Below are 56,647 nucleotides of genomic sequence, written 5' to 3' on the forward strand. Positions count from 1 at the left end.
CTGCACGTCGTCGCGCACGACGATCGCATCCTTGCCGACGAGGTCGAGCCGGCTGATGTGGCCGTCGAGGTTCACGCGCACGCACGGCCAGTTCAGCCGCGCGGCGACCTGCTCGATATGCGTGGACTTGCCGGTGCCGTGCATCCCCTGCACGAGCACGCGGCGGTTGCGCGCGAAGCCCGCGAGAATCGCGAGCGTCACGTCCGGGTTGAAGCGGTACGCGGCGTCGACATCGGGCACGTGATCGTCGCGCGCGCTGAACGCCGGCACCATCAGGTCCGAATCGACACCGAACCGTTCGCGGACCGACACCATGCAGTCCGGCTTGTTCGTCACCCCATCCATTGCACTGCGCTCCTGTCTGATATTTGCGGAACGATGCGTTCCGTTGCCGAAAATCCGTGCCGGTTCGCCGCGCCCGTCGCCCCGCGCGGCCGGCCTGCCGGGCCGTTCGGTACAATGACCGCAGTCCAGTTTCCGGAACGCCCGACATGCTGCCCGCGGATACGCCCACGCTGCGCGCCTTCGCGCTGCTCGAACATCTCGTCCAGGCCGGCGACGCCGTGTCGCTCGCCGATCTCGCGCGCAACGTCGATATCCCGAAGGCATCGCTGCACCGGATGCTCGCGTCGCTCGAAGCCGGCGGCCTCGTGATCCGCGAGCCGGGCAACAAGAACGCATACGCGATCGGCCCGCGCCTCGCACAGCTCGGCACCGGCGTGATGCTGCATGCGGGCGCGCGCCGGCTACGCCATGCGATCCTCGAACGGCTCGTCGCCGATCTCGGCGAAACCTGCAACCTGACCGCGCTGCACGATACGGACGTCGTCTATCTCGACCGCGTCGAGGCCGACTGGCCGCTGCGGCTCGACCTGAAGCCCGGCTCGCGCGTGCCCGCTTACTGCAGCGCCAGCGGCAAACTGCTGCTCGCACTGCTGCCGCGCGACGAACGCGCGGCGCTGGTCCGTGCGATGGCGCTGCCGCGCCACACGCCGAACACGATTTCCGACCCCGAGCTGCTCGAAGCCGAACTCGATCGCACTGCGCACAAGGGCGTCGCGATCGACAACGAGGAATTCGTCGCGGGCATCGTGTGCATCGCGGCACCGATCCTCGGCGACGACGGCACGTGCATCGCCGCGGTCGCCGTCCATGCGCCCGTGTCGCGCGCACCGCTGTCGCGGCTGCTCGACCACGTGCCGCGCCTGCAGGAAGCAGCCCGCGCGCTCGCGGACACCTTCTAGTCCGGCGCGGCCACCCTCATCCGGCGTCATGACGCGCGCTGGTAGTAGATGTTCTGCGGATGCCGCGCATCCGCGAAGAAGAACCAGCGCTCCGCAACCAGCCCCGCGTACTGGATCACGAATGCCGCGCCGAGCGCGATGGCTGCCGCGACCGACGTGGGCGCGAGCGCACCGGCTCCCGTCAGCACGAACGGCACCGCGAACGCGCCGATCAGGAAGCCGGCCTTCACCGCGCGCAGCGTACCGTTGCCCTGGCCGTGAAAGAACTCCTTCGTATTGAACGCGCTGGCCGTGAAGCCGCGCGACTTCTGTTCGACCTTCTCATTGCGGATCCCCGTCGCGCTCTGCACGGTCGACTTCGGCCGCAGTCGCGCATTGCGCGCGAGCGACGCGAGCCGGGCCACGCCGCCCGCGAGCGTCAGCACGCAGGCGGCCACCGCGAGCTGGCCCACCAGCGCCGGCGCGAGCCATGCGGCGCAGGCCGTCGCCAGCGTGCAGCCCGACGCGCAGCCGAGCAGCACGAAGTTCACGAGCGTCAGCGGGCTCGCCCACTCCTGCAGGAAGCGCAGGCACGCGTAGATCATCGCGGTGCACACGAACAGCGCGACGCTCGCGAGCGCACCGGCCGCACCGATCAGCAGCGTGCCGGGCCAGCCGAACAGGTGCGCCGCGCCATACGCGAACGCACACGCGAGAAACACCGGCAGCGCAATGCATTCACGCGACAGCCACGACGTGCGCCACATCGCGATCGCGCGCCATGCGCGTTCGGGGTGGCCGAGATGGAAGAACGACGCGACCAGGCCGAGCACGCCGAGCGCGACCGACAGCGCGGCGCCGGTCACGTAGAACGCGGCGGGCACGTCGACGCCGGCCAGCCGCGCCAACGCCTCGACGATCACGAGCGTCAGCAGCAGGCCCTGTGCGGCGCCGCACAGCGTGGTGAGAAAAACGACCGAAAAGGCTGGGCGCATGGGGACTCCGTGTGGTTCTGAATGAAATGCGCGGCGCTCAGCGCGGCGTCGCCAGCGAAACGAGATCGATGTCGCCGCGCGCCGCGCGGGCCTCGAACGACTCGTCTTCATTGCGCCCGTCCGACGCGCTGCCGCATCCGCCGCTACTGCCACACGCGCACGACGCTTCGGTCTTCACGCGCGGCAGGTAATGATTCGACGGCCGCGTGTCCCATTCCGGCATCAACGTATAGCCGCCGCGTTCGCGGATCGCGCGCGACACCTCCGACTCGGGATCGTGCACGTCGCCGAACAGCCGCGCCGAGGTCGGACACGCGAGCACGCACGCCGGCTTGCGGTCGCGCTCGGGCAGCGCCTCGTTGTCGATGCGGTCCGCGCACAGCGTGCACTTCGTCATCTCCTTGCGGCCTTCGTCGAGCTCGCGTGCGCCGTACGGGCACGCCCATGCGCAGTACTTGCAGCCGATGCACTTGTCGTAGTCGACCAGCACGATCCCGTCCGACTTGCGCTTGTAGCTCGCGCCGGTCGGACACACGGGCACGCACGGCGGATCCTCGCAGTGCAGGCACGACTTCGGGAAGTGGATCGTGTCGGTCATCGGGAACACGCCGGCTTCGTACGTCTGCACGCGGTTGAAGAACGTGCCGGACGGATCGTCGTCGTACGGGCGCAGGTCGGCGAGGCTGCCGGCTTCGCCCGACGTGTTCCACTCCTTGCAACTCGTCACGCAGGCATGGCAGCCGACGCACACGTTCAGGTCGATGACGAGGGCCATCTGGGTCATGGTCGTGCTCCTTCGATCAACGGTCGTCTGGTTTCGGACCGGGGGACGCCGCGCGCCGCAGCCGCGCGGCGAATGCGCCGGTTCCCGCGAAATACGCCTGCACGCGCTGCAGCACGCGCGGCGTGCCGGGCAGCGCCGGCATCGGCGCGAATTGCGGCAGCGTCGTCGCCGCATCGGCTTCGGCCGGATAGATCCGCACCTGCACGTCGTACCAACCGGCCTGCCCCGTGACGGGATCGGAGTTCGATACGCGCGCACCGTCTCGCGCCGCATCCGGCAGTTCGTCGGTGATCACGTGATTGAGCAGGAAGCCGCGCTGCGATTCACCCGCGTCCGGGCCGAGATTCCACGCGCCCGACGCCTTGCCGATCGCGTTCCACGTCCACACGGTGCCCGGCTCCACGGCCTCGCTGTAGCGCGCGCGGCACCGCACCTTGCCCCACGGCGATTCGACGTAGATCCACGCGCCGTCGTCGATCTGCTGCGCGGCGGCCGTCACCGGGTTCACGAACAGGTGGTTCTCGCCGTGGATCTGCCGCAGCCACGCGTTCTGCGAATCCCACGAGTGGTACATCGCCATCGGCCGCTGCGTGATCGCCGCGAGCGGATAGCGGCCCGCATCGGTCAACCCGCTTTCGAGCGAGCGATGCCAGAACGGCAGCGGGTCGAAGTAGCGCGCGATGCGCTCGCGCAGATGGTCGGGCGGCTGGCGGCCCGACGTGCGGCCCTGCGCGGCGAGCCGGAATTTCTGCATCACGTCCGAGTACAGCTGGATCACGATCGGCACGCCGAACTTGCGCATCCCGTTGTCGACCGCCCACTGCATGTACGGGCCGTTGCAGTTGCGCATGTACTGCAACGGCTCCGGCAGCCGGTGGTGGTACACGCAGTTGTTCTCCGCGTAACGCTTCCACTGGTCGGGGTTCGGCTCGCCGACGACGGCCTTGTCGCCGTCCTTGCCGCGCCAGCCGATCAGGAAACCGGTGCCCGAATTCGGCGCGGTCTGGAAATTGATGACGAAATCGGGATAGTCGCGGTACTTGCGCTGCCCGTCCGCCGTCGTGAAGGCCGGAAACTTCAGCCGGCTCGCGAGTTCGATCAGCACTTCCTGGAACGGCTTGCATTCGCCGGTCGGCGGCACGACCGGCACGCGCACCGAATCGACCGGCCCGTCGAATTCGGAGATCGGCCGGTCGAGCACCGACATCACGTCGTGCCGTTCGAGGTAGGTCGTGTCGGGCAGGATCAGGTCGGCGAACGCCGTCATCTCAGACGCGAAGGCATCGCACACGACCAGGAACGGAATCCGGTATTCGCCGTCCTCGCGCTTGTCGACCAGCATCTTGCGCACTTCCGTCGTGTTCATCGACGAATTCCACGCCATGTTGGCCATGAAGATCAGCAGCGTGTCGATCGGATAGGGATCGCCGCGCCACGCATTGGTGATCACCGAATGCATGAGCCCGTGCACCGCGAGCGGGTATTCCCACGAGAACGCCTTGTCGAGCCGCGCAGGCGTGCCGTCCGGATGGACGAACAGATCCTCGGGGCCGGCCGGCCAGCCGAGCGGGCCGGTCGCGAGCGGCGTGTTCGGCCTGATCTGGGCCGGGTCGTTCGGCGGTTTCGCCGACGGCGGCACCGCGCGCGGATATGGCGCCTTGTGGCGGAAACCGCCCGGCCGGTCGATCGTGCCGAGCAGCGACATCAGCACGGCGAGCGCACGGATCGTCTGGAAACCGTTCGAATGCGCGGCGAGCCCGCGCATCGCATGGAACGCGATCGGCACGCCCTTCACTGTCGCATGCTCCTTGCCCCATGAATCGGTCCAGCGCACCGGCAATTCGATTGCGTGCTCGCGCGCGACCGTCTCCATCTCGCGGGCGAGGCGGCGGATCGTGTCGGCCGCGATGCCGGTGATGTCGGCCGCCCATTCGGGCGTGCAGTCGGCTACCTGTTCGCGCAGCAGCGTGAACGACGGCGCGACGGGCGTGCCGTCGTCGAGTGTGTAGCGGCCGTCGAGCGCCGGCTCGGCGCCCTCCGTGTGGTGCAGCACCGCGCGGTTCGTCTTCGTGTCCCACCACATCCGGTTCTGCGGATACAGCGCGTTGACCTCCGGCGCGCCGGCATCGCGCACGAACAGCCCGGAGGTTTCGGCATCGGCGCGCAGGTCGATCAGTTCGCCGGCGTTCGTGAAGCGCGACACGAACTCCAGGTCAAACGCGTCGCGCGCGATCAACTCGTGCATCAGCGCCATGAACAGCGCGCCGTCGGTGCCGGGGCGGATCGGAATCCATTCGTCGGCGATCGCCGCGTAACCGGTGCGCACCGGATTGATCGCGATGAAACGGCCGCCCGCGCGCTTGAACTTGCCGAGCGCGATCTTCAGTGGATTCGAATGGTGATCCTCCGCGGTGCCGATCATGAAGAACAGCTTCGCGTGGTCGAGATCGGGCCCGCCGAACTCCCAGAACGAGCCGCCGATCGTGTAGATCATCCCGGCCGCCATGTTCGCCGAGCAGAACCCGCCGTGCGCCGCATAGTTCGGCGTGCCGAACTGTTTCGCGAACAGGCCCGTGAGCGCCTGCATCTGGTCGCGGCCGGTAAACAGCGCGAAGCGCTTCGGATCAGTCGCGCGCAGGTGCGACAGGCGCTTTTCGAGCACGTCGAACGCGACCTCCCACGACACGGGCTCGAACTGCGCGTCGCCGCGCTCGGCGCCCGGCTTGCGCATCAGCGGCTGCGTGAGCCGCGCGGGCGAATACTGCTTCATGATTCCCGACGAACCTTTCGCGCAGATGACGCCCTGGTTCAGCGGATGCTGCGGATTGCCGTCGATATAGCGCACCTCGCCGTCGCGCAGGTGTACGCGGATGCCGCAGCGGCATGCGCACATGTAGCAGGTCGTCGTCTTGATCTCGGCCTGCTCGTCGCGCTCGCGTGCCCGATGTTCCATCGTCTGTCCTCGTTCGCGGATGACGGCGCGCCCCGCCGGGGCGCACCCGTGAATCGGTTCATCCATGCTATGCCGGCAGGCGGCCGACATAAAGTCGCATCCTCTGATCGGTCCTATCGGTCGACCCGATAGTTGGCCCCGCCATCCATCGGATCGCCGCCGTGCCCGCACGCGCGAAGGCCCGGCGCGCGCACCGGGCCTTCGGCGTCAGGTATTACCGCCCGTTACCGCGGCGGATACGCCAGCAGCTCACTTTCGTCCAGATGCTCGCGGCGGCTGCGGCGCGTCAGGCCGTACGCGACGACCAGCACGCCGAGGCTCGCGACGCCGAGCCACAGCGGCTTGCGCTGGTCCGGAATGAACGCCATCGCGACGAGGATGCCGATCATGCCGACGATCGCGACCCAGGTCAGGTACGGATACGCCCACATCTTGACGCGCAGCTTGCCGGCGGCCACCGGGTCGAGACGCTTGCGCAGGCGCAGTTGCGAGAACGCGATCAGCACGTACACGAACAGCGCGACGGTGCCGTACGAATTGACGAGGAACGCGAACACGGTGTCGGGCGACACGTACGACATCACGACCGACACGTAGCCGAACACCGTGCCGAGCAGGATCGCCCGCACCGGCACGCCGCGCTTGTTGACCTTCGCGAGCGCGGCCGGCGCGTCGCCGTGGCGAGTCAGCGCGAACAGCATCCGCGATGCCGCATACAGGCCCGAGTTCAGTGCGGACAGCACGGCCGTCAGCACGATCGCGTTCATCACGTTGGCGGCGGCCGGCAGGCCCATCACTTCCAGCGCGCTCACGTACGGCGTCGCCATCTGCGCGGAATTCCACGGCACCAGCGCGACGACCAGCGCGACCGACCCGACGTAGAACACCAGCACGCGCGTGATCACCGAGTTGGTTGCCTTCGCGACGGCCTTGGCCGGCTCCTTCGCCTCCGCCGCCGCGATCGTGACGATTTCAGCGCCGAAGTAGAAGCCGGTAGCCGCGACCGCCCCGCTCATCACCGGCCCGATGCCGAGCGGCATGAAGCCGCCGTGGCCGAGCAGCGTCGGCAGCACGGCCGTCGTGTGCATCGACGCGGGCCACAGGCCGAGCACGTAGAGGCCGCCGAGGAACAGGAACACGACGATCGCACCGACCTTGATCGACGAGAACCAGAATTCGAACTCGCCGTAGCTGCCGACCGAGATCAGGTTCGTGAGCGTCAGCACGACCAGCAGCGCGAGGCTGATGATCCACGCCGGTGTGTCGGGCAGCCAGAACTGGATCAGCTTCGCGCCCGCCACCGCTTCGAGCGCGACGACGATCACCCAGAAATACCAGTACATCCAGCCGGTCAGGAAACCCGCCATCTTGCCGGGGCCGCGCCAGTTGCCGAACGCGAGCCGCGCGTATTCGTAGAACGAGCCGACGGCCGGCATCGCGCACGCCATCTCGCCGAGCATCCGCATCACGAGCACGACCAGCCCGCCCGTGATCAGGAACGACAGGATCGCGGCCGGCCCGGTCTGCTGAATCACCACGCCGCTGCCGACGAACAGCCCGGCACCGATCACGCCGCCAAGCGCGATCATCGTCATGTGGCGCTGCTTGAGCCCACATTTCAGGTCACTCTGTTCCATCGAGGGTTGCATGTCTTCTCCATATCCAGTTGTCCGGCACCGCCCGCGCATCACCGTCGGGTGAACGCGAGCGCCGCCGGCGACGGCGCGTGCAGGGGCGCCTGCAGCCCCGGCCGCACGGATTTCTGTTGCTTTTCTTGTGTTGGACGGCCCGGCGCGAACGCGCTCTCGCCGGGCGTGATGCACCGCGTTCAGGGTTTCTCGTCGTTCCTGAAGTACGACACGTAGAGCATTCGCTGCCCGAGGCGCCGGAACGGCGCGAACGGGTGGCCCGGCAGCGGCGACGTGAAGATCGGCAGCGTCTGGCGTGCACCCTTCCCCGCGATCTGCTCGGCGAGCCGGCGGCCGGCCTGCTGCGAGTACGACACGCCGTTGCCGCCATAGCCGAGCGCGTAATACACCGACTGCCGCGGATCGGGCTGGCACACGCGCGGCATCATGTCGTGGCTCACGTCGACCCAGCCCCACCACGAATAATCGATCTCCACGCCGCGCAGCGCGGGAAACTTGCGCGCCATCCCTTCCTTCAGCAATTCGAAATGGCGCGGGTTCGGCGCATCGTCGCCGGTGATCGCGCTGCGGCTGCCGATCTGCAAGCGGCGATCGGGCAGGAAACGATAGTAGAAGCGCAGCGTGCGCGTATCGGTCAGCACCTGCGTCGTGCGGAAATTGCACGCTTCGATCTCGGCGTCGATGAGCGGCCGTGTGACCATCGAATTCGACAGGATCGGCATCACCTTGCTGCGCAGCGACGGATGCAGCGTCTGCGCGGTGTATGCGCCGGTCGCGATGCCCACTGCACGGGCCCGCACGACGCCGCCCGGCGTACGCAGATGATGCACGCCGTCGATCGTCTCGAAACCGAGCACGGGGCTGCTCGTATGCACTTTCGCACCGGCTTCGCGCGCAAGACGCAGGTAGCCGAACGCGAGCTTCAGCGCATGGATGCCGATGCCTTCGGGCTCGTGCAGCGCGCCGGCCGCCTCGTGGTCGTTGATGAATTCGCGGCGGAAGGTTTCCGCGCTCAGCAGTTCGGACGGATAGCCGAACACGTCCTTCCACACCTTCGCCTCGGCCGCGAGCTTCGCCATGATGCGCGGGCGATGGGCGATCAGGAAATGGCCGCCCGGCTGCGGATCGCAGTCGATTTCCGACACGAGCGACTTGAAGTTTTCGAAGCCTTCGAGGATCTCGTCGTGCATCTTCAGCGCGACATCCTTGCCCCAGCGCTCGATCCACTGCGAGCGCGACAGCCGGCCCGACGCGTTCTGCCCCTGCCCGCCGTTGCGGCTGCTGCAGCCCCAGCTCGTGCGGTTGGCCTCGAGCACGACAGCCTTGATGCCGTGATCCCGCGCGAGGCACAGCGCGGTCGCGAGCCCCGTGTAGCCGGCGCCGATGATCGCGACGTCGACATCGAGATCGCGCGTGACGGGGCCGTCGTCGGGCGGCAGCGTGCCGGCCGTCGCGACCCAGTAGGTCGGCGCGTACTGCCTGCCGCACCCTGGGCCCGGCGACACGAGCGGATCGTAGGTCGGGTCGTAACGCGTATCGTTCGGCCGGCCGCCGGCAAAACCGCTCGCGGTGCGTTCGATGGAAGGCGTCGACATGATCAACCCTCCGACGCGGGCGAGCCTGCTGCGCCGCAACGGGCGCACGAGGCGATTCGACTGACTGATGCGGGGCGCGCGCATGCGGCGCGAGCGAATGCTGCCGACTGCCTGTAGGTCATGCCTGTCTCCTGATCGTGCTCTTCGGGTCGATCGTGTGCAGATGCTTCAATGCGGCGATCTGTCGAGGCAAGTGTAGGCAGGCCGATTTTTCGCAGGTAGGGCCAGTGGACCGGATTCGCTTGGACCAGCGCGCAGGGGTGCCGAACGCAGGCAACCGGTGGTGTGTGACGATCGGCAGTGGCCGCTGCGCGGGCCTGACACCGCCGGGACGTCGAACGGCGGGCGGCACCGGACGACCGGCTGACGACAACGGTCAGCGGCACGGGCACGGGCACGGGCGCGGCGCTCGCCGACGACCGCGCCGTCGATACGCCCCCGCGCCGCGCCCCATCCTGTCGTCGTCACATCGCGCGCACCGCGACGCCCGCCATCGCATCGCGCTTCTCGATCGCCCGCGCCGACACGATCGACAGGAGTGCAGACAACATCACGTAAACCCCGACGAGCCACGGTGCCCCGCCGTTCACGCGCAGCAATGCGGTCGCGACGATCGGCGTGAGGCCGCTCGCGAAAATGCCCGACACCTGGTAGACGAACGAAATGCCCGTGTACCGCACGTTCGCATCGAACAGCTCCGCGAACAGCGCGGCCTCCGGCCCGTACGCCATCGCGTAGAAGATCCCGAACGGGATCACCAGCGCGAGCCACACGGCGAGCAGGTTCGTCGACTGCGTCTGCAGCAGCCAGAACGCGGGCAGCACCGACAGCCCGCATAGCGTCGCGCCCCACCGGTACACGCGTGCGCGGCCGAGCCGGTCCGACAGGCCGCCGAAAACCGGGATGAACACGCACATCACGACCGCCGCGCTCATCACGCCGAGCAGCGCATCGCCGCGCGAGATCGACAGGTTGCGCGTCATGTAGCCGATCGAGAACACCGCGAACACGTTGAAGAACACGCCGTCGATATAACGCGCGCCCATCCCGAGCAGGATGGCTTGCCGATAGTTGGCGAGCAGCTCGACGACCGGCAACTTCGTGTCGCGCCGCTGGCGCTTGAGCGCGACGAACTCGGGCGTGTCGGCCACGCGCGTGCGGATGTAGAAGCCGACCGCCACGAGCAGCAGCGACGCCGCGAAGGCGACGCGCCAGCCCCACGCGAGGAACGCGGCGTCCGGCAGCGCACGCGACAGCACCGCGACGACGCCGGCCGCGAGACACAGCCCAATCGCAAGGCCGATCTGTGGCAGGCTCGCATACAGCCCGCGCCGGTGCGGCGGCGCGTATTCGTACGCCATCAGCACCGCGCCGCCCCACTCGCCGCCGAGGCCGATGCCCTGCAACACGCGCAGCGTCAGCAGCAGCACCGGCGCCCACATGCCGATCTGCGCGTAGGTCGGCAGGAACGCGACGCCGGCCGTCGACACGCCCATGATCAGCATCGTCAGGATCAGCGCGGACTTGCGCCCGACGCGGTCGCCGAGATGGCCGAACAGCAAGCCGCCCAGCGGTCGCGTGACGAAGCCGACCGCGAACGTCGCATAGGCGAGCATGGTCGACACGAATGCATCGCCGGCCGGAAAGTACTGCTTGTCGAACACGATGCCGGCGACCACGCCGTACAGGAAAAAGTCGTACCACTCGACGGTCGCGCCGATCACGCTGGCCGCGGCCACGCGTCGGACGACCCGGGAATCGATTGCCATGCGAGCTTCTCCAGGTAAGGATGCGCCGCAACCTGCCCCGGCGCCGTGCCGGCGGGGGCATCGATGAGCGCGCGGCGGCCGTCCGGGCGCAGGAGCACGGGCCGCGCGGGCGCCCCGTCCTATGCGACTGCCTCGGCGGCCGGCGCGACGCTGCGGCCGCGATCGGCCTCGCGCGCGTCCTCGAGAATCATGTCGGACGCCTTCTCGGCGACCATCACGATCGGCACGTTGGTATTGCCCGATACGAGCGTCGGCATGATCGAACAGTCGACCACCCGCAGCCCGCGCGTGCCGTACACGCGCAGCCGCTCGTCGACGACCGCGAGCGGATCGCTCGCGACGCCCATTTTCGCGGTGCCGGACGGATGGAAGATCGTCTGCCCGTATTCGCGGCAGAATTCGAGCAGCTCGTCGTCCGTCTGCGCGTCCGCGCCGGGCCGTACCTCGCGCTTCATCAGCGGCGCCATCGGCTCCGTGGCCGCGACACGCCGTGCGAAGCGCACACCGGCGACCGTCGTGCGGCGGTCGCGCTCGGTGTCGAGATAGTTCGGCTGGATCGACGGCGCGTCGCGCGCATCGTCGGTGCGAATCCGCACGGTGCCGCGCGATTCGGGCCGCAGCTGGCAAATCGAATACGTGCAACCCGGAAACGGATGCACGCTGCCGCCCGCCGAATCGGCCGACAGCGTCGAGAAATGGAACTGGATGTCGGGCGTCGCCGATTCGTCGGGCAACGCGCGGCAGAACATCCCGCCCTGGTTGATGCCGATCGCGAGCGGGCCGCCGCGGAACAGCGCCCATTGCAGCCCCATCTTCGCGCGGCCGACCCACGAATGCAGCTCGTCGTTGGTCGTGATCGGCTTCGTCACCTCGTAGATCAAGCGCACCTGCAGATGATCCTGCAGGTTCTCGCCGACCCCCTTGCGATCGGCGACGACCGGAATCCCGTGCCGGTCCAGCAGCGCCGCCGGCCCGACCCCCGACACCTGCAGCAACTGCGGCGACTGCAGCGCGCCGGCCGCGAGGATCACCTCGCGCAGCGCGCGCACCTCGTGCACCTTGCCGTGCTGCACGTAGCGCACGCCGGACGCCTGCGCACCGTCGAACAGCACCTTCAGCGCCTGCGCGTCGGTTTCGACATGCCGGTTCGGCCGCCCGCGAGCAGGCTTCAGATACGCGACGGCCGTCGAACAACGCAACCCGTTGCGCGTCGTGAGCTGGTAATAGCCAACGCCCTCCTGGTCGCCCGTGTTGAAATCGTCGACCGTGCGCACGCCGAGCCGGTTCGACGCGGCAACGAACGCATCGACGAGTTCGTGCCGCTGCCGGATCGCCGACGCCCACAGCGGGCCGCCGGTGCCGCGCGTCGGCCCGTCGCCGAGCGTGTTGTGTTCGAGCTTGCGGAAATACGGCAGGCACTCGCGCCAGCTCCAGCCGCGATTGCCGAGCGCGGCCCAGTGGTCGTAGTCCTGCTGCTGCCCGCGTACGTAGATCAACCCGTTGATCGAGCTGCAGCCGCCGAGCGTGCGGCCGCGCGGCCAGTACAGGCGGCGGTTGTGCATGTTCGGGTCGGGATCGGTATGGAAGCCCCAGTTGTAGACGGGATGGAACATCGTCTTGCCATAGCCGATCGGCACATGAATCCACATGTAGTTGTCGGCGGGGCCGGCTTCCAGCAGGCACACCGTATGGCGGCCGCCGTCGGACAGCCGGTTGGCGAGGACGCAACCGGCCGATCCCGCGCCGACCACGACATAGTCGAAGCTGCGTGTCATTCCGTGTCTCCGTTCCGGGTATGAGAAAAATCCGGTATGTTTCGTCCAAATTTATGGAGCGCACGGCACGCGTACAAGCCGATTTATTGTCCACGCCACGAATGTGGTACAAAAACCGTTCAATTCGTTTCATTTCTGCCGGACACAACCATCCCGGGACGCACGCCGATCCCGACGGAGGAGACAGATGCGCGACACCGCCCCCGCGCCGCCCGACGGCGCGCCCGCCGACGACGCACGCGTGCTGCGTGCGCTTGCCGTGCTCGAAGCGCTGGCATCGGCCGGACAGCCGTACACGCTGTCGCAGCTTTCCGCACGGCTGCACATCCCGAAGGCGACGCTGCTGCGCCTGATCGAGTCGCTCGAAGCGCGCGGCTACGTGATTCACATGCCCGACTCGCGCGGCCACGATCGCGGCATCGCGCTCGGCCCGCGCGCCGCCCAGTTCGCGCTCGCCGCGTTGTCGAACAACACCTTCACGCGCGGCTGCCGGTCGGTGCTGCGCGCGCTCGTCGACGTGCTCGGCGAGACCTGCAACCTCACCGCACTCGACGGCGACACGGTGCTATACGTCGAACGCGTCGAGACCACCGAGCCGTTGAGGCTCGAAATGCGGCCCGGCATGCGCGTGCCGCTGCATTGCACGGCGAGCGGCAAGCTGTTCCTGTCGCAGATGAATGCGCTGGAGCGCAACGCGATGCTCGCGCGGCTCACGTTGAAGAAGATGACCTACCGGACGCTGACCGATGCGCAATTGCTCGCCGCCGAGCTCGACCGGCTCGCCGCGCGCGGTGTCGGGATCGACAACGAGGAATTCGTGCGCGGGATGGTGGCCGTCGCGGTGCCGGTGAAGGATGCCGCGAGCGGCCGCGTGCTCGCGGCGCTTGCCGTGCACGCGCCGACCGCGCGCGCGACGCTCAACGACCTGCTGGAGAACGTGCCGAAGATGCGCGACGCGGCCACGCGGCTGGCGCCGCTGCTGCATGCGGCAGAGGGTGCGCAGCCGGGTTGAGGCGCCCGCGTGCGGTCACGCCTTCAAGCGGTCGCCCGGTCACGCAAGGTGATAACGCAGCCAGAAGGTTTCCCGGCACGCGTTGTCGAACGTCAGCCGCGACGGGCTGATCGGCTGCGCATCGGGATGATGGAGCACGTCGTAGTCGATCCAGCATTCGGCGCACAGCAGGTCGGACGGTGCGCGGTCCTGCTCGACCGAGCGGCGCACGATCGCGCCGTTGTCGAAGCGGTATTCGGTTTCGTCGCGCGTGACCTCGACGTCGTCGTCGGTCCAGCGGTCGTGCGATGTTTCATGCGACACGATCTGCACCGGGCCGGCGAGCCCGTGGATCGCGGCGACATAGGCAATGAGCTTGTCCATGGCGAGGCGGCGAACTGGCGGATGGCCGTTTCGCGCAACGCATGCTGCGCGAAACGGCCCGAGCGGCGAGTATAGCCGCGCGCCGAAGACCTTGCCGCCGGCGGGGTTTCGCGCGCTACGCGTCGAGCGCGAGCAACGCGAATGTCGCGAGCCAGTGCTCGCCCATGTAGTCGCCGGCCACGTGCGCGAGCGCGCTCGCGAGATGCCGGCTGGCCGCGTCGAGCAGCTTCGCGCGCCGCGCATCGCCTTCCGGCAGCGCACCGGCGAGCGCGCGCTGACACCATGCGCGGCTCAGGTTCAGCCCGTCGAGGTGCGCGATCTTGCCGTCGCTGCGATCGCTGACCGTCGCCGGCTCGAACAGCGTCGCAGGTTCGCCGCGCGCGAGATCGGGCAGGAAGCGCGCGAACCAGCCGTCGAATTCGGCGGCCGGCAGCACGCGCCGCATCAGCTCGGCCTCCATCAGCGCGGGCGACAGGAATTCGTCGCCCGACGGCTCCCACGCCTGGCACGCGACATCGTTCAGGTGCCAGCGCTTCGCGGTATCGACGATCAGCGCCGCGAGCCCGTCGCGCTGTGTGTCGCGCGCGAAGTCGAGCGTGAGCGCCAGCGCGAATGCGGTGTTGAAGTGCGTGCCCACGCGCAGCGGATAGGTCGCTTTCGGCAGGAAGGTTTCGAAGCGCGACACGAACAGGTCGGTGAGCGGCGCCATCGTCTTCGCCCAGCGCGCGGCCTGCGGCAGCGCGCCCTTCAGCGCGAGCCGCTCGAGCTGCGCGGATAGCGCGAGCAACCATGCCCAGCCGTATGGCCGCTCGAAGCCGCTGTTGTGCGGCAGCGCGAGATACGCGCGCTCGCCGGCCACGTTCGCTTCGGTGAAATGCGCATCGACGGTCGCGACGATGCGTTCGGCCTCCGGCAATGCCGGGTACCGTTCGAGCACGCTCAGCACGAGCCAGTAGCCGTGCACGCACGAGTGCCAGTCGTAGCTGCCGTAGAAGATCGGGTGCAGCGCGCGCGGCCCCTGCACGTCGTGCGGGCCTTCGAGCGAATGCGTGAGCTTGTTTGGATATTCGCGGGTCAGGTGCGCGAGCGCGAGCGACGCGAATTTCGAGGCGAGTTCGGGGGTGAGTCGGTCGGTCATGGGCATCTCGTCAGAAGCGGAATACGAACGCATACATCAGCAGCGTGTTCACGGCGAGCAGCAGCACGGCTGTCGGCCACTGCGCCTTGATCACGCCGTTCTTGTCCTTCAGTTCGAGCAGCGCCGCCGGCACGATGTTGAAGTTCGCGGCCATCGGCGTCATCAGCGTACCGCAGAAGCCGCTCAGCATCCCGATCGCGCCCATGATTGCCGGGTTGCCATGGAACTGGTGGACGATCAGCGGCAGGCCGATGCCGGCCGTCATCACGGGAAACGCGGCGAAGCCGTTGCCCATGATCATCGTGAACAGCGCCATGCCGACCGTGTAGGCCGCGACCACCGCGAACGGCGAATCGATCGGCACCCAGTCCCTCACGAGCCCCGACACCACGCCGCCGACGCCCGCGACCGCGAACAACGCGCCGAGCGCCGCGAGCATCTGCGGCAGGATCGCGGCCCAGCCGACCGCGTCCATCGTGTGGCGCGCTTCCTTCAGCGCATGCACCGGCGAATCGCGCAGCATCGCGAGCGCGACGACGAACGCGACGATCGTGCCGAGCACGAGCGAGATCAGCGTCACGCTCTTCGGATCGACGAGCGGCACGAGCTTCAGCGCGAACGTGCCGATCAGCGTGACGACCGGAATCAGCAGCGCGGGCAGGAACAGCCGGTTGCCGAAGCGCTGCGCGAGCGTCTCGCGCCGCACCGCCGCCGCTTCGCCTGCTTCGTCGGACTTGCCGCGCCCGAGCTTGCCCGAGCCCGCGATCACCGCGAGCGCGATCGCGAGGCAGCCCGTCACGAAGTGCGGCAGCAGCGCGCCGAACAGGAACGTGATCGCGTAGATCGCCCAGAACGCGAAATTGACGACGCGTCGCGGGTTCGTGCGGTCCGTCAGGTTGAAGCACGCGAACGCGGCGAACATCAGCCCCGCGAGCGTGTACAGCGATTCGAGGCCGATCATCGCGCACCCTCCTGCTTCACCAGGCCGAAGCCGCGCGTCAGCCGGCGGTCGAGCAGCGCGAGGCGCGTGCAGTGGATCAGCAGCGCGGCGATCGCGGTCGGGATCGCCCACACCGACAGGTGCAGCGGCTCGATCGAAATCCCGTTCTGCTCGAGAAAGCCCTTGATCAGCAGGATCGACTGGATCGCGATGAAGATGTCCTCGCCGAAGAACACGGCGACGTTGTCGACGCCCGACGCATGCGCGCGGATCTGCTGGCGCACCGCCTCGGGCAGCTCGCCGTGCCGGCTGACGGCGGCGGCTTCGGCCATCGGCGCGATCAGCGGCCGCACCATCTGCGCATGGCCGCCGAGCGACGTGAGGCCCAGCGCGGCCGTGGCCTGGCGCAGCACGAAGTACAGCATCAGCACGCGGCCCGTGGTGGCCGCCTGCACGCGCGAAATCATCCGCTTCGCCTGCTCCTTGAGCCCGTTGCGCTCGAGCAGCGCGATCACCGGCAGCGTCAGCCAGATCAGCCCCATGTAGCGGTTTTCGGTGAACGCCTTGCCGAACGCACTGACGATGTCGACGAGATTCAGCCCGCCCGCGAGCCCCGTCGCGAGCCCCGCGATCGTGACCACCAGCAGCGCATTGAAGCGCAGCGCGAAACCGATCACGACGATCGGCACCCCAATCAGCACCAGCATTTCCCCTCCTTGTGTCGGATGCGCGGCACCCAGGCAACGCGCTGCCTGCCCGGTTTCGACCGGGCTCGGACGGCGAAATCTAACACGAGACTTTATCGATAAAAAGTCGACAATTTGCGGCTTCGGGTAAACGTTGAAGCGTGCGGATACCGTGCCCGGGCCGTGTGTCGGCGGTGTTTCATCGGAGGAAACGGCGGCCGGCTCGTCGACCGGCCGGCGCGCGTGGCGGAGCCCATGGCCGCCGACTAAACTGGAAAGCATCGGCAACGGACGGGAGAGCCGCCATGATTGACGTATTCCAGACCATCGGCAGCCGCGCGTTCTCCGCTCATCTGGCGAAGGACGGGATGGTGACGCTGATGGAGCAACGCCATGAAGTCGACCGCGTGACGCTCGCGACGGCCTATGCCGCGCTCGTCGAGGAAGCCGAACAGGAAGGCGACCTGCTCGACGCGACGGTCGAAGGGATGATGCGCGCGCTGATCCAGGGCTACGCGCGCAGCCATTGACGATGCGGCCGCGCATCCGCCGCGCGGCCGGCTTCCCGATACGGCCCGCTAGGCGGCCGGCGTGCCGGCCCCCGTGCCGAACCACCTCCCCGCGCGCAGTTGCCGGTAGTCGGCCTGCGTGAAGATCCTCAGCAGGTTGGCGACGGCGCCGTTGCCGGCGCGGTCCAGTTCGGTCATGAAGGCCTCGACCTCGTCGTGGCCGGCAAGCAGGATCGTGCTGAAGTAGCGTTCGCGCTCCACGTCGGACAGGTTCGTCGCGCTCAGCTGGTACGGATGGTGAAGCGCCGCGAACAGGAAGTAGTAGCGCTCGGCGTCGTCGCGCAGCACGCGCACCGCGTCCGGGTCGACCGGAAATTCGCGGTGGAACGACGCATGCCCGCTTTCTATGCAGATCCGGTACAGCAACCGGCCGTCGCGCTCGATCACGACCGGCGCGTATGGGTCGCGGCTGACGAGTACGGTATCGGGCACGGTCATCCGGTTCTCCGCTTTCTTTTTTGTCGAAGCCGGCACGGTAACATGCCGGCTTGCGCGGGCTGCATCGGCGCGATCCGATGGCCCGGCATGCGCGGGCACACGGCCCCGCCGCCCTTTGTCACCCGGAAACGCCGCACCGTCATAGAGGAAACGCACTGAAACGGCACAATGCGCGAATTTTTCGATTGCCGCCGTCCGCGCCGCATGACAGCATTCGGGGCGTCGCCAACCAAAAAGAATGCCGTGCCGTCCGGCCGCCGATGCCGCGCGTCGGCGCCGAACAGGCAGCCCGTTCCATGAACCCGGCCAACCACCAATACTACGAACCGACCGGAGAATTCCGCTTGTGAACATCGGCATCGTCAACGACCTCCCGCTTGCCGTCGAGGCGATGCGCCGTGCGATCGCGCGACGGCCCGAGCACCGCGTGCTGTGGGTCGCGACCGACGGCGCGCAGGCCGTCGAACTATGTGCCGCGCAGCCGCCCGACGTCGTGCTGATGGACCTGATCATGCCGAAATTCGACGGGATCGAAGCGACGCGGCGGATCATGCGATCCGAACGACCGTGCGCGATTCTGATCGTGACGAGTTGCATCGGCGCAAATGCGTGGCGCGTGTTCGAGGCGATGGGTGCCGGTGCGCTCGACGCGGTCGATACGCCGCGGCTCGGCGACGGCTCGGCCGGCGACACGACGAAACTGCTGCTCGCGAAGATCGACCAGATCGGCCGGCTGCTCGACGCACCGGGCGGCACACGCCTCGCCGGCACGGCCGCCCGCGCCGGCGGCGGCCCGCTGATCGCGATCGGTGCGTCGGCCGGCGGCCCCGGCGCGCTCGCGTCGATCCTCGGCGGCCTGCCGGCCGATTTCAGCGCACCGATCGTGATCGTGCAACACGTCGACCGCGCGTTCGCGGAAGGCATGGCGCAATGGCTCGACGGCCAGACGCCGCTCGCCGTGCGCGTCGCGCGCGAAGGCGACCGCCCGCAGCCGGGCGTCGCGCTGCTCGCCGCGACCGACGATCACCTGCGCATCACGCGCGCCGGCACGCTCGAATACACGCGCGAGCCGGCCGCCACGCCGTATCGCCCGTCGGTCGACGTGTTCTTCAACAGCCTGACCGAGCACTGGCCCGGCCGCGTGATCGGCGTGCTGCTCACGGGCATGGGACGCGACGGCGCGATCGGCCTGAAGGCGCTGCGGATGAAGGGCTACCACACGATCGCGCAGGACGAGGCGACCAGCGCCGTGTACGGCATGCCGAAGGCGGCCGCGACGCTCGGCGCGGCGCGCGCGATCCTGCCGCTCGGCCGCATCGCGGGCGAGCTGGCGGCGCTCGCGCGGATCTGAGCCCGATGAACACGCGCAACACCCATGCCTGCCCTCGCAACACACCGCATCGAACATGACTAGCGACCTGACCCGCCCGCCGGGCAGCCCGACCACGCCGAGCGCCGACGCGCCGGCCATGGTGCTGCTGGTCGATGACCAGACGATCGTCGCGGAAGCCATACGGCGCGCGCTCGTCGACGAGGAAGGCATCGACTTCCACTACTGCCCGCGCTCGGACGACGCGATGGCCACCGCGATCGACACGCGACCGACCGTGATCCTGCAGGACCTCGTGATGCCCGGCACCGACGGGCTGAGCCTCGTGAAGTCGTACCGCGCGAACCCCGCGACACGCGACGTGCCGATCATCGTGCTGTCGACGCAGGAGGAACCCGTGATCAAGAGCGCCGCGTTCGCGGCCGGCGCGAACGACTACCTCGTGAAGCTGCCCGACCGCATCGAGCTCGTCGCGCGCATCCGCTACCACTCGCGCTCGTACATGAACCTGCTGCAGCGCGACGAGGCCTATCGCGCGCTGCGGCAATCGCAGCAGCAACTGCTCGAAGCCAATCTCGAACTGCGGCGCCTCACGCACTCCGACGGCCTGACCGGGCTGTCGAACCGGCGCTATCTCGACGAATACCTGGCCGCCGAATGGCGCCGTGGCACGCGCGAGCGCAGCGAGCTGTCGATGCTGATGATCGACGTCGACAACTTCAAGCTGTACAACGACACGTACGGACACGTGTCGGGCGACAGCGTGCTCAAGCAGATCGCGTCGACCATCGAGCGCTGTCTCGGGCAATCGGGCGATCTCGCCGCGCGCTTCGGCGGCGAGGAGTTCGCGGTCGTGATGCCGGCCACGTCGCCGGGCGCCGCGCGGCTGCTCGGCGAGAAGATCCGGCTCGCGGTCGAGGCGCTGCGGCTGCGGCACGCGCATTCGTCGACCGGCAACACCGTGACGATCAGCATCGGCGGCGCGAGCATCGTGCCCGCGCCCGGCCTGCCGACGACCGTGCTGATCGAAGCGGCCGACCGCGCGCTGTATCGCGCGAAGCACGAGGGCAAGAACCGCGTGGAGATCGATACGTCGCCGACACCGCCCGGCGCCGGCGGGTTCGGCGCACCGCGCGACTGAACGCGCGCGCCGCCTACGCAGCGCCGAGCCGGCGCGCGTAGTCGTTCGGGTCCAGCGGGCGGCTGAACAGGTAACCCTGCTGCATGTCGCAGCCGATCTGCTGCAGGAACCACGATTGCGCCTGCGTCTCGACGCCCTCCGCCGTCACCTTCATCCCGAGCGAATGCGCCATCGCGACGACGGCCTGCGTGATCGCGACCGAGTCGTGATGATCGGGCACGCCCGACACGAACGAACGGTCGACCTTGAGGTTGTGCAGCGGAAAACGCTTGAGGTAAGCGAGCGATGAATAGCCGGTACCGAAATCGTCGACCGAGATCCGCACGTTCATGTCCGTGAGCGCCTCGAGCATCGGCAGCACGGTGTCCGTGTCGTTCATCAGCAGTCCTTCGGTAATCTCGAGTTCGAGCGCGGACGGATCGAGCCGCGTTTGCGCGAGGCAGCGGTCGACCGATTCGACGAGCCCTTCGTGGAACTGCCGCGGCGACAGGTTGACGGCCAACATCAGGTCGGGCGCGATCGTGCGGCGCCACTCGGCCGCCTGGCGGCAGGCCGTCTCGAGCACCCACTGGCCGATCGCGACGATCAGCCCCGTATCTTCCGCGACCGGGATGAACTCCGCCGGCGACATCGGCCCGAGTTCGGGGCTGGTCCAGCGCAGCAGCGCTTCGGCGCCGACCGTGCGGCCGCTGCGCGCATCGACGACGGGCTGATAGGCGAGCCGCAGCATGTCCGACGTCAGCGCGCGCCGCAGCGACTGCTCGACCGCGAAGCGGCGCTGCAGCCGCAGGTTGAGCTGCGCGGTGAAGAACGTGAAATGGTTGCGGCCGCGCTGCTTCGCGTCGTACATCGCCGAATCGGCGTTGCGCATCAGCGTGACCGCATCGTCGCCGTCGCGCGGCGCCACGCTGATCCCGATCGACACGCCGAGCCAGTACTCGTTGTTCGCGATCGCGAACGGCTTCGCGATCGCGTCGATCACCTCGCGCGCGAGCACCGCGAGGCGGTCGGGATCGGCGCAGTCGTCGACGAGAATCACGAACTCGTCGCCGCCGACGCGCGTGAGCGCGTAGCGGCCGCCCGCGCAGGCCGCGAGCCGCGCCGCGACGCTGCGCAGCAGCGCGTCGCCCGCGTCGTGGCCGGCCGTGTCGTTGACCTTCTTGAACCCGACGAGATCGATGAACAGGATCGCGACACGCGCGGGCCCGCTCGCCGCATCGTGCCTGCCGAACAGTTCCCGCATGCGGTCGGCGAGCCAGCGGCGGTTGTAGAGGCCCGTCAGCGCATCGCGCGTCGCCAGGTAGCGCAGTTGCTGCTGCGCTTCACGCACGGGGCCGATGTCGTTGAACGACACGAGCACCGAGTCGGCCTGCGTCTCGCCGGGCCTCACGATCGGCACCGCGTTGCCGCGCACCCAGATGATGTCGCCGTCCGCGAGGCCGAAGCCGACCGTGTAGTCGAGCATCGGCGTGGCCGTCTCGAGCGCGAGCCGGCTCGGCCACGCGTCAGGTGCGATCGGTGTGCCATCCTCGCTCAGCTTGTGCAGGATCACCGTGGACAGCCGCCGCCCGACGAGATCGCCCTTCACGCGCATCATCCGGTTCGCGCTCGGGTTGCTCGCGACCACGACGCCGTCGCGCGACACGACGAGGATCCCTTCGTTCAGGCTGTTGACGACGAGCCGATGATGTTCCTCGCTGCGTGCGAGCTGCCGGGCGATCCGGTCCTGGTGCACCGCGAGGCCGACGCTGTTGCCGATATCGCGCAACAGTTCGGCTTCCTCATCGCTTGGCCGGCGCGGCGTGCGGTGATAGACGGCGAACGCGCCGAGCACGACGCCCGCTTCGTCGAGAAACGGCACCGACCAGCACGCGCGCAGGCCGAGCGGCAGCGCGACGGCACGGTAGTCGGCCCACAGCGGATCGGTTTCGATATCCTCGACGGCGACCATGCGGCGCTCGTACATCGCCGTGCCGCACGAGCCGGCCGCGGGCCCGATCGGCGCACCGTCGATCGCCGCGCTGTACTGCGCGGGCAGCGAGGGCGCCGCGCCGACGCGCACATGCACGCCGTCCGTATCGAGCAGCAGGATCGTGCACGATGCGCCGTCGCCGAGCAAAGCCTCGGCGCGCCGGCAGACCTCGACCAACAGTTCCGGCAGCGGTGTGTTGCGCGTAATCAGCCTCAGCACGCTTTGCTCGGACGCGAGCACTTCCGCCGCGAGCCCGAGGCTGTAACGAGAACTTTGCGGTTCGGTATTCAAGATGAATCCTGCCGTCTGTCCGATCGGGTCTGATGCGCCCGATTCGTTTGCGATTCTTCGTGCCGATTTCGCTCCGGGTATACGCCGATGCCCGGTGCGCCCCGTATTGCGCGCCGTGCCGAGGCGCGCCGAAATACATTTAACACCAATCCATGACACCACGCGCGTCCACGTGCATCAGGGGTTACACGCGGTTGCGCCGCCGCACGCGGCCGGCGGTCAGCTCGCCGAAAGACAGTTGCGGCCTTTCCGAAACCGGTTCGTCAGATTGTGACGTCACCCTGCGCCGTTCCCGCTCAACCGTCCACGCCGGGCGGGGGACGCGTCACGGCTGTCAGCGCGTCGATCGCGGCCGCGACCGATACGCTCGCGGGCGCCGCAAACAGCGCGCCGACCGTGTCGGGCATCGTCGACAGCTTCAGCGGCAGCCGGCCGACGCGCTCGCCGGCCCGCCGGGCCATGCCGAACGCGCGGGCCGACTGGACGAACAGGCACGGAGACTGTTCGGCAACCACGCGGTTGGTCTGCCATGACACCGATTCCATCAGCACGGACGGCGGCGCCAGGCCCGCCTTCGCGAACTCGGCGTCGAGCGCCGTGCGCGCGGGCGACCCGAGTGGCGGCGCGATCCACGGAAACGCGGCCGCGTCGCGCCACCCGATCCGCGCACGCCCGAGCAGCGGATGGCGCGGGCCGCAGACGACGATCATGTCATCGCGGTACAGCGGCACGACGTCGAGCCCCGCGCTCAGCGCCGACGCATCGAGCCGGCACACGAGCAGGTCGAGTTCGCGGCGCTGCGCCTGCGCGAGCATCCGGTCGAGCGTGTCCTCGCGCACGTTCAGCTGCACGGGGCGGCCGGCGTCCCGCAGCCACGCGAGCGCACCCGGAATCAACTGCGGCGCCATGTTCGGCAGCAGGCCGATCGACACCGGGCGGCCGGCCCCCGTGCGCAGCGCGTCGAACGCGGGGGCGACGCCGCGCATGTCGGTCAGCACGCGGCCGATGCATTCGAGCAGCGCGTCACCGTATGCGGTCGGCGCGACACGCCGCGACGTGCGTTCGAACAGCGGCAGCCCGAGCGCCTCCTCCAGCTCGCGCAGCCATTTCGACAGCGCCGGCTGCGTGATCGACGCGGCCTCGGACGTACGCGCGAAGCTGCGCGTCCGCCCGAGCGTGTCGAGCGTTTCCATGTCGCGCACGCGCAGCCGGCGCAGCGCCTGCGCGATGCGCTGTTCGTGGGGCGGCGCGGCCGGGCCGCGAGAATCGAGGGTCACGGGCGTCTCCGTCATTCATGTTCGCCAGGTTATCGATCGATCCCGATCTTTCATCGATCGATACGCGATCCTGCCGCATAGTCGTCGACATGAAAACCCCCGGCACCAGCCGGCATGACCAGGAGACAGCCGACGTGAAAGACGATCAGGACACCCCCGCCGCCGCCGAACCCACCGCCCGGCGCCAGTTCCTCAAGCTGGCCGGCGCGGCGGTCGCGTCGGCCGGCTTCGGCGCCGATGCGCTGGCCGCGAACCCGCCGCCGGCCCCGGCCGCCGTGGCAACCGTCGATCCCGCCCCCGCGTTCCACGGCGCCGCAACCGCGCCTGCCACGCTGCCCGCCGGCTACAACATCCTGTTCATCCTGACCGACCAGGAACGCCACTTCGACCGCTGGCCGTTTCCGGTGCCGGGACGCGAAGCGCTGCGTCGCGACGGCATCACGTTCATGCATCACCAGATCGCCGCGTGCGTGTGCTCGCCGTCGCGCTCGACGGTCTATACCGGCCAGCACATCCAGCACACCGGCGTGCTCGACAACGCGGGCGTGCCCTGGCAGAAGGACATGTCGCCGGACGTGCGCACCGTCGGCCACATGCTGCGCGACGCCGGCTACTACGCCGCCTACCTCGGCAAGTGGCACCTGAGCGCGTCGATGCACGAAACCACGAGCCCGTACACCGCGCCCGTGGCCGACTACAACCGCACGATCCGCGCGTACGGCTTCGACGACTATTTCGGCGTGGGCGACCTGATCGGGATGGTGCGCGGCGGCTACCAGTACGACGGGATCACGTCCGAGGCCGCGGTGAGCTGGATGCGCAACCATGCGCCGCGCCTCGCGAAGGAAGGCAAGCCGTGGTTCCTCGCGGTGAATCTCGTGAACCCGCACGACGCGATGTTCGTGAACACCGACACGAACGGCTCGACGGTGCAGGACGCGAACCACCCGATGCTCGGCAACGCGCCGCCGCCAAACGACGCGCTGTACCGCACGTCATGGCGCGACGTGCCGCTCGCCGCGTCGCGGCGGCAGCCGTACGACGAACCGGGGCGGCCACCCGCGCACGGGATGTTCAACGCCGCGCATGCGAACCTCGTCGGGCGCTACCCGTTCACCGACGAACGCTTGCGCATCTATCAGGACAACTATTTCAACTGCGTCCGCGATTGCGATACGCACGTCGTGCGCCTGCTTCAGTCGCTGCAGTCGCTCGGGCTCGACGAGCGCACGATCGTCGTGATGACGGCCGATCACGGCGATCACATCGGCGCGCACCAGCTCGTCGGCAAGGGCGCGGCCGCGTACCAGCCGCAGAACCACGTGCCGCTCGTGATCCGCCATCCCGCGTATCCGGGCGGCATGCAGTGCGATGCGCTGACGTCGCACATCGACATCGCGCCGACGCTGCTCGGGCTCACCGGCCTCGACGACGCGCGCCTCGCGACGATCCGCGGCAGCGCGCTGAAGGGGCACGACCTCACGCGCTGGCTCGCGCAGCCCGCCGACGCGAAACGGCATGCGGCGCGCGACGCCACGCTGTTCAACTACGCGATGCTGCTGTACTACGACAGCGAATGGATGCTGAAGGAACTGGGCACGATGCGGCAGAAAGGCGTACCCGAGGACGAGCTGCTGCGCCGTGCGCTCGCGCAGCAGCCGGATTTCCGGCTGCGCGGCACGATCCGCAGCGTGTTCGACGGCCGCTACCGGTTCACGCGCTATTTCTCGCCGCTCGAATTCAACCGGCCGACGACGCTCGAGAACCTGTTCGCGCGCAACGACGTCGAGTTGTTCGACCTCGCGAGCGACCCGGGCGAGATGCGCAATCTCGCGACCGACCGCAAGCGCAACGGCGAACTGCTGCTCGCGATGAACGGCCGCCTGAACGACCTGATCGCCAGCGAAGTCGGCGACGACAGCCCCGACGTCATGCCGATTCGCGACGGCAAGGTGCAGGTGCAGATCCGCAAGTGGCACTGACGGCCTGAACGCATCCCGGCGCGGCGTGCGGCGCGGATCGCGGCGCGCCGCCCGTCAATCCTTCCGGATGTGTTCGGCCAGGAAGTCGATCAGCAGCCGCACGCGCGGCAGCAGCCCGCGCCGCGACGGGAACACTGCGTGCACCACGCCGCCCTTCGGCGCCCAGCCCGGCAGCACGTCGACCAGCGTGCCGTCGCGCAGGTCGTCCTCGACGACCATGCACGGCAGCTGCACGATGCCGACGCCGTGAATCGCCGCGTCGCGCAGCGCGTGCATGTCGTCGGTCACGAAGCGCGGATGATGGCGCAACTGCGCGTGCTCGCCGTTCGGCCCCACCAGTTGCCAGACATGATGCCGCGCCGGCCCCCAGTCGAGACTCGGCGCACCGGTCAGCTCGGCCGGGTCGGACAGCGCACCCCGCCCGTCCAGCCATTGCGGCGCCGCGACCAGCCGCTGCGGGCTGTCGGCAAGCACGCGCATCACGAGATCGCTGTCCTCCAGCGGCGGGAAGCGCACGCGCAGCGCGAGGTCGAATCCTTCGCTCAGCAGGTCGACGCGGCGGTTCGTCGCCTCGAGATGCACCTGCACCTGAGGATGAATCGCCATGAAGCGCGCGACCAGTTCGCTCACGCGGTATTCGAGCAGCGCGGTCGGGCAACTCACGCGTACGACGCCGCGCGGTTCCGCGTGGCGCCGCTCGATCACCTCGCGTGCGGCGTCGGCCTCGACCAGCACGGCGAGGCAGCGCTCGTAGAATTCGCGCCCGGTTTCCGTGACCGTGAAATGACGCGTCGTGCGCTGCAGCAGCCGCACGTCGTACTGCGCTTCCAGCGCCGCGATGCGCCGGCTCAGCGTCGATTTCGGCACATCCAGCGCGCGCCCCGCCTGCGTGAACCCGCCGTGCTCGACCACCTTCACGAAATAGTAGAGGTCGTTCAGATCATCCATGATCGTTCCACCCATAGAACACTGACGGCATTTTAAGGGACTGGAACGCCGGTTGTTGCACGAATAGCATCCTGATTCAACGTGGATCGAGCGTGTCACGGCGACCGGAAATTTTCTTGGCCGGATCCGTCGGCCGACCCGGCGATTCACTAAGCTTGTATTTCCCCGTCACTTCCCGCACCGTCACTGGAGGCAACCATGGCAAGCGAACCGGTTCGCGACCCCGCGAACGACCACCTGCTCACCCCGCAGAACGCGGCGTTCATCGTCATCGATTACCAGCCGGTCCAGGTGAACTCCATCGCGTCGATGGATCGCCAACTGCTGATCAACAACATCGTCGGCGCGTCGAAAGCCGCCGTCGCGTACGGCCTGCCGATCGTCCACTCGACCGTGAACGTGAAGACGGGCCTGAACAAGCCGCCGATCCCGCAACTGCGCAAGGCGCTCGAAGGCTTTCCGACTTACGACCGCACGAGCATCAACTCGTGGGAAGACGTCGAGTTCCGCAAGGCCGTCGAGGCGACCGGCCGCAAGAAACTGATCATGACCGCGCTGTGGACCGAAGCGTGCCTGACGTTCCCGGCGCTCGACGCGCTGAAGGCCGGTTACGAGGTGTACGTGGTCGTCGACGCGGTCGGCGGCACGTCGGTCGCCGCGCACGAAGCCGCGCTGCGCCGCATCGAGCAGGCCGGCGGCCAGATGATCAGCGTCGCGCAGCTGTTCTGCGAATTGCAGCGCGACTGGGCGCGCAGCGCCACCGTGCCGGCATTCATCGACCTGTTCATCGAAACCGGCGGCACGGCCGGCATCCAGTTCTCGTACGACAAGAGCTGACCGGCGCGGCGCGCGCGGCGGCCGGTGTTTTCCGGCCGTCGGCGCGCGCCGTCGCGCTTTCTCCCTCCCTCTCCCTCGTTCCGGCATGACCGGGGCGACGTCGCGGCCGGCCAGGCCGCGTTTTCGTATCCGTGATTCAATGTCGATCGAACCGGCGTCGCGCAATCCGGCGGCACGGCGATGTGTGCCCTCATCGAACGACCTTCACTGGATCACCATGACGAACCCTGCCGAAATCAAGGCGCTCGTTTTCGATGTCTTCGGAACGATCGTCGACTGGAGAAGCTGTGTCGCACGCGGCGCCGCCGCGTTCCTGGACCGCCACGCACCTGCGATCGACCCGTTCGAATTCGCCGATGCGTGGCGCGCCGAATACACGCCGTCGATGGAAGAAATCCGCAGCGGACGCCGCCGCTACGTGCGGCTCGACGTGCTGCATCGCGAAAACCTCGTCCGCACGCTCGACCGTTTCGGCATCGACGACGTGCCCGACGCGGACATCGACACGCTCAACCTCGCATGGCACAGCCTCGACCCGTGGCCCGACGCGGTCGCCGCGCTGCACCGGCTGAAGCGGCGCTTCATCATCGCGCCGCTGTCGAACGGCAACATCCGGCTGATGGTCGACGTCGCGAAACGCGCGGGGCTGCCGTGGGACGCGATTCTCGGCGCGGAAGTCGTCCGCGCGTACAAGCCGTCCCCGCAGGTGTACAGCGATACCGTCGAGATTCTCGGCCTCGCGCCGGCCGAGCTGTGCCTGGTCGCGGCGCACAACGGCGATCTCGCGGCCGCGCGCCGGCAAGGGCTGTCGACCGCGTTCGTGCTGAGGCCGACCGAACACGGGCCCGGCCAGACGACCGACCTGCAGGCCGACGATCAATGGGACTTCGATGTCAGGGACCTGAACGAACTCGCGGACCGGCTGGGCTGCCCGGGTTGAAGTCCGGGTTTCGGCGCGCGAGCGAGGCACTCCGGCCGCGATGAAGGGCCGGTGGAATCGCACGTCGAGCGCATCAAGCGCACCGACAGGCGACTGGTAGACTCCGCAAACCCTGTCCTGTTGCGGCCACCTACCCTCATGTCGTCACCCCTGCGCCTGATAGAAGGCAAACTGACCGCGATGCGCTTTCTCGAGCGCCCCGACCAAGGCAGCGCCGGAAGCCGTCAGGTGCCGCCCGTCGACCCCGAGGCCCGCAAGAAATCGCTCGGCTACTGGTTCACGCACACCCTGGTGCCGATCCTCGCGGCACTCACCGGCAACGGGGCCGCAGCCAATGCCCTTGTGTTTCAGCAAGCGGACGAGGATCTCGTCCTGGCCGAGTTAAACGCCGCGGCCGACAAGGTCGAGCATCCGGCGACGTGGTCGTACGCGAACCTGCGCGAAACCAGGACGTTCACGTCGGCAAACGCGTACGTGACCGTGGGGAAGAACGGCAAGATTCTGTTCGCGAAGTTACCGGTGGAAATCGAAATCGGCGGCGAGTCGTACCGCGGGTTCCTCGGCGGGCAGTGCTTCGATGTCGACGACGACGTGGTTGCCGCGGTCGATCGCCGAGGCCGCCTGTTCGCGCTGTCGTCGCCGGACCGGCGCCGCACGGTCATGGATCACACGTGTAGCGACACGGGGCTGGCCGGCCTGACGCACAACCTCTGGCTGGCGTGGAAATGGATGTTCATCGGCATGAACTGCTTTGTCATCCCGATCATGGTCCTGGTGCTCTGGACCGGCGACGACGGCTTTTCCGACCTGGATGTCGACCTGGCCATGCTGCTGGGCGGGCCGGCCGCGATCGGCGTCATGCTCGCGCTGCTCGTCGGCGTGCGGTTGTCGTGGGCCGACTGGCTGCCGGCGTGGCGCACGTCGAGCATCCTGAAGGCACTGGGCCGTCCGGATCTGTGCACAGTCGATTTCCTGGATACGCGCACCGAGGCCGAACGCAACGGCCAGGTGCGCGACACGGATATCGGGCAAATCTATTACGCGCCCGCGCCCAAGGCCTAGGGGCTGTTCACGCTGACAACGGGCTTGCGCTGGCCCTAGCGCGCCGACGCCAACGCACCCGCCTGCCCCTGCGCCGCCATCGCGAGGCGCCGCCAGTTACGCGCCGCGTACCGGTGCGCCTGCAGCAGCGCGATCCACAAGCCGATCTGCCGCACGGGCTTGAAGAAACCGCGCGCGCTGAACACGGTGCGCCGTTCGACGCGCGTCCTGCCGCCTTCGAGCGGCGTCAGCGTGAATTCGTCCTCCAGCTGGCCGACCCAGTCGCGACACCACACCGTCGACGCCACCATCCGGTAACGCAGCCGGCGATTCTCGTCGAGCAAGAGAATCCGCTGGTCGATCGTGCCGCGATCGGTCGTGCACTGCCGCGTGTTGCCGACGGCCGGCACGCCTTCGAGCACGCGGCAACTGACCGGCTTCGGCACGCCGAGGCGGAACAGCAGCGGCCGCGTGTCGTCCATCCGGGCATGGAGGAAATGCGGCCAGACATGCTCGGGCCGGCAATCGAACGTCCACTGCGAATGAATTTCCACGACCGTCTCCTGGCGGGTGCCGGTCCGCACATGATGGCACAACCACCGCACCGTCTCCGTTACTTCACCACCGCGCGCCATGCGGTCCGCGCATAGATCAGCAGCAACGGCAGCAGCGCCAGCGCGAACAGCAGGCAGAGCGCCAGCACCCACACCGGCCACTGTTCCGGATTCCCCCGCGCCCAGTAGCGGTAAGGCACGCTCAGGAACCCGATTTCCATCAGCAGCGCGCCGAGCGGCACGAGCCCGTTCATCGCCGCGGCCACGCCGAAGCGGGCCGCGCCGTCGATGTTCTTCCCCGCGCCGTACGCGGCGATCAGGTAGACGAAATACCCGATGATCGCGACCATCAGCGCGCCACCGGCCAGCAGGCCGACGCTGCGCACACTGCGTTCATGCAGCTGAGCGGCCCCGGCCGGCAACACGACATCGATCTTCTCGCCGATCTCCGGCACGCCGCCGGATCGAATGTTGCCCGGCAGCACGACTCGCTCGCCATCCGGCATCACGACTTCCAGGATCGACGTGTACTTGATGCACTGGTAGCGCTCGGTGCGCCCGCTGCTGTCGCTCCGTTCGCAGGTGTCCCATTCGGACTGGTAGGACACGACGGTCGCCTCGTATTTCGGCGACACCGCCAGCTCGTAGAATTCGTCGCCGATCCAGTACGCGAACGGGAAAAACAGCGATACGAGGCAAAAGCACACGAGCCACCAGAATGCGACTGCACCGCCGGTGCGGCCCTTGCCGCCGGTCTGACGGCGCACCATGCGCGATGCGAGCCAGTACGCGGCCACGCCGAATACGGCCACACAGACCACGAAAACCTTGCCCGCATGCGTCAAAGCCATCTGCGTTTCCCCCGATAACCGGCCGGATCTTCGCTGGCCGTTGTTTCAAATTCAGATCGACGACATCGTCGCCACTTCGGCCGCCACGCTCGCCCGCTATTCCGGCTCGCCGACGAACCGCAGCGTCCCCGATTCGCCCGACAGCAGCGCGCGATTCGCATCCGCCGCCGCGCGCAGGTAATCCCACAGCGCGGTCACGCGCCGCAGCTTGCGCAGATCCTCACGGCACGTCAGCCAGAAACACCGCGTGACGACGACATCGTTCGGCAGCACGGGCACCAGCGCCGGCTGCGTCGCCGCCATGAAGCACGGCAGGATCGCGAGCCCGCCGCCCTGCAGCGCCGCGAAATACTGCGCGATCACGCTCGTCGTGCGCAACCCGGCCGTCGCGCCCGGCACCGCCCGGTCCAGGTACAGCAGCTCGTTGCTGAACGCGAGATCGTCGACGTAGCTGATGAACGTGTGCTGCGCGAGATCGTCCGTGCATGTGATCGGCGCGTGGCGCGCGAGATAGTCGCGCGTCGCGTAGAGCCGCAACTGGTAATCGCACAGCTTCGTGACCACGTAAGGCCCGCGCTCGGGCCGCTCGAGCGTGATCGCGAGGTCGGCTTCGCGCTTCGGCAGGTTGACGAAATGCGGCACCGGCAGCAGGTCGACCGTCACGTGCGGGTGCTCGGCGCGAAACTGCGCGAGCTGCGGCGCGAGGAAAAAGCAGCCGAACCCTTCCGTCGACCCGATCCGCACATGGCCCGACAGCGCCGCGCCCGTGTTCGCGACCTGGTCGCATGCCGACTGCACGGTCGTCTCCATCGCGTCCGCATAGGCCACGAGCCGCTGCCCCTCGGCCGTCAGCGTGAAGCCGCCGGAGCGCGACTTGTCGAACAGCAGCGTGCCCATCGCGGCCTCGAGCGCACGGATGCGCCGCGCGACGGTCGTGTAGTCGACGCCCAGCCGCTTCGCGGCGCCGCTCGCGCGCTGCGTGCGCGCGACTTCGAGGAAAAAGCGCAGGTCGTCCCAGTTCAGGTTGCCGGAAACCGGCTCGGTGGCGTATCGCATCGGCGAGGGAAATAGGGGCTGGGGTCTCCGGGCCGGCCGTCGATATGCATAAATGCACATCCAACCGGTTTCTTTATCGGTACATGATGAATCTGCGCATAACTATACTCGACCGTGACCTGCGGACCACGAGCCGCGGCACCACCACGGAGACACCATGCAGACGCGATCCACCCTCGATGAGCATGCGACAGTCGCGGCGCCGGCGCCCGAGCGCACCGCGAAGCACCACCTGCTGGCCGGCTGGGCCAGCATGGCCGGCACCACGATCGAGTGGTACGACTTCTTCCTCTACGGCACGGCCGCCGCGCTCGTGTTCAACCGCATCTTCTTCCCGTCGCTGGACCCCGTCGTCGGCACGCTCGCCGCGTTCGGCACGTTCGCGGTCGGCTTCATCGGGCGGCCGATGGGCGGCATCGTGTTCGGCCACTTCGGCGACCGGATCGGCCGCAAGTCGATGCTGATGATCACGCTGCTGCTGATGGGCGTGCCGAGCATGATCATCGGACTGATCCCGTCGTACGACAGCATCGGCTACTGGGCCGCCGCGCTGCTGATCGCGATGCGTTTCCTGCAGGGGATGGCCGTCGGCGGCGAATGGGGCGGCGCGGTGCTGATGGCCGTCGAACACGCGCCGAAGGGCCGCAAGGGGCTGTTCGGCAGCCTGCCGCAGACGGGCGTCGGGCTCGGCCTGATCCTGTCGTCGGTCGCGATGGCCACGGTCGCCGCGCTGCCGGAAGCCGACATGCTGTCGTGGGGCTGGCGCGTGCCGTTCCTCGCGAGCATCGCACTCGTCGGCCTCGGCTGGTTCATCCGCGCGAAGGTGCCCGAATCGCCCGACTTCGAGAAGATGCAGCGCCAGGGCAAGGCCGAGAAATCGCCGGTGACGGCCGCGCTGCGCCGCCATCCGCGTGAAGTGCTGACGATCGTCGGCGCACGCGCCGCCGAGAACACGTGGTTCTACATGGTCGTCACGTTCGCGCTCGCCTATGCGACGCAGCAACTGCATCTGCCGAAAGCCGAGATGCTGCACGCGATCACGGCCGGCGCCGCGCTGTCGCTCGTCACGATGCCGCTGTGCGGCCACCTGAGCGACAAGATCGGCCAGCGCCGGATGTTCGCGATCGGCCTCGTGCTGATGTGCGCGTTCGCCGCGCCGTTCTTCATGATGCTCGGCACACAGCAGACGTCGTACGCGTGGTGGGCGATCGTGCTCGGCCTCGGCGTCGTGTTCCCGATCCTCTATGCGCCGGAGTCGCTGCTGTTCGCGCAGCAGTTCCCGGCGGAAATCCGCTACAGCGGCATCTCGCTGTCGGTGCAACTCGCCGGCGTGATCGGCGGCGGCTTCGCGCCGATGATCGCGACGTCGCTGCTCAAGGCCGGCGGCGGCCAGCCGCACTACGTGATCGCGTACCTCGTCGGCTTCGGCATGTTCGCGCTCGTGTGTACCGCACTGATGCGGCCGGCGCGCGTGTGAGCACGCCGCCGGCATCCGATCGATTTCAGTTCGTCCTGCTGCTCGCCGTGCACGCATGCGCGGCGGCGGATACGGGGCCCCTTTTTTGTCGTCACATCGTTTTCCGGAGAGTTCCATGAACGCCGCAGTTCCCCAGACCACCCTCGCCCTGCCCACTGCCAAGCTGCTGATCGACGGCGCGTTCGTCGAATCGCAAAGCGCCGAATGGGGCGACATCGTCAACCCCGCGACGCAGGAAACGATCGGCCGCGTGCCGTATGCGACGCTCGACGAGGTCGACGCCGCGATCGCGTCCGCGCAGCGCGCGTTCCAGACCTGGAAGACGACGCCGATCGGCGCACGGCTGCGCATCATGCTGAAGTTCCAGGATCTCGTGCGCCGCAATCTCGAACGGATCGCGCACACGCTGACGGCAGAACAAGGCAAGACGTTGCCCGACGCGCAGGGCGACATCTTCCGCGGTCTCGAAGTGGTCGAGCACGCATGCTCGATCGGCTCGCTGCAGCAAGGCGAATTCGCGGAGAACGTCGCGGGCGGCGTCGATACCTACACGCTGCGCCAGCCGATCGGCGTATGCGCGGGCATCACGCCGTTCAACTTCCCCGGCATGATTCCGCTGTGGATGTTCCCGATGGCGATCGTCTGCGGCAACACGTTCGTGCTGAAGCCGTCGGAGCAGGATCCGCTGTCGACGATGCAACTGGTCGAGCTCGCGATCGAGGCCGGCGTGCCGCAAGGCGTGCTGAACGTCGTGCATGGCGGCAAGACGGTGGTCGACCGCCTGTGCACGCATCCGGACATCAAGGCGATCTCCTTCGTCGGCTCGACGCGCGTCGGCACGCACGTGTACAACCTCGGCAGCCAGCACGGCAAGCGCGTGCAGTCGATGATGGGCGCGAAGAACCACGCGGTCGTCCTGCCCGATGCGCACCGCGAGCAGTCGATCAACGCGCTCGTCGGCGCGGGCTTCGGCGCGGCCGGCCAGCGCTGCATGGCGACCTCGGTCGTCGTGCTGGTCGGCAAGGCGCGCGACTGGCTGCCCGAGCTCGTCGAGAAGGCGAAGGCGCTGAAGATCAACGCGGGCCACGAGCCGGGCACCGATGTCGGCCCGGTCGTGTCGAAGGCCGCACATGCGCGCATCACCGCGCTGATCGACGAAGGCGTGAAGGCCGGCGCGAAGCTCGAACTCGACGGCCGCGGCGTGAAGGTGCCCGGCTACGAGCATGGCAACTTCGTCGGCCCGACGATCTTCTCGGGCGTGACGACCGACATGTCGATCTATACGGAAGAAATCTTCGGGCCGGTGGTGGTCGTACTCGAAGCCGACACGCTCGACGACGCGATCGCGCTCGTCAACCGTAACCCGATGGGCAACGGCGTGGGCCTGTTCACGCAGAGTGGCGCGGCCGCGCGCAAGTTCCAGAGCGAAATCGACATCGGCCAGGTCGGCATCAACATCCCGATTCCGGTGCCGGTGCCCTACTTCAGCTTCACGGGCTCGCGCGGCTCGAAGCTCGGCGATCTCGGCCCGTACGGCAAGCAGGTCGTGCAGTTCTACACGCAGACGAAAACGGTTACCGCACGCTGGTTCGACGACGACGCGACGGCCGGTGGCGTGAACACGACGATCGCGCTGCGCTGAGTGCGAAGCACGGGGCCGGGCTCGGCGCTAAAGCGCCAAGTCCGGTCGACCGCCTTGCATGGGACCGGACCAAGCGCTAAAGCGCCAAGTCCGGTCGACCGCCTTGCATGGGACCGGACTAAGCGCTAAAGCGCCAAGTCCGGTCGACCGCCTTGCATGGGACCGGACTAAGCGCTAAAGCGCCAAGTCCGGTCGACACACGAGACTACACATGGAAATTGCATTCATCGGACTCGGCAACATGGGCGGCCCCATGGCCGCCAACCTGCTCAAAGCCGGCCACGCACTGACGGTGTTCGACCTCGACACGCATGCAGTCGACGCCGCGGTGCGCGCAGGCGCGACAGCGGCCAGCTCGCCGCGCGAAGCCGCCGCACGCGGCGCGGTCGTGATCACGATGCTGCCGGCCGCTCAGCACGTGCGCGCCGTCTACCTCGGCGACGACGGCGTGCTGGCCGGCGTGCTGGCCGGCGCGACACTGGTCGACTGCAGCACGATTGATCCCGGCACCGTGCGCGCGGTGGCCGACGCGGCAGCACAACGCGGCTTCCCGCTCGCCGACGCGCCCGTGTCGGGCGGCACCGGCGGCGCGCAAGCCGGCACGCTGACCTTCATGGTCGGCGCGGACGCCGCGCTGTTCGAGCACATCCGCCCCGTGCTGCTCGACATGGGAAAAAACGTCGTGCATTGCGGCGGCACGGGCACCGGGCAAATCGCAAAGATCTGCAACAACCTGCTGCTCGGAATCTCGATGATGGGCGTGTCGGAAGCGATGGCGCTCGGCGCGGCGCTCGGCATCGATCCGGCCGTGCTGGCCGGCATCATCAACACCTCGACCGGCCGCTGCTGGAGCTCGGACACGTACAACCCGTATCCGGGCGTGAGCGACACGGCGCCAGCCGCGCGCGGCTATGCGGGCGGCTTCGCGGCGAACCTGATGCTGAAGGATCTCGGGCTCGCGACCGAAGCGGCACGCAGCGCGCACCAGCCAGTGTGGATGGGCGCACTCGCGCAGCAGCTCTATCAGTCGATGAGCCAGCAGGGGCTCGGCACGCTCGACTTCTCCGCATGCGTGAAGCTGTACGAGGCGCAGCCGGCCTGACCCGAACCGCCGACGCCGGACGTGCGCCGACCCGCGATGTGCCTGAACGGCAGCGCGGGTCGGTTTGCATCGGGGGAAGGAAAACGCGGATGGCGACGGCGCGTCAACGCCGCCGGTCGTTCAACCGCGCGGGTTCGATGCCGTCTCGAAGGTCGGATGGCACTCGAACGCGAGTTCGGCGCGCGCGTCGACACGGCTGCCGCCGGTCAGCGATTCCGTCTTCATGCTCGCGCGCATGCCGCGCTGCGTGCAGTAGTTGGTAGCTTCGTCGATGGCCTTCGTATGAGCGTCGGCCCACGTCGTCGACATGCCGACCGTGCGCGTCGTCACGGTATATACGTTCGGGTTCGACGTCGCGGTCACGTCGGAAGCGGTCGAACACGCGGCGAGCAAGCATGCAGCAGCCGCGACGGTCAACCATCGCAGGGATCGGTAAGAGACTGGAATGAACATGGGGGGCAAGCGCACGCCGTTCGACGCGCATTGAGCAACATAGGCCACAGTATGCCTGCTCGATCGCCGGAGATCATGCCCCTTTCAGTGAACACATTGTTTCGAATGGTTAAACGATGGCCGGTTCAGGCAAGATTTACAGCCGTCGCCGGCAACCGTTTTCACGTGTCGGGTAGTTTTGCCCTGCCGGCCCATCGTTTCAGCCGCTCATGGCCGTCCGGCGGTCGATGCGCGACGTCCTGCCTGATCCCCGCCAACGCTTTCGCCGGGCCGGTCGCCACGCCGCCGACTTTTTTCAACCCGCGCGACCATCTCGCGCGCCCCTCGGCGCGCCACACGCAACCGCGCTGCGCCATATCGCCGCACAGGCATATCGCTTGCACCGCCCCCTCACCCGCCTCCCCGGCGGTCGGCATCCTTCCCTCAACCGGCGCTGCGCACCGCGCAACCCATCGCGCGGCGGTCCCGCATCGTCAGCAGGTTCCCTGAACGAGAGGACAACATGAAATCAATACGAACGCTGGTGGCCCTGTGCTCGGTCGTTTCCGTGCTCGCGGCGTGTGGCGGCGACGGCAACGACGTCGGCACCGAACTCGGCATCTCGAAGCCGCAGGCGCGCTTCATCAACGCAGTCCCGGCCGGGCCGAACCTCGACTACTACCTGAATGCGAAGATCGACCAGGCGGGCGTCGCCTACAAGGGCGTGACGCGCTATCACGACGTCGACTCCGGCACGCAGAACGCGAGCTACGACGTGTCGGGCACGACGACGACCGTCGCCGCGCAATCGTTCGGTGCGGTGAACGGCCACCACTACACGACGATCGCCCTGCCGAGCACGACTTCGCTGATCTCCGTGATCGACGATCCTTACGACAAGGGCCTGCTGTCGGACAAGGCGCGCGTGCGCAGCTTCAACGCGTCGCCGAACGCGCAGAACGTCGACGTGTACGTCGTCCCGCCGGGCACCGACATCACGACGCAAAGCCCGACGATGGCGGGCGCGGCCTACCAGAACGCGGTGCCGGCCACGACGCAGGATTCGACCTACCTGAACGGCGGCAGCTACCAGGTGATCGTCACGACGGCCGGCAGCAAGTCGCCGATCCTCAAGACCGCGCCGGTCACCATCAACAACAACGCCGACTGGCTGCTGCTGACGATTCCGTCGGGCGGGGTCGGCGACGTGACGCCGAACGACATTCACGTGCTCGTCGCGCAAGGCAACGACGCCGATACGTCCGCGCAGGAACTCGGCCCGCAGTAAGGACCGCCAACGGTCGCGGCGGCCGCCGCGACCTCGCCGGGCCATCGCCGCCGGTCCGTGAATCGCTACAACGGTCCTTGCAAATCTTTCATGCGCACGGCCGCGCGCATGCCTGACCGGCACGGCACGGCACGGCACGGCACGGCACGCGAAAAAACGGACGACACACCCGCACGCAGCTGGCATGCCACCCGTCCGATAAAGCGCCCGTCAGCCGCCGCTGGCGCCGCCCGGCGCGGAGGCAGCGCCCGGCATGCTCGCGCCGCTGTCGCCGCTGCTGCCGGCCGCGCTGCTGCTCGACGTACCCGATGGTGCGGCCGACATGCCGCCCGTCGCGCTCGAATCGGAACTCGCCCCGCCGGCGCTGTCGTCGCTCTTCTTCTGGCAGCCCGCGCCTGCCGCCAGCCCCGCAATCAGGATGCCGGCGAAGACGGCTCGCGATACATGACGAAAGGAATATCGCTGCATGACACCTCCGCTGATGTCGATGTGGATGGAGCCCGCAAGCGAGCAATTTGCGTGCCGCGCCCACGCGCGGCTGGCGGGCGCCTTCCATTCATTTTTCAAATGACACCCAGCCGAATATTTAATTTCCCATCGTCTCGGCCGCCACCCATACTCGCGAACAAATCCGAGACATAACGTCCACGGCGGCCGGGCCGTCGCAGCGTGACCACGCTGCCGGTTTCGCGCCCCGCACATGGAAGGAGACAACGGCGTGCAACTGGAAGCCACCCACCGCGCGGGCATCATGCTCGGCGCGGACGACGCATCGCATCGAACCGATTCGGCCACGCGCGACCCCGCGCTGAGCCCGCGGCTGCACAATCCCGATCTCGCGCCGACCAAGGCCGAGGGCCGGACCTGGGGCCGCTACAGCATCTTTGCGCTGTGGACCAACGACGTGCACAACATCGCGAACTACTCGTTCGCGATCGGGCTGTTCGCGCTCGGCCTGTCGGGCTGGCAGATGCTCGCGTCGCTCGCGATCGGCGCGGTGCTCGTGTACTGCTTCATGAACCTCACCGGCTACATGGGCCAGAAGACCGGCGTGCCATTCCCGGTGATCAGCCGGATGAGCTTCGGCATCTACGGCGCGCTGCTGCCCGCGATGATCCGCGCGGTAATCGCGATCGCATGGTTCGGCATCCAGACCTATCTCGCCTCCGTCGTGCTGCGCGTCCTGCTCACGGCGATCTGGCCCGGCCTCGCCGCGTTCGACCAGAATGTGATCTTCGGGCTGTCGACGCTCGGGTGGATCACGTTCATCGCGATCTGGCTCGTGCAGATCGGCATCCTCACGTACGGGATGGAGATGGTCCGAAAGTACGAGGGGCTCGCTGGCCCGGTGATCCTCGTCACGACGCTGTCGCTTGCCGCGTGGATGTATAGCCGCACGGGCGGCCATCTCGCGATGTCGATCGGCAAGCCGATGACGGGCCTGAAGATGTGGACGGAGATCTTCGCGGGCGGCTCGCTGTGGCTCGCGATCTACGGCACGCTGGTGCTCAACTTCTGCGATTTCGCCCGTTCGTCGCCGAGCACGAAGACGGTGCGCGTCGGCAACTTCTGGGGCCTGCCGGTCAACATCCTCGTGTTCGCGACGATCAGCTTCGTGCTCGCGGGCGCGCAGTTCAAGCTGAACGGCCACATCATCCACAGCCCGACGGAAATCATCGCGACGGTGCCGAACAAGCTGTTCCTCGTGCTCGGCTGCCTCGCCTTCCTGATCGTGACGGTCGCCGTGAACATCATGGCGAACTTCGTCGCACCGGCCTTCGTGCTGACGAGCCTCGCGCCGCAGCGCCTGTCGTTCCGCCGCGCGGGCCTGATCAGCGCGACGATCGCCGTGCTGATCCTGCCGTGGAACCTGTACAACAGCCCGATCGTGATCGTCTACTTCCTGTCCGGCCTCGGCGCGCTGCTCGGCCCGCTGTACGGGATCATCACGGTCGACTACTGGCTCGTGCGCAAGCAGCGCGTGAACGTGCCCGATCTCTATACCGAAGCGCCGACCGGCGCCTACTTCTACACGCGCGGCGTGAACCGCAAGGCGCTCGCGGCGCTCGTGCCGTCCGCGCTGATCTCGATCACGCTCGCCGTCGTGCCGGCCTTCAGCGCGATGACGCCGTTCTCCTGGCTGCTCGGCGCGGCCATCGCGGGCAGCGTGTACTGGCTGCTGGCCGATCGCAAACGGCAATACGAAGAGCGCTCGGGCGAACACATCGCGGTCGCCTGCGCGCAACACTGACACACACGCATACGGAGTCACCGATGAGGATCCTGGTAGTCAACGTCAACACGACCGAGTCGATCACCGACGCGATCGCCGCGCAGGCGCAGGCCGCCGCGTCGCCGGGCACGGAGATCGTCGGGCTGACGCCGCGCTTCGGTGCGGAGTCGGTCGAAGGCAACTTCGAGAGCTATCTTGCGGCGATCGCCGTGATGGATCGCGTGTTGAACTACGACGAACCGTACGACGCGGTGATCCAGGCCGGCTACGGCGAACACGGCCGCGAAGGGCTGCAGGAACTGCTGACGGTGCCCGTCGTCGACATCACCGAAGCAGCCGCGAGCATCGCGATGCTGCTCGGCCATCGCTACTCGGTCGTCACGACACTCGACCGGACGGTGCCGCTGATCGAGGATCGCCTGAAGCTCGCCGGGCTCGATGCGCGCTGCGCGTCGGTGCGTGCCAGCGGCCTCGCGGTGCTCGAGCTCGAAGAGAACCCGGCCCGCGCGATCGAGTCGATCGTCGGCCAGGCGCAGCGCGCGGTGAAGGACGATCACGCGGAAGTGATCTGCCTCGGCTGCGGCGGGATGGCCGGCCTCGACCGGCAGATCGAGGAATGCACGGGCGTACCGGTCGTCGACGGCGTGTCGGCCGCGGTCGCGCTCGCCGAGTCGCTGGTGCGCCTGAAGCTGAAGACGTCGAAGGTCCGCACGTACGCCCCACCGCGCCCGAAGCGGATCGTCGGCTGGCCGGGAACCTTCGCAAAATGACGACAGGCAGCCGGCCGGCAGTCGCGTTGCGCTCGGCCACGGTGCTGCCGGGAGGCGTATCGGCATGCGGGACCCGCTAGACCCGGCCGCCCTGCCGCGCGACGCGGCCGACGCCACGGGCGCGCTCGACGTGCTCGATGCGCGGCTGATGCGCATCCTGCTCGTGCTGCTGACCGAGCGCACCGTGTCGCGTGCGGCCGTGCGCCTGAACATGTCGCAGCCGGCGACGAGCGCCGCGCTCAAGCGGCTGCGCACGCTGCTCGGCGATCCGCTGCTGGTGCGCAGCCGCTACGGGATGGTGCCGACCGAGTTCGGCGCGCGGCTGATCGAACCGCTGCGCAACGCGCTGCGCGTGATCGACTTCATCCGCATGCAGCAGCCGACGTTCGACGCGCGCACGTCGGTGCGCACTTACCGGATCGGCTGCCCCGACTACCTGAACGTGCTGTTCGTGCCGAAGCTCGTCGCACTGTTCCGAGAACGTGCGCCGAATGCCCAGCTCGTGTTCCACCCGCTCGGCGACGGCTTCGACGACGAGCGCGCGCTGGCCGACGGCGAGCTCGACGTCGTGATCGACAACCGTCCCGCACGCCAGTCGCGCTTCCGGCAGGACGACCTGTTCGACGACCGCGTCGTGTGCCTGATGCGCGCGACGCATCCGCTTGCGCGGCGCGGCGCGATGACGGCCGCAGATTTCGCGGCGGTGCCGCAGCTGTGCCCGACGCCGTCGTGGCTCGAAGCGTCCGGCGCGATCGACCGGCAGCTCGAACGCGTGGGCCTGCAGCGGCACATCGTCGTCACGCTGCCGCACTTCGAACTCGCCGCGCATGCGCTCGTGCGCACCGACATGATCCTCACGACCACGTACCGGCTCGCGCGGCACTATGCGAAGCTGCTGCCGCTCGCCGCGATCGCGCTGCCGACCGAACCGCCGGACATCGTGTACCGGATGACGTGGAACGAATCGGGAGCGTGTGTCGACGGCGTGCGCTGGCTGCGCGGCTTGATCGCGGAAGCGACACGTGCGTGGCTCGATGCCGAGGCGATGCTGCCGGCGGTCGCCGCGGTCGCTGCGGTCGCTGTCAGCACGGATGCGGACGCGCTGACGACCGCGCCGGCTGTCTCCGATACGCCTGAACCCACCCGCCGCACGCGCCGCAAGCAGGCGACGCATTGCCGCGCATCGCACCCTGCTCGTGTCGCGCATGCGGCTCGCATCCACCGTATCGCGACAAAACCGCATTGACCGGTTCCAAGCCGGCGCCGGCACGATGTGCGCGACTGCCGCATATCGGACCGATCCTGCTTACCGGCCCTGCACCGAATCGTCAGAATGACGTCTCGAACCGTTGCCGACGCGCATCGCCGATGCCCGTAGCTGCGTTATCGAGGAAAACCGCATGAAGAAGGCACTCATCGCGCTGGCCGTTCCGGTCGCGCTGCTCGCGAGCACCGGCGCATTCGCCTGCAATCGGGACTGCGCAACGCAACGCGCAGCCCTCACGACGCACAGATCGATCGCGACGCGCTGAAGGGATGAAAATAAAGCACTGACGCGGCTTGCCGCATCAAACATGCCGCGCGAGCGCGAGCAGCACCGACAACGACACGATCGACCCGAGCGTCGACAGCAGGATCGTGCGCGACGTCACTTGCGCTTCGCGTCCGTAGAATTCCGCCAGCATGTACGGCCCGGTGCCGGTCGGCAGCGCGGCGAGCACGACCGCGATCTGCGCGAGCACGGGCGGCATCGCGAACACGCGCACGCCGAGCCACCACGCGAGCGCCGGCTGCACGAACAGCTTGACCGCCGTCAGGGCGACGCTGCCGCGCGGCGCCATGCCGTTCGCGTCGCGCTTCTCCGCGAGAAACAGCCCGAGGCTGACGAGTGCACACGGGCTCGCAGCCGCGCCGAGCAGCTTCAGGAACGTTTCGACCGGCGCGGCGAGCGACACCTGCGCAGCCGACACGCCGACTCCGGCCAGCGGCGCGACGATCAGCGGGTTGCGCAGCAGCGCACCGGCCACCTTCCACATCAGCTTCAGCGGCGCGCGATCGCGCTGCAGCCCGATCTCGATCAGCACGATCGCACCGGCGAACAGCACGCACGCGACGAGGATGGTCGCGATCGTGGTCGGCGTGAGGCTGTCGGTACCGAACGCGAGCAGGCACAGCGGAAAGCCGAGATAGCCGGTGTTCGGATACGACGCGGCGATCGCGTCGATACTCGCATCGGCGAGCCCCCGCCCCGCGAACAGGCGCCACGCGAGCACGCCGGCGAACACGAGCGCGCAAGTCAGCGCGAACGTCGCCACGAAGGCCGGCTGGTACAGCTGGTGCCACGATGCGTGCGCCATGATCTGGAACAGCAGCGCGGGCAGCGCGAGCCACACGACGAAGCGGTTGAGTTCCGACGCGGCAGCTGGCCCGAGCACGCCGCGCCGGCGGCACAGGAACCCCGCCGCGATCAGCCCGAACACGGGCAACAGAATCTCGATCGTCGATGACATCTTGAATACGCTGCGTGAAACCGGAACGCGCCAGCTTAATGGTTCCGTGTGCGCGCGTCCAATACGCGGCGCATGTGCCCCCGTTCGTCACGCGCTGTCACGCATCGGTTGCGTAAGCAACTTGTATGCAACGACGGCCGCGGCGAGCGCCAGCACGCCGCTCACCGTCAGTGCGTCGGCGAACCCGCTCGCGAATGCGACAGGCGCCGCCTGTGCGAGTACGCCGGCGGCCGACGGCGGCACGCGGCCGAGCGCCTGCGCCAGATCGCCGGCCAGCAGGCTCGACATGAACGGCGCATCGGCGAACGCGCGCAGGCCGGGCGTGGCGGACAACAGCGCGTCGAGCCGCGCGTGCGTGCTCGCCGCCAGCACCGCGCCGAGCACGCCGACGGCCGTCACGATCGCCGAGAAGCGCGTCGTCGTGCTGATGCCCGACGCCATGCCCGTGCGGTCCGGCGGGACGCACGCCATGATCGCCTTCTGCGTGTCGCCGTTCATGATGCCGGCGCCGCACCCCGTCACGAACATGCCGATTGCGACGAGCCGGTAATCGCCGTTGGCCGTCAGCGCGGCGGTGACGAGGTTGCCCGCGCCGATCAGCGCGAGTCCGCCCGCCAGCACGCCGCCCGATGACACACGCGCCGCAAGCGCCGCGCCGAGCGACGGGCCGGCGATCATCGCGAACGCGAACGGCAGCATTCCGAGCCCCGCTTCGACGGCCGACATCCCGAACGCGTTCTGCAGGTACAGCGGCAGGAACGTCATCATCACCTGCGCGCACGCCGCATAGCCGAACATCGCGAGCACCGCGCCGACGAAGCGCGGCCGGCGGAACAACGCGAGATCGATCATCGGCCGCGCCTGCCAGCGCTCCGCGCCGATGAACGCGGCCAACAGCGCAGCGGCAAGCGCGAGCCGGCCAAGCGTCGCGACCGACAGCCAACCATGCGCCGGCGCGCCGATCAGCGCCGCAATCGCACACGCGAGCGCCGCGCCAAACAGCAGGCTGCCGGCCGCATCCACGCGCTTCGCATGCGGATCCCTCGACTCGTCGATCGCGACGCGCGCACCGGCCGCCAGCAGCACGCACACCGGCAGGTTCAGCAGGAACACCCAGCGCCACCCGATCCATTGCGTGATCGCGCCGCCGACGAGTGGCGCGATCGCCGTCGCGACGCCCATGCACATGCCCCAGATCGCCCATGCGCGTGCCCGGTCGCGCCCTTCCGGAAAACGGTTCGCGATCACCGCGAGCGCAGCCGTCAACAGCAGCGCGGCGCCGCCGCCCTTCACCGCGCGCGCGGCGATCAGCCAGCCGGCCGACGGCGCGACGCCGCAGCCGAGCGACGCGAGAAAGAAGAGCGCGAGCCCCGCGAAGAGCATCCGCTTGCGCCCGAAGCGATCGGCGAGCCCGCCGGCCGGCAGCAGGCACGCGGCGAACGCGGTCATGTATGCGCTCACGACCCATTCGATGTCGGCGAAACTCGCGTGAAAGCTGCGCGCGATGCTCGGCAGCGATACGGCAACGACGTTCGTGTCGAGCACGATCAGCGAACAGGTCGCGGACGCGACCGCAAGCGTCGCGGCGGCCGGCAGGCGCGCGCCCGCACGCGAGGCGTCGGCCGCGGCCGCACGCGACGCCGGTGAAGACTGGGACATCGGCAACTCCGGAACAGGATGGACAAGCCGTATGCTAGGCTTGCCTGTATTGCCTGTCATTGATACTCCCGTGCTGTTTCATTAACGAAAATTGCAATCATGGACCGGCTCGAATTCCGTCACGTGCGCGCGTTCCTGAGCGTCGCGCAACACCTGCATTTCGCCCGCGCGGCCGAAGCGCTCGACATGGCGCCGCCTGCGCTCACGCGACAGATCCAGGAAGCCGAACGCGTGCTCGGCGTACGGCTCTTTCACCGGTCGCGCCGCGCGGTCGCGCTGAGCGCGGCCGGCGAGGCCTATCTCGCCGAAGCCAGCGCCGCGTTCGAGCACCTGCAGCGCGGCCGCGAACTCGCCGCGCTGGCCGAGCGCGGCGAACTCGGCCGGATCGAGATCGGCTACGTATCGTCCGCCGTCTATTCGGGCACGCTGCAGCGCACGGTCGGCGCGTTCCGTGCCGCGCACCCGCGCATCGAGTTGAACCTGCGCGAAGTGCCGATGGACGACGTCGCGAACCAGCTCGACGCGGGCCGGCTCGACCTCGCGTACGTGCGCCCGCCGCTGCCGCTGCCCGGCGGCCTGCGGATCGTCACGCTACAGCGCGACGTGTTCGTCGCGGCCGTGCCGGCCGATTCGCGCTACGCGGAAACGGCAACCCTGCGCGCGGCCGACCTCGCCGACGCGCGCTTCGTGGTGCCGGAACAGGAGCGCGGCACGCTCGAAGTCGCGCGCCGCGGCCGTTTCGCGCCGCTGATCGCCGCACGGCCGGGCGGCTTGCTCGCGGTGCTCGCGTGCGTGTCCGTGAACGGCTGGGTCGCGGTGATTCCCGATGCACTCGCTCGCTGCGTGTCGCTGCCGGGCGTCATCTACCGGCCGATCGCCGGCAAGCCGATCGTGTCGGAACTGGCGCTCGCACACCGGCGCTTCGAAAAGGCGCCGGCCGTACGTGCGTTCCTGCGCACGGTCGTGCCGGCCGTGGCAAGCACCGCCTGAGCACGGCAGCCGCGCGCGTCGACGCCGGCTCGTTCGGCCGTCATCGCGCGAATATGCATTGCACGATTCGATGTTTGCCGGCCGGAAAGCGATTCCGTAACCTGCCCGGCAGCCGCGCCGCACGGGCGCGGGTCACCCGGAACATGCCGTCGATGAATGCTTCTTCCACCGCAGCGCGCCGCCGCGTGCTGCAGCGCCTTGCCGCCCTCGCCGCCGCACCGCTCGCCGGCGGCGCCGCATTGCCCGCCCAAGCGGCCGGCGCCGACCTGTCGGGCGTCACGCTCGTACTCGGCGACCAGGCCGGTGGCCTGCGCGCGCTGGCCGAAGCCGCGCGCGTGCTCGACGGCACGCCCTACCGGTTCCGCTGGGCCAATTTCCAGGGCGCCGCGCCGCTGTTCGAGGCCCAGCGCGCGGGCGCGATCGATCTCGCGCCGGCCGGCGACCTGCCCGTGCTGACGGCCGCGCTCGGCGATCCGTCGCTGCGGATCGTCGCGACGCGCGTCGGCTCGCCGGCGTCGCTCGGCATCGTCGTGCAGCCCGATTCGCCGGTCCGCACCGTCGCCGACCTGAAAGGCCAAACCGTCGTCGTGTCGTCCGCGCGCGGCAGCATCTCGCAATACCAGCTGTACGGTGCGCTGCGCGAGCACGGCCTTGCGCCGCGCGACGTCGACGTGCGCTTCGTGCTGCCCGTCGACGCGTTCGCCGCGTTCGAAGCGAAACGGATCGCCATCTGGGCGACGTTCGACCCGTACTACGGGCATGCGGTGCGACGCGGCGCGCGCATCGTCCGGGACGGCAGCGGGATCAATTCGGGGCTCGCGTTCCTCACGTCGCCGATCGAGACGCTGAACGACGGCGCGAAACGCGCAGCGCTCGCGGACGTGCTTGCGCGGCTCGCCCGCGCGGGACAATGGGCGCTGGCGCACCCGGCCGACTACGCGAACGTCTATGCGTCGCTCACGCGCCTGCCGCCCGACGCGGCGACCGACATCGCGCACCGGGCCGCGCTCGCGCAGCGCAGCCTCAGCGGCGCCGACATCGACGTGCTGCAGCGCGTGGCCGACCGCGCAGCGGCGGATGCGATCCTGCCGCGTCGCGTCGACGTCGCGTCGATCGCGATCCGGAACGTGTCTGCCTGAGCGATGACGCGCGTGGCTGCGTTCAGCGTGGCCGCGACATGTCGAGATCCGGCACGTCGTCGCCGAACGTCGACGCCACGAGCGTGCGCATCGCGGCAATCAGCAGCGTCGGCCCCGACTGGTTGAACGTGCAGCGCTCGCCGGCAGCCGGCACGGCCCGGTGCAGCACGGCGCGCCATTCGCCGCGCCCGCCGTCGCGCTCGAACGCGGCGAACGGCAGCCGCTCGACGATCGGGCCGCCGTCAGCCCACGACGACGACGGCGCGAACGGCACCGGCGCGCCATCGCGTTCGCGGATCGCGCTGCATCCCGATGCGTAGACGCGTGGCGCACCGAGGTCTACCGCCATCGCCACCCAGTAGTCGAGTGGCGCGCCTGTCAGGTCCTGGACTTGCATGACCGTCTCCATATGACCGTCGTGTCGGTCGGCATCCTGCCCGTCGCACGCCCAGCCGCAACGGCCGTATCCCATGCCCGCAGGGTTTCGTCTCGCGCCGCCCTGCGATAAGCATAGTTCAAATCGTTTCTTGTCCCCCCCCCATCGCGTCATCGAGAATGATTCGACGGACCGACATCCGTCGCCGCCCCTCCAACGTACTCCTGACCGATCGATTCATGCTTCCACTGCGCCTGCTGCGATCGCTGCTGATCGCGTCCCTCATTGCGTTGCCGGCCGCCGCCGCGCATGCCGACAAGCCCGCCATCATCCGCATCGGCGTCGCCCAGCAAGGCGCCGGCGATCCGCCGACCTTCGGCGGATCGAGCGCCGCCACCGTGCAGCTGCAGCAGCTGGTTGAAAAGGAATTCGCCGCCGACGGCATCAAGGTGCAGTGGCTGTTCTTCAAGGGTGCGGGGCCGGCCGTCAACGAGGCGATCGTCAACAAGGCGCTCGACTTCGCGTACCAGGGCGACCTGCCTGCCGTGCTCGCCCGTTCGAACGGGATCAAGACGCGCCTGCTGCTCGCCGCCAGCGTACGCTCGGGAATCAAGATCGCGGTGCCGCCCGACTCGACGATCCGTTCGATCAAGGACCTGAAAGAGCGCCGCGTGTCGATCTTTCGCGGGACCAACCTGCAACTCGTCGCCGACAACGCGCTCGCGAAGAACGGCCTCGGCGAACGCGACCTGCGCGTGATCAACCTCGACTCCGCCAGCTCGCTCGCCGCGCTCGCGTCGAAAGGCATCGACGCGTCGGTCGGCGACTACCAGCTGTACAAGCTGCGCGACGCGGGGCTCGCCAGGATCATCTACGAATCGCAGAACGACGGCCCGCAGTTGACGCGGCAGACCCACCTGCTCGTACTCGACGATTTCGAGCGCGCACACCCGGACATCGTGCAGCGCGTCGTCACCGCGTATGTGAAAGGCGCGCAATGGTCGTCCGACGAGGCGAACCGCGATGCGCTGTTCAAGCTGTGGGCGAAGAGCGGCGTGCCGTATGCGTCGTGGCAGGCCGACTATGCGAACCAGCGGCTGAAGGATCGGCTTTCCCCGCTGATCGACCCGTTCGTCATCGCACGCTACAAGGCCGTCGCGCAGGACGCACTGAACCTGAAGCTGATCCGGCAGCCGGTCGACGTGGACGGCTGGTTCGAGCCGAAGTATCTCGACAACGCGCTGCGCACGCTGAAGCTCGAACACTACTGGCAGCGTTACGACGCGGCCGGCAAACCCCTTTCCTGACCCGGACCCGCGCCGATGAGCGACACCGCGTTTTCGATTCCGTCGTCCGAGCGTCATGCGCTCGCCACGCCGCCGCGCCGTGCGGCAGTCGTGACGCGGCTCGCGTGGCAGCTCGCGCCCTGGGTGCTGCCCGCACTGCTGTTCGCGCTGTGGACGGTCGGCAGCGCGCGCGGCTGGATCGCGCCGCAGATCCTGCCACCGCCCGAACGCGTGTACGAATCGCTCGCGGACCTCGCGACAAGCGGCGACCTCGCGCGCCACACGCTGATCAGCCTGCAACGCGTGCTGGTCGGCTTTGCGGCCGGTACGCTGCTCGGCTTTTCAATCGGCGTCGCGCTCGGCCTGTCGCGCACGCTGGAAGCCTATGTACTACCAAGCTTCAACGCGCTCGTGCAGATTCCGGTGCTCGGCTGGCTGCCGTTCCTGCTGCTGCTCGTCGGCGTCGGCGAACCGCTGAAATACCTGCTGATCGCGCATGCGGCACTCGTCCCCGTCACGCTGAGCACGTTGCAGGGATTCCGCCAGACGCCACCCGCGCTCGACGAAGTTGCACGCGTGTTCGGCTATACGCGCCGGCAACGCATCGTCCACGTCGTGCTGCCGGCCGCGATCCCGACGCTTGCGACCGGCGTACGGCTCGCCTTCACGAAATCGTGGCTCGCGCTCGTCGTCGTCGAGCTCGTCGCGTCGTCCGAGGGGCTCGGCTACCTGATCGTGTACGGGCGGCAACTGTTCCAGCTCGACCTCGTGATGGCGGCCGTGGTCGTGGTCGGCGCGGTCGGCCTGCTGATCAACCGGCTGCTCGATGCACTCGAAGCACGCCTGCGCCGCGGCGTACCGTCCGCGTTTCGCGGCTGAGCCGGCCCGCCCCATCGAAGGAGAGTCACCCGTGCCGGACTCCGCCATCCCCGCACTCACACCGGAAGGTCCGCCCACGCCCGCCCGCCGCCTGCACGTACCCGACTGGCGCGGCTTCGTACTGCCTGTCGTTGCGTTCGCACTCTGGTGGTCGATCGCGTCCGCGCATCTCGTGAAAAGCGGGCTGCTCGTCGGCCCGTCCGACGTCCTGCGCACCGCATGGGCGCAGGCCACGAGCGGCGCGCTCGGCCGCGCCTTGTCCGCGTCGCTCGCGCGCGAAGCGTGCGGCTTCGCGATCGGTGCGATGGGCGGGCTGCTGCTCGGCGCCGCGCTCGGGCTGTCGCGCGTCGCCGCGCGAATGGTCGGCCCGAGCTTCGACACGTTCAAGCAGATCTCGCTGTTCGCGTGGATTCCGCTGATTTCCGTGTGGTTCGGCCTCGGCGACGCCGCCAAGATCGTGTTCCTGTCGCTCGCCGCGCTGCTGCCCGTCGCCGCGCACACCTGCGACGGCATTCACGCCGTGCCGCGTACCTATGTCGACGTCGCGCGCGCGCTGCGCTACACGCGACTCCAGTTCGTTCGCCACGTGATCCTGCCGGCCGCGTTGCCGTCGATCTTCACCGGCCTGTATCTTGGCCTGATCTATTCGTGGCTTGCGACGCTCGGCGCCGAGTACCTGCTGGTCGCAGGCAGCGGCATAGGCAACACGCTGATCGACGGCAGCGAGCAATTCCGGATGGATCTCGTACTGTTCGGGATCGTCGTCGTCGGCGTGACCGGCTGGGCACTGAACGCGATCGCGCGTGCGATCGAGCGCAAGGTGCTGGCCCGTCGTGGCGACCTTCCGCGCTGATCGCCTGTCCTTCATCCACTGCACCCTTCATCGCCCTGCCATGACGACGCTCGCCTCCGATTCGCTCGACATCCTCCATGTGAGCAAGCACTACGCACAACGCGGCGCGACGCTTGCCGTGCTCGACGACGTATCGCTGCACGTGCGCGCCGGCGAATTCGTCACGATCGTCGGCGCGAGCGGCTGCGGCAAATCGACCCTGCTGCGGCTGGTTGCCGGGCTCGACACCGACTATGCCGGCGAGATCCGCGCCGGCGACGAACGCGTGCGCGATACGTCGCTGCAACGCGGGATCGTATTCCAGGATCACCGGCTGTTCCCGTGGCTGACCGTCGAACAGAACATCGCCGCCGCATTGCGCAACGCGCCGCTCGACACGGCCGCGAAGCGGCGTGCAGTCGCGGATCACATCGCGCTCGTCGGACTGAACGGCTTCGAGCATGCGTTTCCGAACCAGTTGTCGGGCGGGATGGCCCAGCGCGTCGCGATCGCGCGCGGCCTCGTGAACCGCCCGCGCGTGCTGCTGCTCGACGAGCCGTTCGGCGCGCTCGACGCGCAGACGCGCGCGCGGATGCAGAACGAACTGCTGCGCATCTGGGAACAGGAACGAATCACGATGATGCTCGTCACGCACGACGTCGACGAAGCCGTCTATCTCGGCGACCGCGTCGTCACGATGGCGCCGCGCCCGGGCCGCATCGAGCGCATCGTCGATGTCGCACTGCCGCGGCCGCGCCGGCGCGATGCGCCGGAATTCGCGCGATTGCGCGACACGGTGCTCGCCGATTTCGACGACAGCGAACTGCCGCGTAACGGCGGCACGGGCGGCAAGCGCGTCGACACGCCGCGCCCGCACCGGATCGGCGAATGGCGGCTCGCATGGTAGCCGCGTCACGCGGCTGGATTGTTCTGCATCACCTATCGTTCATCGCAGCGGGAACGCTAAGGTTGTGACGATTCATCGGTTCCGGTTCCGCGCAGTCCCTGCTTGAATGGAGACTCGACCGATCCGACTACAGGAGACTCACGATGTCCGAAGTCCAGCACGCCGCACAATCGCCTTCGCATGCTTCGCACGCCGCGCCGCGCACGGCCGCCGTTCCGCTTCAGCTTCGCCAGGTTGCCGGCCGGATCGGCGCCGAAATCGCCGGCGTCAGGCTGACGGCCACGCTCGACGATGCGACGTTCGATGCGGTCAAGGCCGCGCTGCTGCGCCACAAGGTGCTGTTCTTCCGTGGCCAGCACCATCTCGACGACACCGCGCAGGAAGCGTTCGCTCGCCGCTTCGGCGAGACGGTCGCCCACCCGACCGTGCGGTCCGTCGACGGCAGCGCCCATCTGCTCGAACTCGATTCCGCGCACGGTGCGCGCGCCAATTCGTGGCACACCGACGTGACGTTCGTCGATGCTTACCCGAAGATCTCGATCCTGCGCGCGGTCGTGATTCCGCCGTTCGGCGGCGATACCGTGTGGGCCAATACGGCCGCCGCCTACGCGCATCTCCCCGATCCGCTGCGCGCACTCGCCGACTCGCTGTGGGCGCTGCACACCAACGCCTACGACTACGCGTCGACGCATGTGCATGCCGACGACACGCAACTGAAGCGCTATCGCGAAGTGTTCACGTCGACCGTCTATGAAACCGAGCATCCGGTCGTGCGCGTGCATCCGGACACCGGCGAGCGTACGCTTGTGCTCGGCCACTTCGTGCAGCGGCTCAAGGGGCTGTCGTCGCAGGATTCCGCGCATCTGCTGCAGGTCTTCCACGAACATGTGACGCGTCTCGAGAACACCGTGCGCTGGAACTGGCAGGAAGGCGACGTCGCGATCTGGGACAACCGCGCGACGCAGCACTACGCGATCAACGACTACGGCGATGCGCGCCGCGTCGTGCGCCGCGCGACCGTTCACGGCGACGTGCCGGTCGGCATCGATGGCCGCCAGAGCGTCGTGCTGAAAGGGCCGGGCGCAACGCTGCAGTAACGTCCGTTTCGCGCGGTGGTGTCATGTCTTGTGCGCCGCCGCGCCACCCCGTACCCAGGATCCGATCATGAGCGTCCCGTCACCGCACCGACACCTGCACGCACAGCGATGTCGGCCCTCCGCCCCGTTCACTTCCGCCAGGAGCGTCGCATGAGCGCCCTACTCGAACCTGCCGCCCAGCCAGTCGACGTGATTCCGCTGTCCGCCCATATCGGTGCGGAAATCCGCGGCGTCGACCTCACGCAACCGCTGACCACGCCGCAGATCGCGGCGATCCGCGCCGCGCTGCTGAGATGGCGCGTCATCTTCTTCCGCGAACAGTTCCTCACGCACGAGCAGCACGTCGCGTTCTCCGCGCAGTTCGGCGAACCGACGGTCGGCCACCCGGTGTTCGGGCATGTCGACGGTCATCCGGCCGTCTACTCGATCGCGAAGCATCGCAAGGCGACCCGCTTCGAGGGCGAACCGGTGCGCCGGCCGTGGACCGGCTGGCACACCGACGTGACGGCCGCCGTGAATCCGCCGTGGGCGTCGATCCTGCGTGGCGTGACGATCCCGCCGTACGGCGGCGACACGCACTGGACGAATCTCGTGCGGGCCTACGAGACGCTGTCCGCGCCGCTGCGTGGCTTCGTCGACGGCTTGCGCGGCATCCATCGCTTCACGCCGCCGGCCGGTGCGCGCGCGACCGGCGCGTTCGACGAGGCCGTCGAACGCCGCCCGCTCGTGACCGAGCATCCGCTCGTGCGCGTTCATCCGGAGACGGGCGAACGCGCGCTGTATGTGAGCCCGAGCTTCCTGAAATCGATCGTCGGCCTGACGCCGCGCGAGAGCCAGGCGCTGCTCGAACTGCTGTGGGAGCACGTGACGCGTCCTGAGTTCACGATCCGCTTCAAGTGGGAACCGCGCAGCATCGCGTTCTGGGACAACCGTGCGACCGCGCATCTTGCACCGGTCGACATCTTCGATCTCGACTTCGACCGCCAGCTCTACCGCACCACGTTGACCGGCGACGTGCCGGTCGGCCCCGACGGCCGGCCGTCGGTTGCGCTCGAAGGCTCGCCGGTCGAAGCGGCCGCGGCCGTCGCGCTGAACTGACTCGACCGATTCAACTGACCACTGCCGACACCGGCGCGCACGCGCGCGCCGGCCGCTTCCCGATCAATCGAGCCACACGCCGTCGAACCGGTGCCCACCGAGCGGCGAGAACGTCAGCCCGTGGACACGCCTGGAGATCGGCAGCGACACGATCGACGTCGCGATCGGCGTGAACGGCACCTGATCCTTGAACACGACCTGTGCCTGCTCGTACAGCGACGTGCGCTTGGCGACATCCGCGTTCGAGCGCGCCGCGCTGACAAGTCGTTCGAAATCCTGATTGCACCACTTCGCGAGGTTGCTGCCGTGCACCGCGTCGCAGCCGAGCAACGTGCCGAGCCAGTTGTCGGGGTCGCCGTTGTCGCCCGACCAGCCGTACAGGATCGCGTCATGCTGGCCATCGTGCTTCGCGCGGCGGTTGTATTCGCCCCACTCGTAGCTGACGATCTTCGCGCGCACGCCGATCTTCGCCCAGTCCTGCTGGATCAGCTGCGCCATCAACTGCGCGTTCGGGTTGTACGGACGCTGCACCGGCATCGCCCACAGCGTCAGGTCGAAGCCGTTCGGGAATCCGGCCTGCGCGAGCAGCGCCTTCGCAGCGGCCGGATCGCGCGGTGCATCCTTCAGGCGCGGGTTGTACGACCATTGCGTGGGCGGCATCGGGTTGGTCGCGATCTTCGCGTCGCCGTTGAACACGGTCTTCACGATCGCCGTCTTGTCGATCGCGATGTCGAGCGCGCGCCGCACGTCGACGCGATCGAGCGGCGCATGCTGCGTGTTGTACGCGACGAAGCCGACGTTGAACCCCATCCCCGAGAACAGCGACAGCTTCGGGTCGCGCCGCACCGTCTCGAGATCGGCCGGGCGCGGGAACACCGACACCTGGCACTCACCGGCCACCAGCTTCTGCAGGCGCGCGGCCGGATCGGGCGTGATCGCGAACACGAGGCGTGCGAGCTTCACGTCGTCCGGCTTCCAGTAGTCTGGATTCGCCTCGTAGCGGATCAGCGCATCCTTCTGGTACGTGCGCAGCAGGAACGGCCCCGTGCCGACCGGGAACTGGTTGATGTCGGACTCGCGATGCCGCGCGGCAAGCTGCGACGCATATTCGGCCGACAGTACCGACGCGAACGCCATCGCGAGGTTGCGCACGAACACGACGTCGGGCGTCTTCAGCACGAAGCGCACCGTGTAGTCGTCTACTTTCTCGATACGCTCGACATTGCGGTCGAAACCGAGATCGCTGAAATACGGGAAGCTGACCGGGTAGGCCTTGCGGAACGGATCGTCCGGATCGAGCATGCGGCGGAACGTGAACACGACGTCGTCGGCCTGGAACGGCCGCGTCGGCTTGAACCAGGCGGTCGTCTGGAATTTCACGCCACGCCGCAAATGAAACGTGATCGTGCGCTGGTCGGGCGATACGTCCCAGCTCGTCGCGAGCGACGGTTCAAGATCGAGCGTGCCGCGCTTGAACTGCACGAGCCCGTTGTAGATCGTGTACGTGCTCGCATCGAAATCCGTGCTCGTCGTGTGCTGGCCCGGATCGAAACCGGCCGGGCTGCCTTCGGTGCAGTACACGAGCGTCTTGCCGGTCGGCGCGGCAAGCGCCTGTGTCGCCGCGCCGGCGAACAGCAACGACGCGGCAATGCAGCGAAGCGCGACGGCGGCATGCGGTACGCCACGCGTACGACGCGCGGCTGACGAAACGTAAGCGTTCTTCATGGTGGCGGAGAGAAAGGATGGCTGTCATGCGAATGACGACGGCCGATCTTCGCGCGCATCCCGCCGATCGCTTACCAATTAATTCGGCGTTGCTTATCGTCGCCGATGCATCCCGCTGCCCGTGCATGAAAACGTCCACGCGAGCGCCGGCGCCTTCCGGCCCCCTGCAGACTTTCCAGAATCGGCGCATCGTATCGGCTGGCAAACGCCGGCACCGGCGCGCCGGGATCCGCCCGGCGCCGCTGCGCCGTCGAGTCATGGAGGACCCACGATGTCGATCAGTCCCGATGCGCCCTCTCGCCCCGTGAAATCGCCGGGCCCCGATCATCCGATCACGATCGAACCGCATCCGCGGCGCGTGGTCGTGAAGGTGGCCGGCAAGGTCGTCGCCGATACGCGCCATGCGCTGGCGCTGCGCGAGGCCAGCTATCCGGCCGTGCTCTACCTGCCGCGCGAAGACGCCGACATGTCGCTGCTGCAGCGCACGGATCACGCGACCTACTGCCCGTACAAGGGCGACTGCGCGTACTACTCGATCCCGGCCGGCGGCGAACGCGCAACCAACGCGGTATGGACCTACGAGCATCCGTATCCGGCTGTCGAAGCGATTCGCGGGCACCTCGCGTTTTATCCGGATCGCGTCGATTCGATCGAGGAAAGCGCGGCCGGCACCGATTGAGCACCGCCGTGCCGCTGATTTGCATATACGCAATCGTTGGTTGGCCACCGGCCGGCGCGGCCGTATCGTCCTGAATCCGGCGCGGGCCGGCCGGTTGCGTGCATCGCCCGCATCCGGCCCTGCCTTGCGCCGGCCGCGCCGTCCACGCGCGCGGCCCGTGAACCCGCACGCAGGATGCCCCGATGACCGACACACCGCACGCAGACGCTGAAACGACACCGGCAAACCCGCGCCGCCGCCAATGGCTGCATGGTGCGGCCGCCGGTCTGGCCGGGCTCGCGCTCGGGCCGCTCGCGGCCGGCCCCGCCCGGGCCGACGACACGGGCACGCGGCTGCGCATCGGCTTCCAGAAGTACGGCAACTTCGTCGTGCTCAAGGCACGCGGCACGCTCGAGAAGCGCCTCGCGAGCCAGGGCG

General features: G+C 68.3%; 52 protein-coding genes (2 of these 52 only partly in view). 28 read left to right on the plus strand and 24 right to left on the minus strand.

The annotated features are described in order from the left end of the window. Positions 1-345: the beginning of an AAA family ATPase gene (locus KEC55_RS21735; RefSeq protein ID WP_282510635.1), read on the minus strand. 642 nt of this gene lie to the left of the window's left edge; 345 of the gene's 987 nt are visible here — the first part of the coding sequence; its start codon is at positions 343-345; the stop codon falls past the left edge of the window. Positions 346-491: 146 nt separating this feature from the next. Here KEC55_RS21735 and KEC55_RS21740 point away from each other — a divergent pair, with 146 nt between their 5' ends. Then, entirely contained in the window at positions 492-1,244 is a 753-nt protein-coding gene (locus tag KEC55_RS21740; protein WP_282510639.1) for an IclR family transcriptional regulator, read from the plus strand. 26 nt (positions 1,245-1,270) lie between these two features. Here the strand turns inward: KEC55_RS21740 and KEC55_RS21745 are convergent, their stop codons facing one another. The 7 genes from KEC55_RS21745 to KEC55_RS21775 all read right to left on the minus strand — a co-directional run bounded on the left by KEC55_RS21745 (position 1,271) and on the right by KEC55_RS21775 (position 12,743). After that, the gene (locus tag KEC55_RS21745) at positions 1,271-2,218 is read right to left on the minus strand and encodes a dimethyl sulfoxide reductase anchor subunit family protein (RefSeq protein WP_282510641.1); all 948 of its coding nucleotides are present in this window, start codon (positions 2,216-2,218) and stop codon (positions 1,271-1,273) included. A 37-nt stretch (positions 2,219-2,255) separates the two neighbouring features. Continuing rightward, complete coding sequence (locus tag KEC55_RS21750) at positions 2,256-3,002, minus strand: 4Fe-4S dicluster domain-containing protein (protein WP_282510643.1); 747 nt, start codon at positions 3,000-3,002, stop codon at positions 2,256-2,258. Between the two features lie 16 nt (positions 3,003-3,018). Continuing rightward, the gene (locus KEC55_RS21755) at positions 3,019-5,955 is read right to left on the minus strand and encodes a molybdopterin oxidoreductase family protein (RefSeq protein WP_282510645.1); all 2,937 of its coding nucleotides are present in this window, start codon (positions 5,953-5,955) and stop codon (positions 3,019-3,021) included. Positions 5,956-6,179: 224 nt separating this feature from the next. After that, positions 6,180-7,604, minus strand: coding sequence for an amino acid permease (locus KEC55_RS21760; RefSeq protein ID WP_282510648.1), 1,425 nt, complete (start codon positions 7,602-7,604; stop codon positions 6,180-6,182). A gap of 179 nt (positions 7,605-7,783) precedes the next feature. Next, on the minus strand, positions 7,784-9,199 hold the full coding sequence (locus KEC55_RS21765) for an NAD(P)/FAD-dependent oxidoreductase (RefSeq protein WP_282510650.1): 1,416 nt from the start codon (positions 9,197-9,199) through the stop codon (positions 7,784-7,786). A gap of 464 nt (positions 9,200-9,663) precedes the next feature. Further along, positions 9,664-10,968: an MFS transporter gene (locus KEC55_RS21770; protein ID WP_282510652.1), complete on the minus strand. Its 1,305-nt coding sequence runs from the start codon at positions 10,966-10,968 to the stop codon at positions 9,664-9,666. 119 nt (positions 10,969-11,087) lie between these two features. Next, complete coding sequence (locus KEC55_RS21775; protein WP_282510654.1) at positions 11,088-12,743, minus strand: GMC family oxidoreductase; 1,656 nt, start codon at positions 12,741-12,743, stop codon at positions 11,088-11,090. A gap of 187 nt (positions 12,744-12,930) precedes the next feature. Here KEC55_RS21775 and KEC55_RS21780 point away from each other — a divergent pair, with 187 nt between their 5' ends. After that, the gene (locus KEC55_RS21780; protein ID WP_282510656.1) at positions 12,931-13,755 is read left to right on the plus strand and encodes an IclR family transcriptional regulator; all 825 of its coding nucleotides are present in this window, start codon (positions 12,931-12,933) and stop codon (positions 13,753-13,755) included. Positions 13,756-13,794: 39 nt separating this feature from the next. On the opposite strand, the gene KEC55_RS21785 is transcribed toward KEC55_RS21780, so the two are convergent. The 4 genes from KEC55_RS21785 to KEC55_RS21800 all read right to left on the minus strand — a co-directional run bounded on the left by KEC55_RS21785 (position 13,795) and on the right by KEC55_RS21800 (position 16,903). Then, the gene (locus tag KEC55_RS21785) at positions 13,795-14,118 is read right to left on the minus strand and encodes a hypothetical protein (RefSeq protein ID WP_282510658.1); all 324 of its coding nucleotides are present in this window, start codon (positions 14,116-14,118) and stop codon (positions 13,795-13,797) included. 115 nt (positions 14,119-14,233) lie between these two features. Further along, a complete protein-coding gene (locus KEC55_RS21790; RefSeq protein ID WP_282510660.1) occupies positions 14,234-15,256 on the minus strand; it encodes a DUF2891 domain-containing protein in 1,023 nt (340 codons plus the stop codon). Between the two features lie 10 nt (positions 15,257-15,266). Next, complete coding sequence (locus tag KEC55_RS21795; RefSeq protein ID WP_282510662.1) at positions 15,267-16,217, minus strand: DUF979 domain-containing protein; 951 nt, start codon at positions 16,215-16,217, stop codon at positions 15,267-15,269. Then, the gene (locus KEC55_RS21800; protein WP_282510664.1) at positions 16,214-16,903 is read right to left on the minus strand and encodes a DUF969 domain-containing protein; all 690 of its coding nucleotides are present in this window, start codon (positions 16,901-16,903) and stop codon (positions 16,214-16,216) included. The genes KEC55_RS21795 and KEC55_RS21800 overlap by 4 nt, the downstream gene beginning before the upstream one ends. Before the next feature lie 284 nt (positions 16,904-17,187). On the opposite strand from KEC55_RS21800, the gene KEC55_RS21805 reads away from it, so the two are divergent. Continuing rightward, a complete protein-coding gene (locus KEC55_RS21805; protein WP_059529934.1) occupies positions 17,188-17,412 on the plus strand; it encodes a hypothetical protein in 225 nt (74 codons plus the stop codon). 48 nt (positions 17,413-17,460) lie between these two features. On the opposite strand, the gene KEC55_RS21810 is transcribed toward KEC55_RS21805, so the two are convergent. Further along, positions 17,461-17,889: a hypothetical protein gene (locus tag KEC55_RS21810; RefSeq protein WP_282510669.1), complete on the minus strand. Its 429-nt coding sequence runs from the start codon at positions 17,887-17,889 to the stop codon at positions 17,461-17,463. 346 nt (positions 17,890-18,235) lie between these two features. On the opposite strand from KEC55_RS21810, the gene KEC55_RS21815 reads away from it, so the two are divergent. Further along, a complete protein-coding gene (locus KEC55_RS21815) occupies positions 18,236-19,240 on the plus strand; it encodes a chemotaxis response regulator protein-glutamate methylesterase (protein WP_282510671.1) in 1,005 nt (334 codons plus the stop codon). Between the two features lie 55 nt (positions 19,241-19,295). Further along, entirely contained in the window at positions 19,296-20,360 is a 1,065-nt protein-coding gene (locus tag KEC55_RS21820) for a diguanylate cyclase (RefSeq protein WP_282510674.1), read from the plus strand. Between the two features lie 13 nt (positions 20,361-20,373). Here the strand turns inward: KEC55_RS21820 and KEC55_RS21825 are convergent, their stop codons facing one another. Then, positions 20,374-22,623: a putative bifunctional diguanylate cyclase/phosphodiesterase gene (locus tag KEC55_RS21825; protein ID WP_282510675.1), complete on the minus strand. Its 2,250-nt coding sequence runs from the start codon at positions 22,621-22,623 to the stop codon at positions 20,374-20,376. A 296-nt stretch (positions 22,624-22,919) separates the two neighbouring features. Next, on the minus strand, positions 22,920-23,900 hold the full coding sequence (locus KEC55_RS21830; protein WP_282510677.1) for a LysR substrate-binding domain-containing protein: 981 nt from the start codon (positions 23,898-23,900) through the stop codon (positions 22,920-22,922). A 134-nt stretch (positions 23,901-24,034) separates the two neighbouring features. Between KEC55_RS21830 and KEC55_RS21835 the strand changes: the two genes are divergently transcribed. After that, on the plus strand, positions 24,035-25,882 hold the full coding sequence (locus KEC55_RS21835; RefSeq protein ID WP_282510679.1) for a sulfatase-like hydrolase/transferase: 1,848 nt from the start codon (positions 24,035-24,037) through the stop codon (positions 25,880-25,882). Positions 25,883-25,936: 54 nt separating this feature from the next. Here the strand turns inward: KEC55_RS21835 and KEC55_RS21840 are convergent, their stop codons facing one another. Further along, positions 25,937-26,830, minus strand: a complete 894-nt coding sequence (locus tag KEC55_RS21840) for a LysR substrate-binding domain-containing protein (protein ID WP_282510681.1) — start codon at positions 26,828-26,830, stop codon at positions 25,937-25,939. Between the two features lie 198 nt (positions 26,831-27,028). Between KEC55_RS21840 and KEC55_RS21845 the strand changes: the two genes are divergently transcribed. The 3 genes from KEC55_RS21845 (at position 27,029) to KEC55_RS21855 (ending at position 29,669) form a co-directional block, all read left to right on the plus strand. Beyond that, complete coding sequence (locus KEC55_RS21845) at positions 27,029-27,667, plus strand: hydrolase (protein WP_282510683.1); 639 nt, start codon at positions 27,029-27,031, stop codon at positions 27,665-27,667. 217 nt (positions 27,668-27,884) lie between these two features. Then, a complete protein-coding gene (locus tag KEC55_RS21850; protein WP_282510685.1) occupies positions 27,885-28,607 on the plus strand; it encodes a haloacid dehalogenase type II in 723 nt (240 codons plus the stop codon). Positions 28,608-28,745: 138 nt separating this feature from the next. Next, positions 28,746-29,669, plus strand: coding sequence for a hypothetical protein (locus KEC55_RS21855; protein WP_282510693.1), 924 nt, complete (start codon positions 28,746-28,748; stop codon positions 29,667-29,669). 35 nt (positions 29,670-29,704) lie between these two features. On the opposite strand, the gene KEC55_RS21860 is transcribed toward KEC55_RS21855, so the two are convergent. From KEC55_RS21860 to KEC55_RS21870, 3 genes are all read right to left on the minus strand, one after another. Then, entirely contained in the window at positions 29,705-30,202 is a 498-nt protein-coding gene (locus KEC55_RS21860) for an SRPBCC family protein (protein ID WP_282510695.1), read from the minus strand. A 59-nt stretch (positions 30,203-30,261) separates the two neighbouring features. Further along, positions 30,262-31,053 (minus strand): uracil permease, encoded by a 792-nt coding sequence (locus KEC55_RS21865; RefSeq protein WP_282510697.1) that lies wholly within the window; start codon positions 31,051-31,053, stop codon positions 30,262-30,264. A 96-nt stretch (positions 31,054-31,149) separates the two neighbouring features. After that, positions 31,150-32,109, minus strand: coding sequence for a LysR family transcriptional regulator (locus tag KEC55_RS21870; RefSeq protein WP_282510700.1), 960 nt, complete (start codon positions 32,107-32,109; stop codon positions 31,150-31,152). Between the two features lie 157 nt (positions 32,110-32,266). On the opposite strand from KEC55_RS21870, the gene KEC55_RS21875 reads away from it, so the two are divergent. From KEC55_RS21875 to mmsB, 3 genes are all read left to right on the plus strand, one after another. Then, positions 32,267-33,586 carry an MFS transporter gene (locus KEC55_RS21875; protein WP_282510702.1) on the plus strand — a complete coding sequence of 440 codons (1,320 nt, stop codon included), beginning with the start codon at positions 32,267-32,269 and terminating at the stop codon, positions 33,584-33,586. A gap of 115 nt (positions 33,587-33,701) precedes the next feature. Then, complete coding sequence (locus KEC55_RS21880) at positions 33,702-35,228, plus strand: CoA-acylating methylmalonate-semialdehyde dehydrogenase (RefSeq protein WP_282510705.1); 1,527 nt, start codon at positions 33,702-33,704, stop codon at positions 35,226-35,228. 211 nt (positions 35,229-35,439) lie between these two features. Next, positions 35,440-36,330 carry a 3-hydroxyisobutyrate dehydrogenase gene (gene mmsB / locus KEC55_RS21885; protein WP_282510708.1) on the plus strand — a complete coding sequence of 297 codons (891 nt, stop codon included), beginning with the start codon at positions 35,440-35,442 and terminating at the stop codon, positions 36,328-36,330. 120 nt (positions 36,331-36,450) lie between these two features. On the opposite strand, the gene KEC55_RS21890 is transcribed toward mmsB, so the two are convergent. Continuing rightward, positions 36,451-36,783, minus strand: a complete 333-nt coding sequence (locus tag KEC55_RS21890; RefSeq protein WP_282510710.1) for a hypothetical protein — start codon at positions 36,781-36,783, stop codon at positions 36,451-36,453. A gap of 502 nt (positions 36,784-37,285) precedes the next feature. Here KEC55_RS21890 and KEC55_RS21895 point away from each other — a divergent pair. The 6 genes from KEC55_RS21895 (at position 37,286) to KEC55_RS21920 (ending at position 42,585) form a co-directional block, all read left to right on the plus strand. After that, positions 37,286-38,050, plus strand: coding sequence for a DUF4397 domain-containing protein (locus tag KEC55_RS21895; protein WP_282510712.1), 765 nt, complete (start codon positions 37,286-37,288; stop codon positions 38,048-38,050). Between the two features lie 253 nt (positions 38,051-38,303). Beyond that, positions 38,304-38,498 carry a hypothetical protein gene (locus tag KEC55_RS21900; protein WP_282510714.1) on the plus strand — a complete coding sequence of 65 codons (195 nt, stop codon included), beginning with the start codon at positions 38,304-38,306 and terminating at the stop codon, positions 38,496-38,498. 252 nt (positions 38,499-38,750) lie between these two features. Further along, on the plus strand, positions 38,751-40,301 hold the full coding sequence (locus KEC55_RS21905) for an NCS1 family nucleobase:cation symporter-1 (protein ID WP_282510716.1): 1,551 nt from the start codon (positions 38,751-38,753) through the stop codon (positions 40,299-40,301). A 23-nt stretch (positions 40,302-40,324) separates the two neighbouring features. Then, positions 40,325-41,053, plus strand: coding sequence for an aspartate/glutamate racemase family protein (locus KEC55_RS21910; protein ID WP_282510718.1), 729 nt, complete (start codon positions 40,325-40,327; stop codon positions 41,051-41,053). Between the two features lie 64 nt (positions 41,054-41,117). Then, positions 41,118-42,299 carry a LysR family transcriptional regulator gene (locus tag KEC55_RS21915; RefSeq protein ID WP_282510720.1) on the plus strand — a complete coding sequence of 394 codons (1,182 nt, stop codon included), beginning with the start codon at positions 41,118-41,120 and terminating at the stop codon, positions 42,297-42,299. 154 nt (positions 42,300-42,453) lie between these two features. Continuing rightward, positions 42,454-42,585, plus strand: coding sequence for a hypothetical protein (locus KEC55_RS21920; RefSeq protein ID WP_282510722.1), 132 nt, complete (start codon positions 42,454-42,456; stop codon positions 42,583-42,585). Between the two features lie 36 nt (positions 42,586-42,621). On the opposite strand, the gene KEC55_RS21925 is transcribed toward KEC55_RS21920, so the two are convergent. After that, positions 42,622-43,563 (minus strand): AEC family transporter, encoded by a 942-nt coding sequence (locus KEC55_RS21925; protein ID WP_282510724.1) that lies wholly within the window; start codon positions 43,561-43,563, stop codon positions 42,622-42,624. Between the two features lie 87 nt (positions 43,564-43,650). Beyond that, positions 43,651-45,222, minus strand: a complete 1,572-nt coding sequence (locus KEC55_RS21930; RefSeq protein WP_282510727.1) for an MFS transporter — start codon at positions 45,220-45,222, stop codon at positions 43,651-43,653. 99 nt (positions 45,223-45,321) lie between these two features. Between KEC55_RS21930 and KEC55_RS21935 the strand changes: the two genes are divergently transcribed. Both KEC55_RS21935 and KEC55_RS21940 read left to right on the plus strand, forming a co-directional pair. Then, positions 45,322-46,212 carry a LysR family transcriptional regulator gene (locus KEC55_RS21935; protein WP_282510729.1) on the plus strand — a complete coding sequence of 297 codons (891 nt, stop codon included), beginning with the start codon at positions 45,322-45,324 and terminating at the stop codon, positions 46,210-46,212. A 152-nt stretch (positions 46,213-46,364) separates the two neighbouring features. After that, positions 46,365-47,351, plus strand: a complete 987-nt coding sequence (locus tag KEC55_RS21940) for an ABC transporter substrate-binding protein (RefSeq protein WP_282510730.1) — start codon at positions 46,365-46,367, stop codon at positions 47,349-47,351. Between the two features lie 22 nt (positions 47,352-47,373). Here KEC55_RS21940 and KEC55_RS21945 read toward each other — a convergent pair whose 3' ends face one another. Next, complete coding sequence (locus KEC55_RS21945; protein WP_282510731.1) at positions 47,374-47,748, minus strand: phage protein NinX family protein; 375 nt, start codon at positions 47,746-47,748, stop codon at positions 47,374-47,376. A gap of 218 nt (positions 47,749-47,966) precedes the next feature. Here KEC55_RS21945 and KEC55_RS21950 point away from each other — a divergent pair, with 218 nt between their 5' ends. The 6 genes from KEC55_RS21950 to KEC55_RS21975 all read left to right on the plus strand — a co-directional run bounded on the left by KEC55_RS21950 (position 47,967) and on the right by KEC55_RS21975 (position 53,826). Next, positions 47,967-49,034 (plus strand): ABC transporter substrate-binding protein, encoded by a 1,068-nt coding sequence (locus tag KEC55_RS21950; protein WP_282510733.1) that lies wholly within the window; start codon positions 47,967-47,969, stop codon positions 49,032-49,034. Positions 49,035-49,049: 15 nt separating this feature from the next. Continuing rightward, positions 49,050-49,892, plus strand: a complete 843-nt coding sequence (locus KEC55_RS21955) for an ABC transporter permease (protein ID WP_282510734.1) — start codon at positions 49,050-49,052, stop codon at positions 49,890-49,892. 31 nt (positions 49,893-49,923) lie between these two features. Beyond that, positions 49,924-50,745, plus strand: coding sequence for an ABC transporter permease (locus KEC55_RS21960; RefSeq protein ID WP_282510735.1), 822 nt, complete (start codon positions 49,924-49,926; stop codon positions 50,743-50,745). Between the two features lie 40 nt (positions 50,746-50,785). Then, complete coding sequence (locus tag KEC55_RS21965) at positions 50,786-51,631, plus strand: ABC transporter ATP-binding protein (RefSeq protein WP_282510737.1); 846 nt, start codon at positions 50,786-50,788, stop codon at positions 51,629-51,631. A gap of 143 nt (positions 51,632-51,774) precedes the next feature. Continuing rightward, complete coding sequence (locus KEC55_RS21970; protein ID WP_282510738.1) at positions 51,775-52,728, plus strand: TauD/TfdA dioxygenase family protein; 954 nt, start codon at positions 51,775-51,777, stop codon at positions 52,726-52,728. Positions 52,729-52,878: 150 nt separating this feature from the next. After that, positions 52,879-53,826, plus strand: a complete 948-nt coding sequence (locus tag KEC55_RS21975; RefSeq protein ID WP_282510739.1) for a TauD/TfdA dioxygenase family protein — start codon at positions 52,879-52,881, stop codon at positions 53,824-53,826. Between the two features lie 63 nt (positions 53,827-53,889). Here the strand turns inward: KEC55_RS21975 and KEC55_RS21980 are convergent, their stop codons facing one another. Then, the gene (locus tag KEC55_RS21980) at positions 53,890-55,551 is read right to left on the minus strand and encodes an ABC transporter substrate-binding protein (protein ID WP_282510740.1); all 1,662 of its coding nucleotides are present in this window, start codon (positions 55,549-55,551) and stop codon (positions 53,890-53,892) included. A 271-nt stretch (positions 55,552-55,822) separates the two neighbouring features. On the opposite strand from KEC55_RS21980, the gene KEC55_RS21985 reads away from it, so the two are divergent. After that, positions 55,823-56,230, plus strand: a complete 408-nt coding sequence (locus KEC55_RS21985; protein WP_282510741.1) for a DUF427 domain-containing protein — start codon at positions 55,823-55,825, stop codon at positions 56,228-56,230. A gap of 182 nt (positions 56,231-56,412) precedes the next feature. Continuing rightward, positions 56,413-56,647: the 5' portion of a sulfonate ABC transporter substrate-binding protein gene (locus tag KEC55_RS21990; protein WP_282510742.1), read on the plus strand. The gene runs 758 nt beyond the window's last position; the window shows 235 of its 993 coding nt (coding positions 1-235); it begins with the start codon at positions 56,413-56,415; its stop codon lies off the right edge, out of view.

Origin of the sequence: Burkholderia cepacia (assembly GCF_029962485.1) — a bacterium.
GTDB lineage: Bacteria > Pseudomonadota > Gammaproteobacteria > Burkholderiales > Burkholderiaceae > Burkholderia.

Coding starts and splice junctions, on each gene's coding strand:
- KEC55_RS21810 (WP_282510669.1), bottom strand. CDS start 17,889: ATGACCGTGCCCGATACCGTACTCGTCAGCCGCGACCCATACGCGCCG.
- KEC55_RS21965 (WP_282510737.1), top strand. CDS start 50,786: ATGACGACGCTCGCCTCCGATTCGCTCGACATCCTCCATGTGAGCAAG.
- KEC55_RS21840 (WP_282510681.1), bottom strand. CDS start 26,830: ATGGATGATCTGAACGACCTCTACTATTTCGTGAAGGTGGTCGAGCAC.
- KEC55_RS21905 (WP_282510716.1), top strand. CDS start 38,751: ATGGAAGGAGACAACGGCGTGCAACTGGAAGCCACCCACCGCGCGGGC.
- KEC55_RS21915 (WP_282510720.1), top strand. CDS start 41,118: ATGCGGGACCCGCTAGACCCGGCCGCCCTGCCGCGCGACGCGGCCGAC.
- KEC55_RS21760 (WP_282510648.1), bottom strand. CDS start 7,604: ATGCAACCCTCGATGGAACAGAGTGACCTGAAATGTGGGCTCAAGCAG.
- KEC55_RS21805 (WP_059529934.1), top strand. CDS start 17,188: ATGATTGACGTATTCCAGACCATCGGCAGCCGCGCGTTCTCCGCTCAT.
- mmsB (WP_282510708.1), top strand. CDS start 35,440: ATGGAAATTGCATTCATCGGACTCGGCAACATGGGCGGCCCCATGGCC.
- KEC55_RS21985 (WP_282510741.1), top strand. CDS start 55,823: ATGTCGATCAGTCCCGATGCGCCCTCTCGCCCCGTGAAATCGCCGGGC.
- KEC55_RS21895 (WP_282510712.1), top strand. CDS start 37,286: ATGAAATCAATACGAACGCTGGTGGCCCTGTGCTCGGTCGTTTCCGTG.
- KEC55_RS21855 (WP_282510693.1), top strand. CDS start 28,746: ATGTCGTCACCCCTGCGCCTGATAGAAGGCAAACTGACCGCGATGCGC.
- KEC55_RS21785 (WP_282510658.1), bottom strand. CDS start 14,118: ATGGACAAGCTCATTGCCTATGTCGCCGCGATCCACGGGCTCGCCGGC.
- KEC55_RS21925 (WP_282510724.1), bottom strand. CDS start 43,563: ATGTCATCGACGATCGAGATTCTGTTGCCCGTGTTCGGGCTGATCGCG.
- KEC55_RS21845 (WP_282510683.1), top strand. CDS start 27,029: ATGGCAAGCGAACCGGTTCGCGACCCCGCGAACGACCACCTGCTCACC.
- KEC55_RS21900 (WP_282510714.1), top strand. CDS start 38,304: ATGCTCGCGCCGCTGTCGCCGCTGCTGCCGGCCGCGCTGCTGCTCGAC.
- KEC55_RS21950 (WP_282510733.1), top strand. CDS start 47,967: ATGCTTCCACTGCGCCTGCTGCGATCGCTGCTGATCGCGTCCCTCATT.
- KEC55_RS21975 (WP_282510739.1), top strand. CDS start 52,879: ATGAGCGCCCTACTCGAACCTGCCGCCCAGCCAGTCGACGTGATTCCG.
- KEC55_RS21880 (WP_282510705.1), top strand. CDS start 33,702: ATGAACGCCGCAGTTCCCCAGACCACCCTCGCCCTGCCCACTGCCAAG.
- KEC55_RS21745 (WP_282510641.1), bottom strand. CDS start 2,218: ATGCGCCCAGCCTTTTCGGTCGTTTTTCTCACCACGCTGTGCGGCGCC.
- KEC55_RS21820 (WP_282510674.1), top strand. CDS start 19,296: ATGACTAGCGACCTGACCCGCCCGCCGGGCAGCCCGACCACGCCGAGC.
- KEC55_RS21890 (WP_282510710.1), bottom strand. CDS start 36,783: ATGTTCATTCCAGTCTCTTACCGATCCCTGCGATGGTTGACCGTCGCG.
- KEC55_RS21940 (WP_282510730.1), top strand. CDS start 46,365: ATGAATGCTTCTTCCACCGCAGCGCGCCGCCGCGTGCTGCAGCGCCTT.
- KEC55_RS21910 (WP_282510718.1), top strand. CDS start 40,325: ATGAGGATCCTGGTAGTCAACGTCAACACGACCGAGTCGATCACCGAC.
- KEC55_RS21795 (WP_282510662.1), bottom strand. CDS start 16,217: ATGATCGGCCTCGAATCGCTGTACACGCTCGCGGGGCTGATGTTCGCC.
- KEC55_RS21770 (WP_282510652.1), bottom strand. CDS start 10,968: ATGGCAATCGATTCCCGGGTCGTCCGACGCGTGGCCGCGGCCAGCGTG.
- KEC55_RS21850 (WP_282510685.1), top strand. CDS start 27,885: ATGACGAACCCTGCCGAAATCAAGGCGCTCGTTTTCGATGTCTTCGGA.
- KEC55_RS21935 (WP_282510729.1), top strand. CDS start 45,322: ATGGACCGGCTCGAATTCCGTCACGTGCGCGCGTTCCTGAGCGTCGCG.
- KEC55_RS21865 (WP_282510697.1), bottom strand. CDS start 31,053: ATGGCTTTGACGCATGCGGGCAAGGTTTTCGTGGTCTGTGTGGCCGTA.
- KEC55_RS21765 (WP_282510650.1), bottom strand. CDS start 9,199: ATGTCGACGCCTTCCATCGAACGCACCGCGAGCGGTTTTGCCGGCGGC.
- KEC55_RS21945 (WP_282510731.1), bottom strand. CDS start 47,748: ATGCAAGTCCAGGACCTGACAGGCGCGCCACTCGACTACTGGGTGGCG.
- KEC55_RS21780 (WP_282510656.1), top strand. CDS start 12,931: ATGCGCGACACCGCCCCCGCGCCGCCCGACGGCGCGCCCGCCGACGAC.
- KEC55_RS21790 (WP_282510660.1), bottom strand. CDS start 15,256: ATGACCGACCGACTCACCCCCGAACTCGCCTCGAAATTCGCGTCGCTC.
- KEC55_RS21755 (WP_282510645.1), bottom strand. CDS start 5,955: ATGGAACATCGGGCACGCGAGCGCGACGAGCAGGCCGAGATCAAGACG.
- KEC55_RS21920 (WP_282510722.1), top strand. CDS start 42,454: ATGAAGAAGGCACTCATCGCGCTGGCCGTTCCGGTCGCGCTGCTCGCG.
- KEC55_RS21740 (WP_282510639.1), top strand. CDS start 492: ATGCTGCCCGCGGATACGCCCACGCTGCGCGCCTTCGCGCTGCTCGAA.
- KEC55_RS21980 (WP_282510740.1), bottom strand. CDS start 55,551: ATGAAGAACGCTTACGTTTCGTCAGCCGCGCGTCGTACGCGTGGCGTA.
- KEC55_RS21870 (WP_282510700.1), bottom strand. CDS start 32,109: ATGCGATACGCCACCGAGCCGGTTTCCGGCAACCTGAACTGGGACGAC.
- KEC55_RS21775 (WP_282510654.1), bottom strand. CDS start 12,743: ATGACACGCAGCTTCGACTATGTCGTGGTCGGCGCGGGATCGGCCGGT.
- KEC55_RS21955 (WP_282510734.1), top strand. CDS start 49,050: ATGAGCGACACCGCGTTTTCGATTCCGTCGTCCGAGCGTCATGCGCTC.
- KEC55_RS21970 (WP_282510738.1), top strand. CDS start 51,775: ATGTCCGAAGTCCAGCACGCCGCACAATCGCCTTCGCATGCTTCGCAC.
- KEC55_RS21875 (WP_282510702.1), top strand. CDS start 32,267: ATGCAGACGCGATCCACCCTCGATGAGCATGCGACAGTCGCGGCGCCG.
- KEC55_RS21800 (WP_282510664.1), bottom strand. CDS start 16,903: ATGCTGGTGCTGATTGGGGTGCCGATCGTCGTGATCGGTTTCGCGCTG.
- KEC55_RS21930 (WP_282510727.1), bottom strand. CDS start 45,222: ATGTCCCAGTCTTCACCGGCGTCGCGTGCGGCCGCGGCCGACGCCTCG.
- KEC55_RS21750 (WP_282510643.1), bottom strand. CDS start 3,002: ATGACCCAGATGGCCCTCGTCATCGACCTGAACGTGTGCGTCGGCTGC.